The organism is Anaeromicrobium sediminis, from assembly GCF_002270055.1.
Classification (GTDB): Bacteria; Bacillota; Clostridia; order Peptostreptococcales; family Thermotaleaceae; genus Anaeromicrobium; species Anaeromicrobium sediminis.
This window is the reverse complement of sequence record NZ_NIBG01000003.1, coordinates 1-57,671: the sequence shown is the minus strand read 5'-3', so window position 1 is coordinate 57,671 and position 57,671 is coordinate 1. Positions and strand designations below refer to the sequence as shown.

The 57,671-nt window shown below is 32.1% G+C and carries 60 protein-coding genes and 3 tRNA genes (1 of these 63 running past the window's edge); 15 read left to right on the top strand and 48 right to left on the bottom strand.

Translation table 11 applies throughout. The annotated features are described in order from the left end of the window. The 4 genes from CCE28_RS04960 to gap form a co-directional block, all read left to right on the top strand. On the top strand, positions 1 to 490 hold the 3' portion of the coding sequence (locus CCE28_RS04960) for a B12-binding domain-containing radical SAM protein (RefSeq protein WP_095131591.1). It extends 881 nt beyond the left edge of the window; the window shows 490 of its 1,371 coding nt (coding positions 882-1,371); its start codon lies beyond the left edge, outside the window; the stop codon is at positions 488 to 490. A 1-nt stretch (position 491) separates the two neighbouring features. Next, entirely contained in the window at positions 492 to 1,811 is a 1,320-nt protein-coding gene (locus tag CCE28_RS04955; RefSeq protein ID WP_095131589.1) for a B12-binding domain-containing radical SAM protein, read from the top strand. Positions 1,812 to 1,821: 10 nt separating this feature from the next. Next, positions 1,822 to 3,195: a B12-binding domain-containing radical SAM protein gene (locus tag CCE28_RS04950; protein WP_095131587.1), complete on the top strand. Its 1,374-nt coding sequence runs from the start codon at positions 1,822 to 1,824 to the stop codon at positions 3,193 to 3,195. Positions 3,196 to 3,476: 281 nt separating this feature from the next. Further along, positions 3,477 to 4,538, top strand: a complete 1,062-nt coding sequence (gene gap, locus CCE28_RS04945) for a type I glyceraldehyde-3-phosphate dehydrogenase (protein ID WP_095131585.1) — start codon at positions 3,477 to 3,479, stop codon at positions 4,536 to 4,538. An 82-nt stretch (positions 4,539 to 4,620) separates the two neighbouring features. Here gap and nox read toward each other — a convergent pair whose 3' ends face one another. The 4 genes from nox to CCE28_RS04925 all read right to left on the bottom strand — a co-directional run bounded on the left by nox (position 4,621) and on the right by CCE28_RS04925 (position 8,790). Further along, on the bottom strand, positions 4,621 to 5,955 hold the full coding sequence (gene nox, locus CCE28_RS04940; protein ID WP_095131583.1) for a H2O-forming NADH oxidase: 1,335 nt from the start codon (positions 5,953 to 5,955) through the stop codon (positions 4,621 to 4,623). A 399-nt stretch (positions 5,956 to 6,354) separates the two neighbouring features. Then, entirely contained in the window at positions 6,355 to 6,909 is a 555-nt protein-coding gene (locus CCE28_RS04935; protein WP_095131581.1) for a D-glycero-alpha-D-manno-heptose-1,7-bisphosphate 7-phosphatase, read from the bottom strand. A 203-nt stretch (positions 6,910 to 7,112) separates the two neighbouring features. Further along, positions 7,113 to 7,661 (bottom strand): ferritin family protein, encoded by a 549-nt coding sequence (locus tag CCE28_RS04930; RefSeq protein ID WP_095131579.1) that lies wholly within the window; start codon positions 7,659 to 7,661, stop codon positions 7,113 to 7,115. A 313-nt stretch (positions 7,662 to 7,974) separates the two neighbouring features. Then, positions 7,975 to 8,790, bottom strand: a complete 816-nt coding sequence (locus CCE28_RS04925) for a hypothetical protein (protein ID WP_095131577.1) — start codon at positions 8,788 to 8,790, stop codon at positions 7,975 to 7,977. A 425-nt stretch (positions 8,791 to 9,215) separates the two neighbouring features. Between CCE28_RS04925 and CCE28_RS04920 the strand changes: the two genes are divergently transcribed. Further along, complete coding sequence (locus CCE28_RS04920) at positions 9,216 to 9,686, top strand: DUF4489 domain-containing protein (protein WP_095131575.1); 471 nt, start codon at positions 9,216 to 9,218, stop codon at positions 9,684 to 9,686. A gap of 173 nt (positions 9,687 to 9,859) precedes the next feature. Here CCE28_RS04920 and CCE28_RS04915 read toward each other — a convergent pair whose 3' ends face one another. Further along, on the bottom strand, positions 9,860 to 10,066 hold the full coding sequence (locus CCE28_RS04915) for a hypothetical protein (RefSeq protein ID WP_095131573.1): 207 nt from the start codon (positions 10,064 to 10,066) through the stop codon (positions 9,860 to 9,862). A 183-nt stretch (positions 10,067 to 10,249) separates the two neighbouring features. Further along, positions 10,250 to 10,522 carry a hypothetical protein gene (locus CCE28_RS04910; protein ID WP_095131571.1) on the bottom strand — a complete coding sequence of 91 codons (273 nt, stop codon included), beginning with the start codon at positions 10,520 to 10,522 and terminating at the stop codon, positions 10,250 to 10,252. A 617-nt stretch (positions 10,523 to 11,139) separates the two neighbouring features. Between CCE28_RS04910 and CCE28_RS22715 the strand changes: the two genes are divergently transcribed. Continuing rightward, positions 11,140 to 11,265 carry a hypothetical protein gene (locus CCE28_RS22715; protein ID WP_278277526.1) on the top strand — a complete coding sequence of 42 codons (126 nt, stop codon included), beginning with the start codon at positions 11,140 to 11,142 and terminating at the stop codon, positions 11,263 to 11,265. Positions 11,266 to 11,649: 384 nt separating this feature from the next. On the opposite strand, the gene CCE28_RS04900 is transcribed toward CCE28_RS22715, so the two are convergent. Then, positions 11,650 to 12,324, bottom strand: a complete 675-nt coding sequence (locus CCE28_RS04900) for a tetratricopeptide repeat protein (protein ID WP_176461665.1) — start codon at positions 12,322 to 12,324, stop codon at positions 11,650 to 11,652. 289 nt (positions 12,325 to 12,613) lie between these two features. On the opposite strand from CCE28_RS04900, the gene CCE28_RS22710 reads away from it, so the two are divergent. After that, positions 12,614 to 12,742 carry a hypothetical protein gene (locus CCE28_RS22710; protein WP_278277525.1) on the top strand — a complete coding sequence of 43 codons (129 nt, stop codon included), beginning with the start codon at positions 12,614 to 12,616 and terminating at the stop codon, positions 12,740 to 12,742. A 49-nt stretch (positions 12,743 to 12,791) separates the two neighbouring features. Here the strand turns inward: CCE28_RS22710 and CCE28_RS04895 are convergent, their stop codons facing one another. The 7 genes from CCE28_RS04895 to CCE28_RS04865 all read right to left on the bottom strand — a co-directional run bounded on the left by CCE28_RS04895 (position 12,792) and on the right by CCE28_RS04865 (position 19,269). After that, entirely contained in the window at positions 12,792 to 13,340 is a 549-nt protein-coding gene (locus tag CCE28_RS04895) for a ferritin family protein (RefSeq protein WP_095131565.1), read from the bottom strand. 220 nt (positions 13,341 to 13,560) lie between these two features. Further along, a complete protein-coding gene (locus tag CCE28_RS04890; RefSeq protein ID WP_095131563.1) occupies positions 13,561 to 14,679 on the bottom strand; it encodes an aminotransferase in 1,119 nt (372 codons plus the stop codon). Positions 14,680 to 14,693: 14 nt separating this feature from the next. Next, complete coding sequence (locus tag CCE28_RS04885; protein WP_095131561.1) at positions 14,694 to 15,749, bottom strand: ornithine cyclodeaminase family protein; 1,056 nt, start codon at positions 15,747 to 15,749, stop codon at positions 14,694 to 14,696. Between the two features lie 18 nt (positions 15,750 to 15,767). Next, on the bottom strand, positions 15,768 to 16,730 hold the full coding sequence (locus tag CCE28_RS04880; protein ID WP_095131559.1) for a threonine ammonia-lyase: 963 nt from the start codon (positions 16,728 to 16,730) through the stop codon (positions 15,768 to 15,770). Positions 16,731 to 16,894: 164 nt separating this feature from the next. Then, positions 16,895 to 18,028: a PucR family transcriptional regulator gene (locus tag CCE28_RS04875; RefSeq protein ID WP_176461664.1), complete on the bottom strand. Its 1,134-nt coding sequence runs from the start codon at positions 18,026 to 18,028 to the stop codon at positions 16,895 to 16,897. 134 nt (positions 18,029 to 18,162) lie between these two features. After that, positions 18,163 to 18,459 (bottom strand): hypothetical protein, encoded by a 297-nt coding sequence (locus CCE28_RS04870; RefSeq protein WP_176461663.1) that lies wholly within the window; start codon positions 18,457 to 18,459, stop codon positions 18,163 to 18,165. 9 nt (positions 18,460 to 18,468) lie between these two features. Then, entirely contained in the window at positions 18,469 to 19,269 is an 801-nt protein-coding gene (locus CCE28_RS04865; protein WP_095131553.1) for an epoxyqueuosine reductase, read from the bottom strand. Between the two features lie 173 nt (positions 19,270 to 19,442). On the opposite strand from CCE28_RS04865, the gene CCE28_RS04860 reads away from it, so the two are divergent. Both CCE28_RS04860 and CCE28_RS04855 read left to right on the top strand, forming a co-directional pair. Further along, positions 19,443 to 20,753 carry an urease accessory protein UreH domain-containing protein gene (locus CCE28_RS04860; RefSeq protein ID WP_095131551.1) on the top strand — a complete coding sequence of 437 codons (1,311 nt, stop codon included), beginning with the start codon at positions 19,443 to 19,445 and terminating at the stop codon, positions 20,751 to 20,753. Positions 20,754 to 20,819: 66 nt separating this feature from the next. After that, the gene (locus CCE28_RS04855) at positions 20,820 to 21,407 is read left to right on the top strand and encodes a class I SAM-dependent methyltransferase (protein ID WP_095131549.1); all 588 of its coding nucleotides are present in this window, start codon (positions 20,820 to 20,822) and stop codon (positions 21,405 to 21,407) included. A gap of 263 nt (positions 21,408 to 21,670) precedes the next feature. On the opposite strand, the gene CCE28_RS04850 is transcribed toward CCE28_RS04855, so the two are convergent. Next, a complete protein-coding gene (locus tag CCE28_RS04850) occupies positions 21,671 to 21,865 on the bottom strand; it encodes a hypothetical protein (RefSeq protein WP_095131547.1) in 195 nt (64 codons plus the stop codon). A 144-nt stretch (positions 21,866 to 22,009) separates the two neighbouring features. Here CCE28_RS04850 and CCE28_RS04845 point away from each other — a divergent pair, with 144 nt between their 5' ends. Beyond that, on the top strand, positions 22,010 to 23,080 hold the full coding sequence (locus tag CCE28_RS04845) for an FIST signal transduction protein (protein ID WP_095131545.1): 1,071 nt from the start codon (positions 22,010 to 22,012) through the stop codon (positions 23,078 to 23,080). Positions 23,081 to 23,156: 76 nt separating this feature from the next. On the opposite strand, the gene CCE28_RS04840 is transcribed toward CCE28_RS04845, so the two are convergent. From CCE28_RS04840 to CCE28_RS04775, 15 genes are all read right to left on the bottom strand, one after another. Continuing rightward, entirely contained in the window at positions 23,157 to 24,479 is a 1,323-nt protein-coding gene (locus tag CCE28_RS04840) for a YjiH family protein (protein WP_095131543.1), read from the bottom strand. A 428-nt stretch (positions 24,480 to 24,907) separates the two neighbouring features. Next, complete coding sequence (locus CCE28_RS04835) at positions 24,908 to 25,762, bottom strand: YitT family protein (RefSeq protein ID WP_095131541.1); 855 nt, start codon at positions 25,760 to 25,762, stop codon at positions 24,908 to 24,910. A 312-nt stretch (positions 25,763 to 26,074) separates the two neighbouring features. Continuing rightward, the gene (locus tag CCE28_RS04830) at positions 26,075 to 26,554 is read right to left on the bottom strand and encodes a desulfoferrodoxin (RefSeq protein ID WP_330396819.1); all 480 of its coding nucleotides are present in this window, start codon (positions 26,552 to 26,554) and stop codon (positions 26,075 to 26,077) included. A 167-nt stretch (positions 26,555 to 26,721) separates the two neighbouring features. Further along, the gene (locus tag CCE28_RS04825; RefSeq protein WP_095131539.1) at positions 26,722 to 27,219 is read right to left on the bottom strand and encodes an AbrB family transcriptional regulator; all 498 of its coding nucleotides are present in this window, start codon (positions 27,217 to 27,219) and stop codon (positions 26,722 to 26,724) included. Positions 27,220 to 27,421: 202 nt separating this feature from the next. Next, positions 27,422 to 27,649 carry a carboxymuconolactone decarboxylase family protein gene (locus tag CCE28_RS04820; protein ID WP_095131536.1) on the bottom strand — a complete coding sequence of 76 codons (228 nt, stop codon included), beginning with the start codon at positions 27,647 to 27,649 and terminating at the stop codon, positions 27,422 to 27,424. Positions 27,650 to 27,709: 60 nt separating this feature from the next. Then, positions 27,710 to 27,952 carry a carboxymuconolactone decarboxylase family protein gene (locus CCE28_RS04815; protein WP_095131534.1) on the bottom strand — a complete coding sequence of 81 codons (243 nt, stop codon included), beginning with the start codon at positions 27,950 to 27,952 and terminating at the stop codon, positions 27,710 to 27,712. A gap of 167 nt (positions 27,953 to 28,119) precedes the next feature. After that, entirely contained in the window at positions 28,120 to 28,380 is a 261-nt protein-coding gene (locus CCE28_RS04810) for an HPr family phosphocarrier protein (RefSeq protein ID WP_095131532.1), read from the bottom strand. 16 nt (positions 28,381 to 28,396) lie between these two features. Then, on the bottom strand, positions 28,397 to 29,074 hold the full coding sequence (locus CCE28_RS04805; protein ID WP_095131530.1) for a fructose-6-phosphate aldolase: 678 nt from the start codon (positions 29,072 to 29,074) through the stop codon (positions 28,397 to 28,399). Positions 29,075 to 29,201: 127 nt separating this feature from the next. Continuing rightward, on the bottom strand, positions 29,202 to 29,969 hold the full coding sequence (gene srlD / locus CCE28_RS04800) for a sorbitol-6-phosphate dehydrogenase (protein ID WP_095131528.1): 768 nt from the start codon (positions 29,967 to 29,969) through the stop codon (positions 29,202 to 29,204). A gap of 120 nt (positions 29,970 to 30,089) precedes the next feature. Further along, positions 30,090 to 30,449 carry a PTS glucitol/sorbitol transporter subunit IIA gene (locus CCE28_RS04795; protein ID WP_095131526.1) on the bottom strand — a complete coding sequence of 120 codons (360 nt, stop codon included), beginning with the start codon at positions 30,447 to 30,449 and terminating at the stop codon, positions 30,090 to 30,092. A gap of 34 nt (positions 30,450 to 30,483) precedes the next feature. Then, positions 30,484 to 31,053, bottom strand: a complete 570-nt coding sequence (locus tag CCE28_RS22705) for a PTS glucitol/sorbitol transporter subunit IIB (RefSeq protein ID WP_176461662.1) — start codon at positions 31,051 to 31,053, stop codon at positions 30,484 to 30,486. 16 nt (positions 31,054 to 31,069) lie between these two features. Beyond that, the gene (locus tag CCE28_RS22700) at positions 31,070 to 31,438 is read right to left on the bottom strand and encodes a PTS sorbose transporter subunit IIB (RefSeq protein WP_176461661.1); all 369 of its coding nucleotides are present in this window, start codon (positions 31,436 to 31,438) and stop codon (positions 31,070 to 31,072) included. A gap of 39 nt (positions 31,439 to 31,477) precedes the next feature. Beyond that, positions 31,478 to 32,038 carry a PTS glucitol/sorbitol transporter subunit IIC gene (srlA, locus tag CCE28_RS04785; RefSeq protein ID WP_095131524.1) on the bottom strand — a complete coding sequence of 187 codons (561 nt, stop codon included), beginning with the start codon at positions 32,036 to 32,038 and terminating at the stop codon, positions 31,478 to 31,480. An 88-nt stretch (positions 32,039 to 32,126) separates the two neighbouring features. Further along, positions 32,127 to 32,546, bottom strand: coding sequence for a transcriptional regulator GutM (locus tag CCE28_RS04780; protein ID WP_095131522.1), 420 nt, complete (start codon positions 32,544 to 32,546; stop codon positions 32,127 to 32,129). Between the two features lie 18 nt (positions 32,547 to 32,564). Further along, positions 32,565 to 34,571: a BglG family transcription antiterminator gene (locus tag CCE28_RS04775; protein ID WP_095131520.1), complete on the bottom strand. Its 2,007-nt coding sequence runs from the start codon at positions 34,569 to 34,571 to the stop codon at positions 32,565 to 32,567. 417 nt (positions 34,572 to 34,988) lie between these two features. Between CCE28_RS04775 and CCE28_RS04770 the strand changes: the two genes are divergently transcribed. Next, complete coding sequence (locus CCE28_RS04770) at positions 34,989 to 35,198, top strand: alpha/beta-type small acid-soluble spore protein (protein WP_095131518.1); 210 nt, start codon at positions 34,989 to 34,991, stop codon at positions 35,196 to 35,198. Between the two features lie 117 nt (positions 35,199 to 35,315). On the opposite strand, the gene ade is transcribed toward CCE28_RS04770, so the two are convergent. The 14 genes from ade to CCE28_RS04700 form a co-directional block, all read right to left on the bottom strand. Further along, positions 35,316 to 37,037: an adenine deaminase gene (ade, locus tag CCE28_RS04765; RefSeq protein ID WP_095131516.1), complete on the bottom strand. Its 1,722-nt coding sequence runs from the start codon at positions 37,035 to 37,037 to the stop codon at positions 35,316 to 35,318. Between the two features lie 931 nt (positions 37,038 to 37,968). After that, entirely contained in the window at positions 37,969 to 38,706 is a 738-nt protein-coding gene (locus CCE28_RS04760; protein ID WP_095131514.1) for a hypothetical protein, read from the bottom strand. Between the two features lie 354 nt (positions 38,707 to 39,060). Then, entirely contained in the window at positions 39,061 to 40,890 is a 1,830-nt protein-coding gene (gene glmS, locus CCE28_RS04755; protein WP_095131512.1) for a glutamine--fructose-6-phosphate transaminase (isomerizing), read from the bottom strand. A gap of 429 nt (positions 40,891 to 41,319) precedes the next feature. Next, entirely contained in the window at positions 41,320 to 42,666 is a 1,347-nt protein-coding gene (gene glmM, locus CCE28_RS04750) for a phosphoglucosamine mutase (RefSeq protein ID WP_095131510.1), read from the bottom strand. Positions 42,667 to 42,802: 136 nt separating this feature from the next. Then, positions 42,803 to 43,351, bottom strand: a complete 549-nt coding sequence (locus CCE28_RS04745; protein ID WP_095131508.1) for a 2-oxoacid:acceptor oxidoreductase family protein — start codon at positions 43,349 to 43,351, stop codon at positions 42,803 to 42,805. Beyond that, on the bottom strand, positions 43,352 to 44,098 hold the full coding sequence (locus tag CCE28_RS04740; protein ID WP_095131506.1) for a thiamine pyrophosphate-dependent enzyme: 747 nt from the start codon (positions 44,096 to 44,098) through the stop codon (positions 43,352 to 43,354). A gap of 1 nt (position 44,099) precedes the next feature. Further along, the gene (locus CCE28_RS04735) at positions 44,100 to 45,158 is read right to left on the bottom strand and encodes a 3-methyl-2-oxobutanoate dehydrogenase subunit VorB (RefSeq protein ID WP_095131504.1); all 1,059 of its coding nucleotides are present in this window, start codon (positions 45,156 to 45,158) and stop codon (positions 44,100 to 44,102) included. Between the two features lie 11 nt (positions 45,159 to 45,169). Beyond that, on the bottom strand, positions 45,170 to 45,385 hold the full coding sequence (locus tag CCE28_RS04730) for a 4Fe-4S dicluster domain-containing protein (RefSeq protein ID WP_095131502.1): 216 nt from the start codon (positions 45,383 to 45,385) through the stop codon (positions 45,170 to 45,172). Between the two features lie 23 nt (positions 45,386 to 45,408). Continuing rightward, positions 45,409 to 46,089: a nucleotide-binding protein gene (locus CCE28_RS04725; RefSeq protein WP_095131500.1), complete on the bottom strand. Its 681-nt coding sequence runs from the start codon at positions 46,087 to 46,089 to the stop codon at positions 45,409 to 45,411. An 8-nt stretch (positions 46,090 to 46,097) separates the two neighbouring features. Next, the gene (buk, locus tag CCE28_RS04720) at positions 46,098 to 47,168 is read right to left on the bottom strand and encodes a butyrate kinase (protein ID WP_095131498.1); all 1,071 of its coding nucleotides are present in this window, start codon (positions 47,166 to 47,168) and stop codon (positions 46,098 to 46,100) included. Between the two features lie 4 nt (positions 47,169 to 47,172). Then, a complete protein-coding gene (locus CCE28_RS04715) occupies positions 47,173 to 48,090 on the bottom strand; it encodes a phosphate butyryltransferase (protein WP_095131496.1) in 918 nt (305 codons plus the stop codon). 329 nt (positions 48,091 to 48,419) lie between these two features. Then, a complete protein-coding gene (locus CCE28_RS04710) occupies positions 48,420 to 49,673 on the bottom strand; it encodes a CdaR family protein (protein ID WP_095131494.1) in 1,254 nt (417 codons plus the stop codon). Next, positions 49,654 to 50,487, bottom strand: a complete 834-nt coding sequence (gene cdaA / locus CCE28_RS04705; RefSeq protein ID WP_176461660.1) for a diadenylate cyclase CdaA — start codon at positions 50,485 to 50,487, stop codon at positions 49,654 to 49,656. Before cdaA ends, CCE28_RS04710 begins: the two co-directional genes overlap by 20 nt. 196 nt (positions 50,488 to 50,683) lie before the next feature. Further along, positions 50,684 to 51,133: a TspO/MBR family protein gene (locus CCE28_RS04700; RefSeq protein WP_242972903.1), complete on the bottom strand. Its 450-nt coding sequence runs from the start codon at positions 51,131 to 51,133 to the stop codon at positions 50,684 to 50,686. Positions 51,134 to 51,475: 342 nt separating this feature from the next. Between CCE28_RS04700 and CCE28_RS04695 the strand changes: the two genes are divergently transcribed. From CCE28_RS04695 to CCE28_RS04680, 4 genes are all read left to right on the top strand, one after another. Beyond that, positions 51,476 to 52,693 carry a 2,3-bisphosphoglycerate-independent phosphoglycerate mutase gene (locus CCE28_RS04695; protein ID WP_095131490.1) on the top strand — a complete coding sequence of 406 codons (1,218 nt, stop codon included), beginning with the start codon at positions 51,476 to 51,478 and terminating at the stop codon, positions 52,691 to 52,693. Between the two features lie 100 nt (positions 52,694 to 52,793). Next, complete coding sequence (locus CCE28_RS04690) at positions 52,794 to 53,840, top strand: M42 family metallopeptidase (protein WP_095131488.1); 1,047 nt, start codon at positions 52,794 to 52,796, stop codon at positions 53,838 to 53,840. Beyond that, positions 53,831 to 54,859 (top strand): M42 family metallopeptidase, encoded by a 1,029-nt coding sequence (locus CCE28_RS04685; protein ID WP_095131486.1) that lies wholly within the window; start codon positions 53,831 to 53,833, stop codon positions 54,857 to 54,859. The genes CCE28_RS04690 and CCE28_RS04685 overlap by 10 nt, the downstream gene beginning before the upstream one ends. Then, the gene (locus CCE28_RS04680) at positions 54,852 to 55,841 is read left to right on the top strand and encodes a M42 family metallopeptidase (protein ID WP_095131484.1); all 990 of its coding nucleotides are present in this window, start codon (positions 54,852 to 54,854) and stop codon (positions 55,839 to 55,841) included. Before CCE28_RS04685 ends, CCE28_RS04680 begins: the two co-directional genes overlap by 8 nt. A gap of 17 nt (positions 55,842 to 55,858) precedes the next feature. On the opposite strand, the gene CCE28_RS04675 is transcribed toward CCE28_RS04680, so the two are convergent. From CCE28_RS04675 to CCE28_RS04660, 4 genes are all read right to left on the bottom strand, one after another. Beyond that, a complete protein-coding gene (locus CCE28_RS04675) occupies positions 55,859 to 56,788 on the bottom strand; it encodes a TIGR01212 family radical SAM protein (RefSeq protein WP_095131482.1) in 930 nt (309 codons plus the stop codon). 540 nt (positions 56,789 to 57,328) lie between these two features. Then, a tRNA-Gly gene (locus CCE28_RS04670) sits at positions 57,329 to 57,402 on the bottom strand. A 5-nt stretch (positions 57,403 to 57,407) separates the two neighbouring features. Next, positions 57,408 to 57,482: transfer RNA gene (locus CCE28_RS04665), tRNA-Gly, on the bottom strand. A 10-nt stretch (positions 57,483 to 57,492) separates the two neighbouring features. Beyond that, positions 57,493 to 57,568, bottom strand: a tRNA-Thr gene (locus CCE28_RS04660). Between the last annotated feature and the right edge of the window lie 103 nt (positions 57,569 to 57,671).

Genomic DNA, 57,671 nt, shown 5'->3' with positions numbered 1-57,671 from the left:
CTTTAGGGAAACGGATCTGGAAAAATACAATAAAAAAACTAATATTCATATAAATGAAAGAGCCATAAAAATACTACAAAAATATGATGTGGAAACTTACGCCACCTTAATTTTACCTTTAGATTATACTAAATCCGATTTTAAGGATTTGGCCAATTGGCTTATAGGACTTAATCTTACATTCATAAATTTGCAACCTTTAACCCCCTTAAAGGGTACAGCCATTTATGATGATTATAAAAAAGACTTTATTATAGATGAAAATGAATTTGAAAAATGGGATCTAGCCCATCTAGTATTAAGACCTAAGCATCTTTCCATAAGGGAATTTTATATGGAAACAATAAAAACCTATTATAGGGTTACCATGAGGCCTAAAAATACTATGAGGCTCTTAAAAAAATATGCTTTCAAAGAAAATTTCAAAATGTTTATTGGAAGTTCCCTAGTAATTATGCAGTATATAAAGAAAGTTATAAGGGGTGTTTAAGATGAAGAAAAAAATCCTTTTAATACAGTCAACTCCTTATGATTCTAATAGGGAGCCTATTAAAAAGTCTAAATTATATTTTGTTGGTTTAGCCATGCCCCTTTTAGCTAGTCTAACTCCCTCTGATTGGGAAGTGGAAATTTGCCTTGAGACCATAGAAGATATCCCCTTTCATACGGATGCATCTTTAATAGCCATAGGAAGTATGGGACATGCCATAATAAGGTCTATAGATATTGCTAAGGAGTTTAGGAAAAGGAGTAAGACAGTAATCCTTGGCGGATATATGGCAAGCTTAATGAATGAGGAAGCCATTAAATACTGTGATAGTGTCATAATTGGAGATGGAGAATTGGTTTGGAGTGAAGCCATAAGGGATTTTGAGAAAGGACAGCTTAAAAAGTTCTATCAAAAGAATTTAACTAGTTTATCTACTCCACCGCCCCGCTTTGATTTAATAATGAATAAAAATATAGGAGATTTTTTACCAGTTCAAGCAGGACGAGGTTGTCCAAATTCCTGTAGCTTTTGTTCCGTTTACTGCCTTTATAAAAACTCCTATTTAAAGAGGCCCTTAGATGAAGTTATTAGGGATATAAAACAAGTAAAGGATTTAGGCTTTAAAAAATTCTTATTGTTAGATGACAATATTATATCTGATAGAAAATATTTAGAAGAATTTTGTAGAGAAATAAAAAAACTAGATATGAAATGGCTCTCCCAATGTTCCATCAAAGTAGGAGAAGACAAGGATCTTTTAAAATTATTGTATGATAGTGGATGTATAGCCTTAAGCTTTGGCCTTGAAAGTATAAACTATGAAAGTTTAAAATTTATGGATAAATGCTGGGCAAAGCCTTGGGACTACTCTAAGCTAATTAAAAATATTCAAAATGCAGGTATAGATGTATCTACAGAAATGGTTGTTGGAGCCGATGGAGATACATTGCAGTCCATACATGATACGGCAAAATTTATTGAAGATAATAAAATAGTAGTTCCTAGATTTTATATATTAACACCCATACCTGGAACTAAATATTATGATGAAATGAAAAGAGAAAATCGCATTTATATAGATGATATCTATTCCTATGATGGCTCTCAGGCAGTCCATATACCTAAGCATATGAGTCCAAAAGAGTTAACAAAAGCCTATTGGGAATTGTATAATAGGGTATTTTCTTTTAAGTCCATATTTAATAGAACTATTTTTAGAAGTGACTTTTTTAAAAGAATGGATAAATACTTATTTTATTTCCTGGTGAATCTCTTTTACAGATATCAAATAAAGAAAAAAATAACACCTAATATTTTTTAGGAGGTGACCGATGAGAGTCCTTTTAGTAAGACCCCCAAGAATAAAAAAGGCCATAGCCCTTGGAGAGTTCATGTACAGTGAGCCCATTGGCCTTGAAATGGTATATAAGGTCTTAGAAGATAAATACGAAGTTGAAATATTTGATATGATGGCTGATAATATGCCTTTAGATGAAAAAATTAGGGCTTATAAGCCCCAAGTAATTGCCATAACCAGTCTTTGTATAGATGTGATTAAGGTTTTAAGTATAAGTAGACAAATAAAAGAATTAAATAATTCCATAGTAACCATAGTAGGCGGTACCCAAGCTTACTTAAATCCTGGTGCCTTTATGGATTCATCCATGGACCATATTATGAAATATAGTAATGAAAAGAATCTATTAAAATTATATGGGGAGATAGAAAAAGTTTGTGAAATCCCTCTTATAGATGGAGTTTTAAGTAAATCTAGAAATTATGAAGATTCTAAGGTGCCTGGAGTAAATGAATATATCCTTCCTAATAGGAAATCTACTCAAAAATATAGACATAATTATTCTTATTTTGGATATAAACCAACTGCCATTATGGGTACTAGTAGGGGATGTGCTAAGACCTGTAGATTTTGCCTTCGCTGGAGGATAGAAGGCCATGCGGAAGAATACTTCCCTATGGATATGGTAAAAGAAGATATAAGAAATATAAAAGAAGATTATGTAATGGTATTCGACAATGACTTCCTGCATAATAGCGAAAGAATAAATGAAATTTGCAATTTTTTAGAAGATGAAAAGATAAATAAAAAATTTATCTGTTATGCTTCTGTTCATAGCATATTGGAAAATAAAGAGACGGTAAAGAGATTTAAAGATAATGGCCTAGTTGCCCTCTTAGTAGGATATGAAACCTTTAAATCTGATGAACTTGAGTATTATGAGAAAAAATCTACCATAGATGATAATTTGGAAGCCTCTAGATTTTTAAAAAGTATAAATGTGGATGTATGGGCATCCTTCATGGTTCATCCCGATTGGACTAAAGAAGATTTTAAAGGTTTTAGACAATATATCAAATTACTATCTCCTCAAGTTTCAAGCTTTAGCCCCTTAACTCCTTTCCCAAATCTGCCTTTATATAAGGAATATGAAGATAGATTGTTAGTTAAAAAGGATGATTATGAGAGTTGGAGTTTTGGTCAAATAACCATAAGACCATCAAATATGTCTTTAAGCTCTTATTATTTAGAAACTCTAAAGACTAATTTCTATATAAATTTATTTACTAACAATGTTTTTTATATGGTAAAAAAATTTGGCATTGGAAGGGTTATACGATTATCCCAAGGTTCCTTTAATCTATTAATTAAATATTTAAAACTAATGGCGAAAAATTCTAAAAGCTAAAAAGGCAGATATCATGTTGATATCTGCCTTTTTTAATAAAAAAATATAATACTATATACAAATAATATTATCTGTGTTACCATCTCGATGTAGCATAACACATATGCTAAGTATTACATACAATTCAGTATACATAATACATTTTTTAATAAAAAACATATAATAATGTATACAAATAATATTAAATGTGTTATTATCTTCATGTAGTATAACACATTCAACAAATATTACATACAATTCAGTGTATGTATACATATATTTAATAACAGGGGGTACATGACATGTCAATAAAAGTAGGTATTAATGGTTTTGGTAGAATTGGAAAGAATGTATTAAGAGCATGGTTAGAAAGAAATCAAGGTATAGATATTGTTGCAATCAATAGTACTAGTGGACCTGAAAAGCATGCACATATATTTAAATATGACTCTTTATATGGTATTTTGCCTCAAGAAGTAAAGGCTACTGAAAATTCAATTATAATAGGAGATAAAGAAATCGTATTTACAGCACATAGAGATCCTGCTCAAATTCCTTGGAAAGAATTAGGAGTAGATATTGTAATTGAAGCAACTGGAAAATTTAGAAGTAAAGAAGATTGTCAAAAGCATATTCAAGCAGGTGCAAAAAAAGTAATTATTACTGCACCTGGACAAAATGAAGATAAAACACTTGTTATGGGTGTAAATCATATGGAGTATGATCCTGCAAAACATCATGTTGTATCAAACGCATCATGTACAACAAATTGTTTAGCACCAGTTGCAAAAATACTTGATGATGAATTTACAATCGTAAATGGCTTAATGACAACTGTTCATGCTTATACAAATGATCAAAATGTATTAGATTTACCACATAAGGATTTAAGAAGAGCAAGAGCGGCAGCACAGTCTGTTATTCCTACAACAACAGGTGCAGCAAAAGCAGTAGCAAAAGTATTGCCAACCTTAGAAGGTAAAATGAATGGTATGGCTATGAGAGTACCGATTCCTGTAGTTTCAGTAGTAGATTTAGTAGTTGAATTAGAAAAATCAACTACTGCTGAAGAAGTAAACAAAAAATTAAAAGCAGCAGCAGCAGGTCCTCTTCATGGAATACTTGGATATTCACAAGAACCATTAGTTTCAATAGATTATAAAAAGGATTATCGTTCGTCTATCGTAGATGGTTTATCTACTATGATAACAGGAAAGAATATGGTTAAAGTTGTTGCATGGTATGATAATGAATGGGGATACTCTTGCCGTGTAATTGATTTAGCTTCATATATTGGTGAGATCGGATTTGAATATGATTCAGAGGATTGTGAAACATCTGTTAAAAGACCTCTTATAGCATAAGATTCTATAAAAAATTCTCTGATTTATAAGTAATATTTTATATATAAAAACTCTGCATAATATTATGCAGAGTTTCTTTATACTACTTAGCAGATAATGCTGCCATTGTGATATAATTATATGGTTTATTGAAATGAGGTAAGAAGAAAATATCTAATAATTTGAGCTTATCAATTGTTAATTGCTCTTGTATTGCTAAAGAAAACATGTGTATCCCCATAGATATATCTATACTAGATGCCATTTGAGCTCCTAAAATACGTCTTGTAGCCTTATCATACACGATTTTCACCATAACTTCCGTATTGTCATCCTCTATAAATTCTGGTTTTTGTAAATCTGCCCAATCAGCAGATTCAGCATCGTATCCACGGCTCTTAGCTACTTCTAGAGTCATACCTGTAGATACCATTTTTAAATCATAGATACTAATACCGTTTGATCCTTGAACACCTATTGATTCTAATTTAGTTCCGCAAACATTATGTCCTGCTACTATACCACTTCTTACAGCATTTGTTGCAAGAGCTATATAGTTTGTATCTTGTATGGAATTATCATAAACTGTAGCACAATCACCAATTGCATATACATCCTCTTTACTTGTTTGTTGATTTAAGTTAACTTTATATGCACCATTTTTAAATGTTTCTAGAGAATCTTTGGCAATATCTGTATTTGGTCTAAATCCTATTGCTAAAACAACCATATCTACATCATACTCACCTTTATCAGTTAATACCCCTTCTACCTTTGTATCACCTTTTATCTCTGATACCATTTGATTAAACTGTAAATCAATTCCCTTGTTTCTTAAGTTATCTTCCATTTTCTTTCTAAATTCGCTATCATAATATCTTGTTAAGCATGACTCTGCAGCATCTATTAATGTAACCTTTTTACCGCAACGTTGAAAAGCTTCTGCAAGTTCAACTCCTATATACCCTGCACCAACTACTGCAACTCTTTTTATGTCTTTATTAGGAAGAAGTTCTATTGCTTTTTGAGCATCCTGATATAATTTTACAAATTGAACATTTTCAAGATTACTTCCCTTTATCTTAGGACTAATAGGTAACGATCCTGTTGCTAAGATTAATTTGTCATAGGTTTCATTTATTACTTCACCATTTTTGTTAACAGCTTTTACTACTTTTTTCTCAAAATCGATATGTTGTATTTCAGTTTCTAAATGAACCTTAGCACCTTTTTCTTCTATTCTTTCTTTAGTCATATAAAAAAGTCCTTCTGGTCCTTTTATTTGTTCTCCTATCCATAGTGCCATTCCACAACCTAAAAAACTAATATTTGAATTTCTATCAAATACAACCACTTCATTATTTTCATAATTATCCAAAATAGTATTTACAGCAGCTGTTCCCGCATGATTGGCTCCAACTAAAACAATTTTACTCATTATTAATCCTCCTTAAATATTAATATCTTTATTTTTTAACACATTATCTATCTCATTCCCTTTTTTCTCTCTACGCTTACCATATTCTTTTATAATATTTATTGGCACAATTTTAAGATCCCATTTTGTTTAAAGTATCCTATTTAATATGGAATTTAGAAAATATATATTTTAAGGGAATCCTATGGGAAATCATATTCTATTTTTATAGAATAATAATTATTATCATTTGAAATATACCCTCATTTAATATGTATAAACATATTTTTTGAATTTCATATTCTTCTTCTGCTAACCAAATTAATTTGAGTTTTAATTTAAGAAACCTATAAGAATATAAAAAACTCACACGTTAAATACTATGTGAGTTTTTTATATTTTTATAATTATGATATCATGTTAATTCGAGGAAACATGCTCTATATGTCTTTCACTCATTATATGATCCACAGCCTCTACTAGAGATTCATATATCTGCACTGTGCTATCTAATCCCTTTAAATGTTTTCTTCCATGTCCTGTAAGTACATAAAGTCCCGTTGCTCCCACATTGGATGCAAACTCAATATCAGATGCATGGTCTCCTATCATAAATGAATTATTTATGTCAATATTCCATTCTTTTATGGCTTTATTCATAAAGTAAGGCTTTGGTTTTTTGCAATCACATCCATCCTCCGTTCTATGTGGACAACAATATAGGGCTTCAATACTTATTCCATTTTCACTTAACTTGTCTAATATATAGTCATTTACCTTTTTCACACCTTCTTCAGTTATAAGACCTCTACCTATACCTGATTGATTTGTCACTATAAATAGTAAATATTCTTCTTGTAATTTTTTTAGCGCTTCAAATGTATATGGATATATATCAACTTTTTCAATATCTTCTATATATCCATTATCTTCAATAATAACTCCATCTCTATCCAAAAATACTGCTTTTTTCATATTATCAACTCCTTGATAAATATATTTTTTGTATTTTATTATATCATAACATTGTTAGCTTGATGACTATATGGCACTACCCTTATGGGGTATTCTTCCCCTACAACCCCTTATTTTTTTACTTATCCACAGATTGAAAAATTTATAATTTCCTTGTAAATAAAAAAGCAGATACCCTATTTAGGTACCTGCTTTTAATTATCTTATTTTCCAAAATATCTTTCTAATAATCCTTTAAATGCCATTCCATGTCTTGCTTCATCTTTACACATTTCATGTACAGTATCATGAACTGCATCTAAGTTTAATTTCTTAGCCTTAGTTGCTAATTCTTTTTTACCCATACATGCTCCGTGTTCTGCATCTACTCTCATTTGTAAGTTTTTCTTAGTAGAATCTGTTACTACCTCTCCTAATAGCTCTGCGAATTTAGCAGCATGTTCTGCTTCTTCCCATGCTATTCTCTTATATGCTTCTGCCACTTCTGGGAATCCTTCTCTGTCTGCTTGACGGCTCATTGCTAAATACATTCCCACTTCTGTACATTCTCCCATAAAGTTTTGTCTTAATCCTTCTATAATTTCAGGATCTACATCCTTAGCTACTCCAACAAAGTGCTCATCTGCCCAGCTTAAATCTGTTTGAGATTGTGCTACAAATTGCTCCTTTGGTGCCTTACACTGAGGACAGGCCTCTGGTGCTTCTGCTCCTTCATGTACATATCCACATACTTTACAAATAAATTTTTCCATTTTAATTTCCTCCTATTAATTCACTTTTAATCTATACGATTTAATTTTTTTATTATTATCTATGGTGTTAAAGAGCTCTTTTTTATCACCTTAATTTCTTACCCATGGTATATATACCACCTAAAACATATTTAAAACATCTTTTTAAAAACTTTTTTATTTTTTGATGCATTAGTAAATTATTCTTATTAGGAGTAAGAGCAGCACCCATGTCACAAGATGCAAAATAATATATTTCATTAAAAATAAAAAGGAGATTGTTGTAATCTCCTTTAAGGGTTTGAATTTCAATGGTTATATAAGTTTACTATAGTTAATTTCTTTTATTCAGTTTTTTAGTGGTTACAGTTACTGTTGGATTTCCCTTAAATGTTATTCTATTAGCCTTAAATTCACCATCCTTAAAATAATAATCAATAATAAAAAATCCTAGATATGCTAAAGGCTGTTCCTTAACTTCTACACCTACCACAACGTTTAAGGTATTATCCCTAACAGAATAATTTATTAAATCTTCATAGTAAAATTCTGAAACCTCACTAGGAGTAATTGCTGAATGTTCTTGTGGAATATGACCTATTTTCACATTATAAATGATATCATTTATTTTTATATCCACTTCTTTTTTAGATACTATTTTTGTTTCAACATTCTCTTTAATTATATCTAAAGCATCTTTAACTTTATATTCACATAAATTTTTAGTATTTAGTATATGAACTTCAGTAACATATATTCCCGTTCCCTTATTGTGAATTAGTATGACGACTAATTCCTTTTTATTATCATTATTTAAATCTAAATAATGTAACTTAGGCATAAATGATTTGAAGGTTATATTTCTCCAATCAAAAAATTTATTGACTCCGTTTATGCTCAATACCATACCTTTATACCAACCATCTTGTTCCTGTAAAGCGTATAGATAAATTTTTTCTTCAGGAATAGACGCAATCATTTTAGGAGTAGGATCAAAATCAGTATTAGTTTCTTGATTTTTATCATAAAAATTTGCTAATTTTGTATAGGATATATTATTGCTATTTGTTGGTACTACCCTTTCATTGCAGTCTGCAAGTAAGGTACTTAATATAAAAACTAGCATAAATATGAATATCTTTTTTTTCATTATTGCCTCCTATTAATTTAAATTTATGAAATCTTAATATACTTTTATTGTGCTGTCACTAGACTGTTTGTATTCTCACATTTCAGATACCTATGTATAAATTTTTTCTACATCATTTAAAAATGACCTCAAGAAGTTATTTTTTCATAAAAAAGAAAGTTATAATACGTGCAATTAACAATTTCGTTGGTTAAATTTTTGAAGATGAATTATATAAATATAATATAAGTAATATAAATTAAGAGCACTTGGATACATGTCCAGGTGCTTTATTATTTTAGAAGCATAATTGCTATTGTGTTACGTTCGTTTTATTTGTTTTAGCTAGTTATTTTGCAGTACATCACAACTAGTCTACTTGTATCATAAAATATATTAAACTTCCCATATACTTAGAAGTTAATAAAAATAAAGGAAGGAGATATATGTCAACATACTATAATTATAAAAAAAAACATTCTGACAAAGAGGAAGGAACAGATTGCATACTAACTTTAGAATGTGGGAAAATATTCGATCCTTATATACCATCTACACTTAATGATAATCCAAGCAATCCAATGATGCCCCCTATAAAACTAGCTTCTGTTACTGTTGATACTCGATCTTTACGCAAGGCGTATGTAAATATTGAATTTTCATCTATCATTAGCGTTGTAAATCTTAATGCTGATACAGATAGTACTATAACTTTAAAATTTAGACTTACTAGAGAGTGTAAAAATAAAGAAAAAGAAATATTACAGGAATGGGAGTATATACAATCTGTTGTTGGAGAGGATAACGGAAATGGAGAATCTAAAAAAACATTTACAGTAACTTTTTGCGAATGCTTAGATTGCTTTCATATAGACTGCTGCAAATATATTATTGAACTAATTCAAGTTGCTTCTTAAGGAAGATGGGTTGAAAGTATTAATGTTACTTGAAGAAAGAAAATTTTTTTCACATGATTACTTTTGTTGAAGCCTTCTGGAACCGAAAAGGAGATTATGAAAACTACATTCAAAAGGGTAGTACATTACAAAATTCATGTAATAAACTACCCTTTCTAATGTAATTTATCTTTTTAATTGTAACCTTTATCAACAATTATAGCAGTCATAACTTTATTAGTTATTCTTATCTTAGGAGGCTTGGGAGGAGTTATTGCTACTCCCACTGGTTCCTCTCCAACATCTAATATAGTATCAACAACTGTATTGTCTGATATTCTTATTACTGATACAGCGTCATCTCCTTCATTCGTAACATATGCAAAAGATTGAACTGCCATTATAATCCTCCTTTCTTTATAAATAAAGTTTATCTGATTATAAGATATTAAATTTTATGTATAATAATATATTGTATTTATCAATATGTAAAAAGTTTCAATTTTTTAACTATACCTTAAATACTGTTTTGAAGAATAATTAATAGGCATTAATAAACGCAACTCAATTACCGTTGTGTTGTGTTAAAATTGCTTGAAATTTGCATTAAGTTTAAGTTCTTGAAAAACTTCTGTGAATTTTTCCAAGAATATAGTTTTTAAATTTTGAAAATTATTCTTGTCTCCATCTTCATGAAACTTTTCTATAATTTTTTTATCTACAAGATTAGAATACTTTTCTTCTATTTCTTTTGTATACTCTTCTTTCAAAATTCTCTTCCAAATAAACTCTTTTCTTGAATAAATGTTTACTAAAGTTTGAAACATATCAATGCATATGACTTCAATTTTTTTCATAAGTATGACTCCATTTCAAAAAAATATTTTATCTAATCTTCCAAGTAATTGTTAGGGCAAGTTAGTTTTTTTCTAAAATTAATCGTGAGATTGTTTTTTGTTCCATTATCTAAAGCCTTTAGAGAACTAGATACAAAAATACAAGGACAAAATTGGACCACTGAACTAAAATAAAAAATTAAGTTGGTAGACTTAAATTGACAAAAGTGAGTACAAACCCGCCAACAGGGAAAGTTGGACCAAGATTAGCAAACATGTAGCATGTTTGTGGTTCGAATCCACCTAGTACAATTTATGCTCAGTATTGTCACAAGTGTACAAGTAGACTGTAAATGTAACTACCGTGTACTAGTTTGTTGATTTAGTTGAGGTGTGGGTAAGGGGATTAAGCATCTGGATATATATCCAGGGCTTTATTATTTTGGAAACAAATTTTATAGGCATGATGAAATAATTTGATTATTTATTTTAAATAAACATCTTTTATAAAATCCTAAAAAAGGCAAAAAAAATTCATTATTAAGTAACACATGTCCTTTAACATGAATAATTTGTATTATAACACAAATATAGGATTAAATTTAATAACTACATATTTTCTAAGGAGGTGTAACTAAATGTGTGATAGAGACTATGGAGGATATGGTTGCGATAATAGTTTACTATTCTTCTTTTTATTACTAGTAATAATATTCTGCAACTGTTACTTTGGTGGCTTTGGTGGCTACGGTGGTGGTTGTTAATGATGTTAAAGAGGATTGGGAGCTTCCCCAATTCTTTTTAACATCATTAACTTAGGCATAAAAAAGCATTATTTAGTAACACATGTCCTCTCAACTGAATATTTTGTACTATAAGACAAGTACAGGATTAGGTTTAATAAATACATAATTATAAAGGAGGTGGAATTAAATGTGTGACAATATAGGATATGGTGGAGCTGATAGTAGTTTATTATTTTTCTTCTTATTACTTGTTATCTTATTCTGTAACTGTGGAATCTTTGGAGGCTTTGGCGGTTACTAAGGAAATTAAAAAGACCAGAAATGCTTCTGGTCTTTTAACATTAAAAGGCATATATGTATCTTATTTTGTGTATGATAACACAGCTACTTATACTGCCCTTATTATTTGATCTTTCTTATTCTGGATAAAATAGCCCACTTTCTATGAATTCTCCTTATTCCCTTTGGACAATAGGAATATTCAGTTATAGCCTTTGAAAATAATCTCTTTGCTTTATCCTTATTCCCTAGGTTCTTATAAATCATACCCATTTTATATAGGTTTTCTGTATTAGAAAATCTCTCTATCTTTTCTTCTAAATCCCTTATTTTATCTAAATTGGATGATTTACTTTTCATTTCGCTATTTAGTAAATAAATATATGGTAATCCATATCCTACACTTGGATTTAAATCTAGTGATTTAATAATACACTCTTTCCCCTCACCGATTTCTCCTATTTCCATTAAACTTATGCCCATATTATACAGATAATTAGCCGTTTCATTATCCTTTAATTTAGGGTGATTTAAATACTGGATTGCCTCTTTATATCTTTTCTTTTCAACATACAACAATCCTAAAGACAGAGCCGCTTGTGCATTTTGAGGATTTAATTCCAAGGCCTTTAAGTTCTTTTTTATTCTTCTATTTCTTCTAAAGGACTTTGTAAAATCAGGTAAAAATCCAAAATAAAATTTATCTGCTAAGGCATAGATTATAATAACTCCAATTAATGCCATTAAAGGGTTTCCTGTAAACATACTAATTAAATAAAATAACATAAAACTTTTCATCATTATCCCTCTTTTCCTGTTTTCGAAAACAATTACAATTATACACAACATGAAATTTACTTACAATTACGGAAATATAACAATTATATTAAATTCTACTTAAAAAAAGCAGACACATCTTAGTGTCTGCTTCAGATATATTATTCTTATTAGGAGTAGTTTTGTCATGTGTAAAGTAAGAAAAACCATTATTTAGTAACACATGTCTTCTAACCTGAATACTTTGTATTATGGCACAAACAAAGGAATAAATTTAGTAAATCCATAATTATAAAGGGGGCATAATTAGATGGCTGATAAACAATATGAACACATTGGTGGTATACTTGGTGACAATAGTAGTTTACTATTCTTCTTCTTATTACTAGTAATATTGTTCTGTAACTGTAGCTTTGGTGGTTTTGGTGGCGGTTATTAATGATATTAAAAAGCAGGTACCCCATTTAGGTACCTGCTTTTAACTTATCTTATTTTCCAAAATATCTTTCTAATAATCCTTTAAATGCCATTCCATGTCTTGCTTCATCTTTACACATTTCATGTACAGTGTCATGAACTGCATCTAAGTTTAATTTCTTAGCTTTAGTTGCTAATTCTTTTTTACCCATACATGCTCCATGCTCTGCATCTACTCTCATTTGTAAGTTTTTCTTAGTAGAATCTGTTACTACTTCTCCTAATAACTCTGCAAATTTAGCAGCATGCTCTGCTTCTTCCCATGCAATTCTCTTATATGCTTCTGCTACTTCTGGGAATCCTTCTCTATCTGCTTGACGGCTCATAGCTAAGTACATTCCTACTTCTGTACATTCTCCCATGAAGTTTTGTCTTAATCCTTCTAATATCTCTTGGTCTACATCTTTAGCTACTCCTACAAAGTGCTCATCTGCCCAGCTTAAATCTGTTTGAGATTGTGCTACGAATTGCGCCTTTGGTGCTTTACACTGAGGACAGGCCTCTGGTGCTTCTGCTCCTTCATGTACATATCCACATACTTTACAAATAAATTTTTCCATTTTAATTTCCTCCTATTAATTCCGAATATATATTTTTTATTTTGGGATTCATCTTTTACTTTTTTGATTTCTCCCCCACCCTTCATATATATACCACATAAAACATATTTAAAACACATTTTTTGGTAAATATAAAAAAAATAAACAAAGCATAGTTTATATGCTTTGTTTATAAAAAAGTAAGTTTATGTACTTTTTAGTTTAAAAGTTTCATTTATTCCTATAAATCTTTCAGGAATTGAGATACCTTTTTCAATCCGTCCTCTATAACTTGGGCATTATTAGCATAGCCGATTCTAATAAAACCTTCCATATCCATAGCTTTGCCAGGAACAAACATGACCCCTGTTTCTTTTAATAGTTTTTCGCAAAATTCCTCCGAGGGTATATCAAAATCATATTTAACAAAAGCAGTGGTTCCTGCCTTTGGCTTCACATAGCTAAGCTTCGGCTCTTGTGCAATCCATTTATCTAATATTTTAATATTATTTCTTAGAATACCTAAATTTCTTCCAATAATTTTTTCCTTATTTTCTAAAGCAATTCCTGCCAAATACTCATCGATCATACCACAACTAATAGTATTGTAGTCCCTTCTTCTATTAATCATTTCAATAAATTCCTCAGGTCCACAAATCCAACCAATTCGAAGGCCTGCTAAAGAAAAGGTCTTAGACATGCTTCCCGTACTGATTCCCTTTTCATATAAATCCGCAATAGATGCAGAAAAGCTCTGTCCATTATGATTCAATCCCCTATATACTTCATCTGACAAAATATATGCATCTATAGATCGGGCAATTTCAATAATTTCTTTAAGAAAAGATTCATCCATTAATGACCCTGTAGGATTATTGGGATTGTTAATACAAATTAATTTTGTTTTTTCATTTGCATAACTTCTTAATTCATCTAAATCAGGTAAGAAATTATTCTCAGGTAAAAGCTTTAATATTTTCACATCAGCTCCAATAGATTCTGGAATGGAATAATGTTGCTGATAAGTGGGTAATACAGATATTACACGATCATGGGGTTCTACCAAAGTCATTAATGCTAGCTCATTTGCACCAATGGCTCCATGAGTAACAGAAATATTATTAAGCTTTGCTTTTTTATAAAGAGATGCAATTCCTTTTCTAAGGGGAATTGCCCCTTCAATGGCACCATAAGTTAGTTTCATATTCAAAATATTTTCAATGACTTCTTCTTCTTTCCCTGCTATTTGAAGTAATTCTTTTACAGTTAAGGATTCTACACAAGTTTCTGCCAAATTATATTCACAGTTATTTTCATATAGATTCATCCAAATTTCTACACCGAAGTCTCTAATTTTCATATTTCAACCTCTCCCTATAATAAAATTTCTTCCCCAATATTCTTTTCTTTTGCTATGTGAATAGCTAAGTTTGAAATCATTAAATCCTGTAAAGCGATTCCTGTTGAATCATAAACAGTTATATCACTTTCAGAAGTTCTTCCCTTAATATTTCCTAACATAACTTCTCCAATTTCTCCTATAATATGACTTTCATCAATAATCCCCTTCTTAATAGGCATTTCAGTTTCACCCACATTTGTTGCTTGATTTACATCATCCACAATTACCTTTGCTACACCAAAAATATTTTCATCTATTTCCTGCTTCCCAGACATATCTGCCCCTACACAACTAATATGTGTTCCAGGCTTTACCCATTCTTTCATAATCATTGGTTTTCTTGATGGTGTTGCAGTTGTAATAACTTCACTTTTCTTCACCGCATCCTCTAAATCTTCTACCGCTTCAAAGGCTACATTAAACTTTTTCTTTAAAGCATTATAAGTTTCTTCATCCTCTTTGTAGTATTGAAGGAATTCCTCTTTTAATAATCCTTTTATGTTTCCTTCAAGTTCTTTAGCCTTTTCAAAGTTAAGCGGATCGTATAATCTTACAGTTTTAATATTCTCCATGGCCATTAAAATTGCCGCAATTTGAAATGGTGCTTGATGTCCAGTCCCTACCATTAAAAAGTTTTCAGCATCTTTATTTGCCAAGTACTTAGCCCCAATGGCACCTGCTGCACCCGTTCTCATACCTGTAATATGTTCTGCACTCAATAGACCCATTGGTGCCCCTGTTTTCATATTAAATAAAAGGGTCGTTCCAATAAGTGGCGGTAAATCCTTTTTAGGATTTTCACCATACCAGGAAACTAGCTTTAATCCATAAATATCCGCATCCTTTAGATATCCAGATTTAATATCCATATCTGCTACACCAGGTTCGAATTCGTGAAAGATCATAGGCCATACATGAGCTCTTTTCTCTGCCTTTAGGGTATATACCTTTTCTACACCTTCAATTACTTGTTTCATTCCCAATGTCTTTTTGATTACTTCTTGATTTAAAACCTTCACCTTAAACATATTGTTTCCTCCCATTAATTAATAATATTGTTCTACTAAGGATTTGAATACCTCATCTCCTATATTTCCACCCGTGATTACCAAAGCTACCTTTTTACCTTTAAAGCGCTCTCTATTTTCTTCGTAAGCTGCATATCCAATAGCACTTGATGGTTCACACAGTATTTTTTCATATTTCAACATATCTACTGTAGCTTTTCCTATGGCTTTTTCTGTAACAAGAATCACATCATCAATACACTGTTCTGCCATTTTATAAGGATTTTGGGCAATACCACCAATTAAAGCATCACAAATACTCTCAGATGATTTGAAATATTCGTAGCAAACCTTATCTTCTAAAGACTTTTTCATTGCAGGACTGGCCTCTGTCTGAACGCCAATCACTTCTATATTTGGGTTTATATGTTTGGCATAAACACCAATCCCAGTGATTAACCCTCCCCCACCAATAGGTGTGATAATCACATCAATGGCTGGATTCTGACTAAGTATTTCTAACCCAACAGTTCCCTGGCCAGCTATACATACCGGATCTTCACAGGGATTTACTTCAATAAATCCTTGTTCCTTTATTTTTTCTTCACCTATATGATGAGCTTCATCAAAATCTTTCCCCACCTTATTCACTTTAGCCCCAAAGCGACTCATTTTTTCAACTTTTGGAAAGGGTGTATTCTTTGGAACAAAGATTTCTGCCTGATAAATTCCGAGTTTTGAAGCCGTATAGGCTAAAGCTGCCCCATGATTTCCCGAAGAAATTGCCGTTACTCCTCTTTTAATCTCTTCTTTTGTTAAGCTTGTTACTTTACTCATAGCTCCACGGATTTTATAACTCTTTACAACAGGCTGTTGATTTTCAAGCTTCATAAAGACCTCCGAATCTTTATCACTTAATCGGAAACTCTTTTCTAGGGATGTTGTACAAATATGTTCTTTAATTCTTTCATATGCCAATTGAACATCCTTATATGTAAGCACACATAACACCTCCTATGGACTTTGCATAATTATTCTTATTGTTTGTATCATTATACCAACCCTTCAATTGTAAATGTTCTAATAATTGTCAGACTTTTTTGTAACTTTTACAATCCTACGCATATTTCTAACAAAAAAAAGAACATCCTTAGATGTTCTAACGTTTAAATCTTATTATTCATTATCATGTATACTCTTACCATAAAGGCCAGTTGTTCATAAAAACCAGAAGTATCTGATTCAATGTGCAATAATCCTTTTATCTTTTTTATTCTATATCGAATGGTATTTCCATGTTGAAATAATTCCTTTGCTGTCTTATTAATATCGCCCTCATTATTTACATAAATACAAGCAGTTTTCACTAAATCCGTTTCATGTCTTTTATCATAATCCATTAAAGGCATAATCATGCTATTATAATATTTTTTTAGCCATTCATTTTCTAGCATCGGAACGATTACTTTATTAATACCTATATTATTAAAGTTTATATAGTCACAACCATAGGCCTCTGCTGTTCTTCCTGCATACATGGCCTCTTTTATGGCTTCATCTAATTTACTTAGTAGTTTCATTCCACTAGAAGTGCCAATTACGTAATCTCCAGAATTCATACCTCCCCTTGATAAAAACTCTGTTATATTAATACTCTCTTCTTCCCTCGATATGATTAATAGCACACCATTTTCAACCAATAATGCCGTACTGTGTAGGTCTCTTGCAGGGCCGTTGTTAATGGTAGAAATAATATACTTTGGATCTTCATTACATTTCATATATACAACAAAAATATTTTCATGAAAACTTGAATTAATTTCTAAAGCCACACGTCTAACCATGTTCTCTGAAAGGTTTGCACTTAAAAGTCCATGTACCTTTGAAGATAGATACAAGTTGTCTTCATCATCCTTTAAAGCTTTAATAATATCATAGATAATATTTTCCGTATAAGTTTTTTCAGTGTATAAAAAAATAGGAAAATCATTTTGATTACAATAGTCAATAACTTCTTGAGAAATGTCTTTAAAATAAATGTTTTTGATAGCTAATCCGCAGACCCGAATTTCTACTAGTTCATCTATTACTTCTATCAATCGGTGCTGCTCTTCTCTTATGGGATATAAACTGGTTACTAGAAAATCCCCTTCCCGAAAAACAGTTTTAATACACCCACCTATTTCATAATCTAAAATGCCAACGGCTTTAATAATTTTCCCTAATCCATTTTCACCAGCTATTAGTCTTACATCTTGTAATCTAGGAAGATTACAAGTATCTCCCACAGTTAAACTCAACTGACCCACCTACTTTATCTTCATATTATCATATATTTTAACCTATTTCTTATGAAAGTCACAAGGATTTATTATATCTTTTTATTTGTCTTTTATTTAATAAATTGTTACATGAATTTTTTTAAAGTGTAAAACTATGATAATATCTTTTCCATGCCTGCTTTTACAGGCTTATATAGACCTAGGCAAATAATAAAACCTATAATACCATTAAAAATACCTTCCATCGTTAAAAGGATTATGAGTTTCATAATACCACCTACTTCTTCCTTTGAATTTGCCACAAATATAGCCGTATGGCCATCTGCTCCCCCAATTATTCCAATGCTAGCCGCCTCATTTCCCGGGAATAATTTATTAAATACTCCAATAAATAAGCCTATTAATAAGCTAAGTATAAAGTGTTTTTTAAATGTCCATATTTTTTTCATATGTTTCATCTAATCTTCCTTTCTTAAAAGTACATTTCTATTTTCGCACACTACCCCCGTCTGACATTTTCCACAGCCATATCTTGGATCATATTTTTCTTTAGTCATATCTACAAACCCTGCACATAAATCTTTATCTTTTCCCTTTTCTGATATGGCATTGGCAGGACATCTTTTTATGCATTTTCCACAGGATCCATCCCTATACCACAAACAATACTCATATATACCACTATAAGCCCTATGGGTTGGTTCTATTTCCAAGGAAGTTATTACACTTCCTACTCTACCTGCTGCTCCTAGTTTAGTGATTATTGATTCACTAAGGCCAAAGGTTCCTAGTCCTGCCACATACCCTACATGCCTTTCAGACCAATTACTTTTCCTGTTTTCCACTCTAAAATCTTTATCCATCGTTGGAGCAATGGCTGTCACACCCATTTTCTCTAATTCCTTAATAATAAATTTCTTCATTTCTAAATTCATTAGCTCACCTTCAATACGTCCATAAAGCCATTCAGTAGAAGGTAACTCACCTATCCTATTACTTTCTCTAACCCTTTTAGAAAAGGATAAAAAATAGGATATGACCGTTCTTCCCTCAGGCATCCATTCCTTTGGTGTCCTATGATTAGGGCCTATCGCTTTTTCTTTTTTTAATTGTTCAAATAATTTGTCCTCAGAAGAGGCAAAACCAAATATTACTTTATCATATATTATCAAATCATCTAATTTTTCTATTTTATTCATGGGACAATTTAATAAAAAATCTGTAGCTTCCTTTATAAAAATATCCTTATTAAATTTCATATATATGTACCCCCTAGTTAATTGCCTTTTATTTACATTTTACAACTTTTAGGTTTTTTTTCAACAGGTGGATAGTTATTATTAATTGGTTTAATTCTATCTATTCTAAATGTTTTGACAACTACTTTTAGAGATGATAGAATAAAATTACTATAGGTATAGGGGGTAGGGGTATGTCGAGAAAGATAACTTTATTTGTGGATGGCATGGTATGTAACAATTGTGAAAAACGCATTAAGTCCACATTGATGAAACTTAAGGGGATAGAGAAAGTAAAAGCAAGTTTTAGGAAATCAACAGTAGAAATTACATATAATGAAAACAAAATAAATTCACAAACAGTTATACGTGCCATTGAAAAGTTAGGATATGGCATATTAGAAAGGACTAAAAATCCTTTTACAACTGTACTTCCTTTCCTTGTTTTATTATTTGCTGGATTTTATATGATAAAAAACACCATTGGTTTTAATTTCATTCCTGACATTTCACAAGAAATGGGATATGGGTTAATCTTTTTAGTAGGATTATTAACATCCATCCATTGTATAGCCATGTGTGGTGGCATCGCTTTATCTCAAAGTGTAAGTCATCAATCACAAAACAGAAATATTTTACCATCACTCTTATATAATACGGGGAGGATTATTTCTTATACAATTATTGGTGGGATTGTAGGTGGTTTAGGATCAATTATTTCTCCTACTGGACAATTTAAGGGAGCAGTTGCTATTGGTGCTGGAATCTTCATGTTTTTATTAGGATTTAAAATGTTAAATATCCTTACTTTTCCAAATTGGATGAAATTAAAAATCCCTAAGTTGTCCTTAGGGAAAAGGAGTATGTCAAAGCCATTAAGTCCTCTATTTATTGGTCTTTTAAATGGTTTCATGCCTTGTGGACCACTTCAAACTATGCAATTATATGCTTTAGGTACAGGTAGTGTTGTAAAGGGAGCTTTATCCATGTTTTATTTTAGTATTGGAACAGTTCCACTCATGCTTGGTTTTGGATTCATTACATCTTTAATTAGCAACAGATCAGGCAGAAGAATGATAAAAACAAGTGCAGTACTTGTAATGGTATTAGGTCTTATTATGGTGAATAGGGGATTAGCCTTATCAGGTGTTGCCTTTGATTTAGGAGTACCAAAGGATGCAATAACTCAAACCTCTGATTTAAGAGTGGAAGATGGAAAGCAAGTTATTAATATGGTTGTAAATGGCAGGTCTTATACACCTGAGATTGAAACAGTACAGGTTGGAGTACCTGTAAAAATAAATCTAGATGTATTAGGAATTAACAGGTGTAATAATCCATTAGTAATTCCTGAATATGGTATTGAAATGGATCTTATGTCTGAAGATACTGTAATAGAATTTATACCTACTAAGGAAGGTCCTATTAGGATCAGTTGCTGGATGGGAATGATTACAACAAAGTTAGTAGCAGTTGAGGATTCCTCCAAGGTTCATGCACAATAATAAAATAGGATATATTGTTTGATTGAGAAAAATATTTTAGTTTAAAATATAGGGGAGGTAAAGGAAATGATCGATTTTTCTTCCATGATTTTTGACACCCTTATGAATCCTTTAGAAAAAAAAGGGTTATCTCAAAGGAGAAGGCATTTAATTTCTAAAGCCTCTGGAAAGGTTCTTGAGATAGGCCCAGGAACAGGAGCAAACTGTGCTTTTTATAACTTTCACAATATTACTGATTTAACCCTATTGGATTTATCCTTCAGTAAGAAATTGGTTCACTATCCATTCCCTAAAAATGCTTCTGTGAATTTTTTTGAGGGTAGTGCGGAATCTTTGCCATTTCCATCTAATTCTTTTGATTCTGTAATCTTTACCTTAGTTTTTTGTTCAGTCCCTGATCCATTAAAAGGTTTTGAGGAAGTTTACAGAGTTTTAAAACCTGGAGGGAAAATTTATTTTATGGAACATGTATTGTCTGATCAAAGTTTTTATAGTGATATCATGGATAAATCAAATAAGTTTTGGAGAAAAATAGCCAGTGGTTGTAATTTGAATCGTAATACACTCTATTTTATAGAACAGGCTAACTTCAAAATAATAGAATACGAACGTTTTTGGAAAGGTGCTTTTATTAAAGGAATTGGTATAAAATAAAATTAGATTCAGTATGGGCTTTCTATCTTCCCTACTGAATCTATTAATATTAAACAAATTATTATATTTTTTATACTTCCATATTCATCCCTCCATTATTTAAATATTAGAAGTACATTATCACAATATATAAATTGATAAAAGAATAACTTAATTACGATTAACTTAATCGTAATTAAGTTATTCTTGATTAAGTTATTTATAAAGAAGTTTTTGTCCTAAATAAAAAACATACTAAGATTTTCTTCCTAGTATGTTTACCCTTATTGGAATAAATTAATTATTCCTGCTCCCGTTAGAAAAGTTCCTATTATTAAGTAGAAAATAGTTGTTCCAGTATCTCCTATAAATCCTCTCATTCTTCTAGCCTTACGACTTTCCCAATAGAATGCAGGCTTTTTTAAAGTACAAATTATTGCAAATAACCCTGCTATTAAAAATAATATAGACCTTTCCATTAATAACCCCCCTCTCAATTTATGAATACCATAAAAAACATTAACACAAAATTACATAAACTACAATATTTCTCCATTATATGGTAAAATATTACTATGTGCTTAATTGGTCCTCGGACCACATAAATACAAGGGGGATATATTATGTATTTAGAAACACTACATAAGCTAAAAGAGAAAATAGATAAGATGGCTCTTACTGAAAAGGATGAACTTCTTATTCTTGTAGGTGACAAGTCTTGTGATGAAGTGAATGAGATAATTGAATTTTGTAATGAAAAAAATGTGAAGATCTTTGGCGGTATATATTCAGGATTGTTAGTAGGAGATAAATGCCATAGTGAAGGTTTCATAATGCAAAAGTATACACCTGTTTATACTTCTGTTATTCTACCTTACATGATGAGATGTAATTTAGATTTTACAAAGCTAAAAAATGCTACTGCTTTAGTATTAGTAGATGGACTTTCAAGTCAGATGAAAGCCCTTGCAGATACTATCTATAAAAAATTAGATAAGAATGTTAAATATATAGGTGGCGGAGCTGGTTTTTATAGTTTAGAGCATAAACCTTGTTTATTTAATAATAAGGGTGTCTTTAAGGATGCCATGATTGTATCTATTATTGAAGCTAATTCTGTAATAGAAGTGGAACATGGTTGGCATAAATTAGCGGGACCATTTAGAGTTACAGATTCTTTAGACAATATATTAAGAACATTAGATTATGATCATGCCTTTGAAGTATATAAACATGTAATTGAAGATGAAGCTAATTTAACTTTATTTAAATCTGACTTCTTTGAATTTGCTAAGGATTATCCCTTCGGTATAATAAGGGATGATAAAAGCCATATAGTTAGAGATCCTATTGCCCTTAATGAGAACAGTGAAATAATCAATGTGGCAAATATACCTATGGATTGTGAAGTAGATATTTTAAAAGGAGATATTGATTCTTTAATGGCAGCATCTATTAAAATATCTAGAAGATGCGCCAGACAAAAGTTTGAAAATTATCGCCCCCTACTATTTGATTGTATATCTAGAGCCATGTTCATGAATGATAGGTTTGAAGATGAACTGGAAAATATTCAACAATATATGGACGTAGAAGTAGAAGGAGCTCTATCTATTGGAGAAGTATCTTCTATAAAAGATGGAACTCTTCAAATTCATAATAAATCAACAGTTCTAGGTCTTTTACAACTATAGAAAGATTTACAATTAAATGTATATAGCTAAAAATTCTTAGGTCATGACCTAAGAATTTTTTATTTACCAATTAAATCTATAGAATTAAATGGGCAATTGGAGCAGTAATTAGAATCGTAAATATGGTTCTCTCTATCCAAATAATTATCATATCCGTAATAGTTATTGGAATATCCGTTGCCATAATCACTGGTATAATTGCAGAGAAAAATAGTATTTCAGATATGGAAACTACAGCGATTACAAAACGAGTTACTAATGGTGCACTTTGTGCAATTAGACAAGGTAAGAACATATCTGCAATTCCTGAACTACTAGCTTTAGCAGCTAACATAGGTTCAGGGAGTCTTGCTAATAGGGTAAATGGATAAAAAATATATCCAAAGTAATCAAATACAGGTGTAAATTCAGCTAATAGGAGTCCAAGAAGACCAATAGACATTACTATGGGTAGAAAACCCATAACAATTCTAACTCCATCCTTTAGATTATTGTATACTGAAATATGAAGTGGAGCAGGATTTTGTGCTGCCTTTAATCCTTCTTCAAGAGCATTTCTAAACAAATTACCCTCACCATATTCTTCAGGTACTCCTTTACCACCATTATAATAAGTATCAGGCTTATTTTTTAAAGGCCACATACGTACTGTTAATGCAGTAACAGCAAATGTTACAATCAACGTAGTCCAGAAAAAAATGTTCCACATATCCATAATCCCCATAGTATTTGCAACGACTATCATAAAGGTTGCGGATACGGTAGAAAAACCAGTAGCAATAATACAAGCTTCTTTTATAGTATATTTGTTCTTCTTAAATACTTGATTAGTAATAAGAAGGCCAATTGAATAACTTCCCACAAAGGATGCAACTGCATCTATAGCTGATCTTCCTGGAGTTTTCCATATACGTGTCATAACTGGCCTTAAAAAAACTCCAATAAACTCTATTAATCCGTAACCCACTATAAAAGATAAGAAAACTGCTCCAATAGGAACAATAAGTCCTACTTTTATACCAACAACTTCATATAAATATGGCCCAAAGTTTTTAGCTAAAACCCAATCTGGTCCCATATTCAAAAATACCATAGCCCCAAATACGGCTCCTAAAATCTTAAATCCTGAAAAAATAATATTAGTTGTATTCTTATTCCATGATTTGTCAATAAATGGTATAATGCTTCCTGATATCATTATAATTACAGCATATATAGAAGATGGTCCATGTAAATCCTTTGCAAAAAAGTTAACTATATGACCTAATGGTATGGATGATTTTCCCGCCACCTCAATAGGAATGAAAAACATAAAGATACCTAATCCACTAAATACTAAAAATCTAAAAAGATTTGTTCCATTCATATAATTTGTTGCTCCAGTATATTCTTTAGCCATTTCTACCCTTCCCCCTTTAATAATTAATTATTATATTTATGCCATATTCATATATATCTTCTTAGCAAGGGTGATGCCAACGTTACTCTTTAATCTCTATATTCTCTTAAGATGTGTTAACGTCTTAGTTTTGCTATTTCTGTGTTTAATTACGTATTCCATATTCCATTCACAAATTGTATGATTTTTATACATACACCTACCTTCTTCTTCTTGTTTTCATGGAAATCAAAATTTGTACATATGTATATTTTTTATACAATATATTCTTTCCTTAATTTATCTCTAGTTTTTCATATCTAATGTTCCAATTTTATTAAAAATAAATAGATAAGCAGAATCTACTTATCTATTTCCTATAATTTTATATAATTTTTATTTTTCTGTGATGAGATTAATCCGTTAACATTCTAATCCATGAATTATTTCTACAAAGCAGGTTTTTTAAATCCTCTACCATGTACTTCTGAAATATCTAATATGGAAATAAATGCTTGAGGATCCATATCTTCAATTAATTTCTTAATTTTAGGTAATTGTCTTAAAGTAACAATGCAATAAATCACATTTCTTTCATTTCCCGTATAGGCCCCTTGACCATTAAGGAATGTTACTCCTCTACCAACTTCCTTTATAATAGCATCTGCAATTTCTCTTTCTTCTTGAGTAACTACAAATAATAGTTTCTTTCTTTCGATTCCGTTTAGTACCCTATTCATTACTTCAGTTGAAATATAGATGGACATCAAAGTGTAAAGAGCTATATCCATGCCATTAATAAATGCACCTATCATTATTATCACAATATTCATACCAAATAGATAGCTACCTATATTTCCACCAGTTTTCCGTCTTAATATTACAGCAATAATATCTGCGCCTCCCATGGATGCTCTATTTTGAAATACAAGGGCGCCACCCAGTCCCGCAAGTATACCTCCATATATACTTGATATTATTTTATCGTCCACATAATAATATTGAGCAAAATTATCTGTTAAAACCATACATATGGATAATGATAGCATTCCAATTAAACTAAATATGCAAAACTCTTTATCAATTTGTTTCATTCCCATTAAAAATATAGGTATATTTAAAAGAAATACATAATAACCTGATGAAATTCCTGTTACATACTTAAGAATTAAAGCCATTCCTCCAACTCCACCACTTAAAAACTTATGTGGCATTAAAAAAATGTTAATACCTATAGATACTATTAAACTGCCTAATATAATAAACAATACTCTTTTTAATATTTCTTTTTTATTGTAGTTCATAAAATTTTCACTCCTTCCTACTTGTTATCTCTTATTTAAATTTTATACGCTACTCTAAAACACGATTTTTTTTGTTTTTTTGAAATACAGCCTATTATACTATAAATTCGTTATGGTCACTAGTGTTTTTTTGACAAAATATTCTAAAAAAACACAATAGATTTTTATCCTAAAGATGAGTACGTTTTCCCTAAAAATTTATAATATGTAAAAAATAAAAAAGTGTAAATTTAAAGCGAGAGTTTATCTCACCTATTGGTACGGCAGATAAATTCTCGCCTTAAAGACTTTCATTTAATTCCTACTATAATATTATAAATTTCCTTTCCAAAGTCCATGTAAATTGCAATATTCTCTTGCAGTAACATTTTCTGATTTTTCTACTTTGAATACAGCTTCGGGTTTATCTGTATGAGTTAATTCTTGTCTATAAACCTTGTTTCCTACAGTCAATTCAATCCACTGAATATAATGTTTTTCTACCATAGGATGATTTTGACTTTCTCCTACTCTAACCCTATATCCATCTTCTAATTCTTCTATAAATGGCACATGCTTTTCCGTTGAACTATCAGCTGTCTGCTCTTCTAGTAAAGTCATTTTCTGACCACAACATACAAGTGGTGCTCCTTCTCCTTTAAGTACCTCTACCATATTTCCACAAACTTCACATTTATAAATTTCAAGCTTTTTAGTCATTTTTACCACTCCATTTTCTTTAAATTTTTCATGTAATACATATTCCTTATAGATTATTCTATTTTTCACCATATGTGACTTTAATCTTTTCATCCACTTGGTATTTCACTATTTTTTTATGTTAACTTATAAATATTAATACCCATATGATTACTTTTAAAACTCATAGTACATATATTTTCATATTTTTTTCCATAGATAAATAAAAAAACTATAGGACATTTATAATAATCCCATAGCTAAAAATAATCTTCTATTTTCTATACTCTTATATATGATGATAGTAATTTTATAACAGATGGTAATATGGCTATTACTGTAATTAATCTCATTAAGTGTAATGAAACTACTGTGGGAACTTCTGCTCCATAAGGCTCACATATTAGTGCCATATCTGTCAATCCTCCTGGTGCACAACTGAACATTGCGGTTACTAAGTCTATCCCTGCAATTTTAGATATTATGATTCCTAGACATATGCAAAATATTGTTAACGCCGCTACTAGGATTAGTGCAGGTATGGCTAATTTCTTAAGTTCACTTACTGCCTCCATTGTAAAATTCAATCCTATCATGGCTCCAACTACAATTTGTGTTCCTATCTTAAAGCTTTTAGGCATATGACCTTGCCCAGTATAAATATTATAAATTGCCACAGCAAACATAGCTCCTATTAATGCTCCTGCTGGTATCTTTAATTTTAGTCCCACAAAGCCACCTATAGATGCTATAAATAAAGTGTATATAATTTTGTCCATATAAAACAACTCCTATTATTTTATTGGAATTCATTTTTTTACTAAAGTATATACTTAGACCTATATGAAAAGTAAATTGCGCCATGAATTCTATGTATAATTGTAACTTATATTTATAATTTTTTCCAATTTCATTATGTATTTACATAAAAAAAGCCATGTATATTTAGGCTTTATTCCTAAGTTTACATGGCTTTTTTTATTACTTTGTAATTTCTGTTTTAAGTGCATTATTAAATTTATTAAAATAGTTAAAAGCACCTATAACACTTGCGATCTCAATTATTTCTCCCTCGTCAAAATGTGCTTCCATGTCACTATATAATTCTTCTGGTATATTATTGGAATTCATAGTCATTTCCTCAGCAAATTCTAATGCTATTAATTCCCTTTCTGTAAATAAGTCTGGATTCTTTAGTTTATTTTCCATATCTTTTATAGTATCATCCGATACTCCTACCCTTTTTGCAATGGCAGTATGGGAAGAAAGTCAGTAAGCACATTCATTTAATTGTGATACCCTAACTCCTAACATTTCTTTTAATTTTAAATCAACAGTTCCAGTTTTCAATACAGCAGTAAAATGCTCAAAAGCTGTTTTAAGTAAGGCTGGTCTATGAGCCAAAGTTCTAAACATATTTGGAATATTTCCTCTTTCTCTCATGAAATCATTAAATATTTCTTTAGCCTCATCATTAGCCTCTTCAACTTCTAATGGTTTAATCCATGCCATTATTCATCCCTCCTAAGTAACTTCTTTCTCTTATTAAATTGTATAGTATTTACATTTCGTTTGCTAGGGTCTATATTTTTAATACTATCTTTAAGATGAATTTATTTATGCCATGTCTTACCAAACACTTTAATATATACTTATGTTCTTACCCTAAAAACTTTCCCTTATTCACCAAACTTTGAATCAACTAAGTGGACTAAAGCTTCAATTGCTTCTTTTTCATCTGACCCCTTTGCAGTAATCATTATTTCATCATTTTTCTTAAGTCCAAGACTCAGTAGATTCATAATAGACTTTCCATTTACATTTTTATTATTTACTTTAATAGCTATATCTGATGAGAATTGACATGCTGTCTTTACAAAAACTGATGCCGGCCTTGCATGTACCCCTGATTCATTCAAAATTTTTACTAAACATTCCATATTTTCTCCTCCTTAATTAAATCATATCTCTAATATTTTTATCTCCATATACTTTTTTCCAGTCCTTTATGAATTGCTCTACACTAGCATCTGTAAAAAGATGCATATGAAGTTTCTCAAATATTTCTGGACTTACTGTTACAGCATGCACTCCCATGTTAGCCACATTATCTACCTGCTGAACATTTTTAAAGGATGCGGCTATCACTTTGGTTTTTAAATCATACGCTTTCAATTGCCTTATAATATTACCTACTACATTGCATCCATTAGAAGATAAATTGTCTATTCTATTTACATAAGGTGCAACATAGTCTGCACCAGCTTTTGCTGCAATAAGTGCCTGTTGTGACGTATATATAGCGGTTGCTGTTACTTTTATATTCTCAGACTTTAAAATTTTTATTGCCTTAATCCCTTCTCTTGTCACAGGAATTTTCACATATATATTTTTACCAAATTTTTTTACAATTGCGTTTCCTTCTTCAGCTATTTCCTGGGCATTATTTGAAACTACTTGAATATGAATAGGTATATCTTCTCCTATTACTGCTCTTATTTCTCCCATAAGATCAAGAAAATTTCTATTTTCCCTTGAAATTATTGTAGGATTTGTAGTTATTCCTTCAATTGGAAAATACTCCTTAGCATATTTTATAATTTCTACATTTGCAGTATCTAAAATATATTTCACCTAAATGCCTCCCTTCAATACCTAACTCCTTTTAAAAAGCCCTGCTGAAATCAACAGCAGGGCTTTTTATTTTAAATTTATTTCCTAGATAAATATAATCTTTAAACTAATCCTTTACTTGAAAAACTTAATGCATTACCTGTCCCCCAGTTATATTTACCGATTGTCCTGTTATATAAGCTGCTTTATCTGATGCATAAAATGTTATTGTATTAGCCACATCCTCAAAAGAGCATCCTCTCTTTAATGGCACCTTATCGATATATACTTGTTTTACTTCTGACTCTTTTATGCTGAGTTTTTTTGCATATTGAGGTATAAGACTCTCAAACATGTCTGAATCCAGGAGATTTCCAAGCATCATTGAATTTACTGTTATTTTGTGTTCTGCAAGATCTAGAGCAAGACTTTGAGTAAGACCAACCCCTGCAAATTTTGCTGCAGAATATCCAGAGTTATGTTTACTTCCAACTTTCCCAGATTTTGAATTGATTTGGATTATGGAACCTTGGATATTCTTTTCTATCATCACCTTTGATACTTCCCTTGCACAAAGAAAATATCCTACAAGGTTCACATCAACTGACCATTTAAAATCATCGAGTTTAAAATCTGTTATCTTGCTTGACTTTGCAACTCCTGCATTATATATCAATAAATCTATTCTTCCAAATCTATCTGCTACTTTCTTTACCATTTCCTTTACTTCCATTTCATTGGTTGCATCTACACCTACTCCCATTGCTTCATCTTCACCAATTTCTGCTGCAACTTTCAATGCATTATCAAGGTTTATATCTGCTACTGCTATTTGGTAGCCTTCTTTAGCCATATGCTTAGAAAGATATTCGCCAAGACTTCTGCCGCCACCAACTACTAGTGCAACTTTCTTCATATTAATTACCTCCTGTTGATTTCCTTCAAATATCAATCTATAATGGAGATAAGGATGGATATGCAAATTTCTATTTCACTTTTAGCCCTTTTGATCTTAGATATTTCATTTCCATTCTTTTTATCCCCAAATTTCTATTTGCATACCAATTTTAATTTCTGGTATATGTTTTTTTTCAAGATTTATACTCCCTGGAAGACACTCTTCCTCTTCGTCGAATCTAAAGGTTATATGACCTAGTTCCTTCATGTTTTTATTTACAGAAGATCCTACACATCTTATTTTAAATTCTTTATTTCCCATTTTTAATGTGTTATTTTTCTCTATTTCCCTTAAAAGATTATTTTCTTTATGTATTATGGCAAATTCTTTTAAGTCTTCAGGAGCATCATCCCTAAATATTATAAACATCCCCTGATCTAAAAACTCCATAGCTTTTTCTCCAACTCCTGTTACAGTAGTTTCGTAAATAAGCTCCATTTAATCACCCCTCTATTTTCACAAATTCAATCAGTTAGTTAGAATACAGCCCAAAGCTTGCAAGCCATGCAATTATAACTGTTGGGGCACCTGTAAGAAACCTAGAGTAGAGGACTGAAGGTACACCAACTTGAACAGTTTCAGGTTCTGCTTCAGCAAGACCAAGGCCTACTGGTATAAAATCTGCTGCAGCCTGAGCATTAATAGCAAATAATGCTGGCAATGCAAGTTGAGGTGGAATATTTCCTTTTCCTATTTCAACACCTATCAAAACCCCAATAATCTGAGCTATTACAGCACCAGGTCCAAGGAATGGCGAAAGTAATGGGAATGAGCATATTAAAGATAAAATAATTAACCCTCCCACACTGCCAGATAATGGTTTCATCATGGTTGCAAACCAATTACCTACTCCTGAAGCATTGATTATTCCTATAAGGGTAGCAACAAAAGCAATAAATGGAAGTATTGTATGAATTACGGTATCTATAGTATCTCTTCCTGCTTGAAAGAAAGTACTTGTTATATTACCTATTCCAATACCTATTTTTGCAACAAGACTCTGACTTTGTTCACTTATTTTCTTGTCAGTAGCATACTTCATAATAACTCTCCTTTCTTTATATAACTTCTATATTTTCAGGTTTTACACCAGATACATATATGTCTTCCTTTATATGGGCTGCAAGTGGTCCACTTTTTCCTGTCTTTAATATGTTTACAGTAGGAATCCTCTTTTTAGGATATATGCCACATCTTAAAGTCCCTCCGCAATTTATTACTACACAAGCTATCTCAGCATCCTTTACTCCTTGTGTAAATCCATCCACAAGTTCACATCCTGTAAGTTCTGCTATTTTTTCAGCAGTGTCAGGTCTAGTACCACCTGTTATATATACTATTTTATTTTTCTTTTCATCTGGTCTTACAATTATTGGTCCTCCCCAACCGCCTGAACCTTTCACTATTTTTACTGATCTATAAGTCATTTAAATTACTCCTTTCACTTTCATTAAATTTACTTTCAATTAGTGAAATTCAACTGTATCCTTAAGCTTTATATTTTGCTGCTTTTCAACAAGTGTTGTTGTAAAATCTGTTACCCATCCTCTAAAGAAGTTTGTTACCATACCCACAAGAAAATATCTTACTGCCAAATCTGCAGTAGAAAATCCAAGTTCAGTTATACCATTAGCTATACCAAGAAATACAAATAATTCTCCTGGATTTATATGTGGAAAAAGACCATTCATACTGTGACAGGAATAACTTGCCGCAGCATAGTAACTTGGTTTATACTTCTCTGGAAGAAATTTTCCCAATGATAGGGTCATAGGGTTTGCAAATACAAAAGTACCTATTACAGGAAGTACTAAATATCTCGTTATTGGATTTCCAGAACTCTTCTTAGCAAGCCTTTCAATCTTATCTTCTCCTATAAACTTTATTATAGCGTTCATGATAACCATCAAAGCTATCAATAATGGAATAATGCCTGTGACAAATGCAACAAATACATCTGCACCTGCTCTAAAAAGATTCATAAACCATTCTGCACCTTTGGCAAGAATTTCAAAAAACTGAGCCATAAACAATTCTCCTTTCTTTTTTTGTTTTTCTAATTTTTTGTGAACAACTATTTTCAATAAAATATGAACATATTTACGATTTTTCTTATTAAGTCAGTTGCTCACATTCTAAATTTTCTATCTTTTTTTCACCACCTCCCACATGTTTTTCATAATTTTCAACTGCTTTACCTATAGCTTTCACTATTAGTTTATTGTAATCTTTTAAATCTTCATCTTTAAGACTTAAGAGATTCTTTCCTTCAAGACCTTCTAGTTTTTTACACTTCGCTAAAACAGTAACGCCCTGCATGTATCTTACTTCTTCAATATGTGCCCTATCATCTATCCCTATCAAAACTACTATTCCTGAAAAGAAAAATCCTTTGTTAAATCCTATGGCCACTCTCCCTTTTTTTCTCATTTCTACAAAATTATTTTTGAAATTTCTCATTTGAAAAAAACTAAATAATGCCTGAAGTATCCACATTATAGTTCCTACCATAATAAGAAAGGTTATCCTATTCATTATTAAAAAACCTCCCTGTTAGAATAATGAAACACATTCATCAAAATTTTTTACTTTTGCCATCCTTTGAAGAAGATTTTTATTTTGACCTACCTTCAAAATGTCTTCGTAAACTTTTATAAAAAGATTTACATCTTCAACGATTTCATTAGGAACGAGAACCATAAATACTAGCTTTACAGGTTTTTTATCCCATTTTACTGTTTTATCTAGAATCCCTATAGCTATTTCTATTTCATTACTCTTATAATTTATTGCATGGGGAAGAGCTATTAAATTGTCAAAGGAAGTAGGTGAAAGGCGTTCTCTTTCCAATATCCTATACATGAAACCTTCATCAGCTGTTCCTTCTTCTATACATCTTTGTGCCATATATTCTATTATTTTTTCAGGTATTTCCATATTTATCTTAAAAAACATATTCTTTTTTAAGAGACTTTTAAATATATAAGGACTATTTTGAGACATTTTTTGTTTTACCTTCCGATATGCTATCTTGTTTTGAAGGTCTCTTTCGTCGAAAAGTACATCTAGTTTTATGATGGGGGTAGATACATTTATATCTAAATCTATAGTTGTAAAAATAATATCAAATTCATCAAGTATTTGAGATTCAAGGTAGGATGAAGAAAAAGTCTTTATTTCTTGAAGATCACCTAAAACTTTTTTTATTTTTACAAGCATAAGTTGTGCTGTCCCAAGACCTGTACCACATATGAGCGCAACTCTCTGGATATCTTTATACTTGTAATTGTTTCTTTCAATATAGCCACCTATATGCATAGCTAAGTAGGATATTTCATGTTCATCTACCTTTGCATCAAGTTCTTTTTCAATTACAGAAGCTCCTATTGTGGCAAGTTCATATGCAAGGGGAAATTTTTTCTTTACTTCCTCAAATAAAGGATTTCTTATATTCATATTAAACATAATTCTGTTCACTGCAAAATTGAGATGTAGCTCAAGTCCCCATATGAGTTCCTTGTCATCCTTCATGAAAAATCCTGTATTTTCATAAATTTCATCAAGAATATCTGAAATCATTTTTTTCACTATGGGCTTTATTTCTATAGTCTTTTTAGATTCTATCATTTCTTCTACAGGCTTCCTGCCTAGAAGATGAAGACATATATACATAAGTTCTTCCATTGGTAGTTGTAACCCAATTTCCTTTTCTAATTCTTCCCCTATGGACAGGGTTATATTGTATTCTCTTGTTTCCTTCATATTTTTTACTTTTTCAATAATTCTTTGTATTTTATTTCCCTTTTCAAATCTTTCTATAGCTATTAAAATATGAAGTACAATATTTCTAAAGGTCTCTCTAGATACTTTAAAATTTGTTTTTTTAAATACACCCTTAAGAATTTTTTCTACAGTCTCTTCATGCTTCCTTATTGGAGCAAATTTTTTACTTTTTTCAATTTCCACATTTTGTCTTTTGTATAGCATTTGAGAAAGACAAAATCTTATATTCATTTCATCCCCCAGAGCTTCTATCCCACCATTAGGTTTACCCTTTAGTTCTATTTTGTAGTTACTTAGTATTCCTGATACCCTTTTCAGATCTTTTATCAGAGTGGTTCTACTTATATAAAGGGATTCTGCTAAATCTTCTAGCTTTATCATTTCTTTCTTTTCTAGAAGTATTTTAATAATTTCTTTTATTCTTTCTTCTGGAATGGAAAGATCATTATTTTTAAGGGTATTTGTAATATTTTCAAATTTTTCAATACTTATCTTTTTTATAGTATATTTTCTACCTTTAGTGGGTTTTATTTCAGCTACTTCTTTTCCTATGAGCTCGTTTATATTTTTTATGTAGTTTAAAACAGTTCTAGGCGTAACTCCCAAATGTTTGCCTATTTCCTTTGCAGTGCAAGAGTTCTGCCTATCTATTATTTCTATTACCTTAAGTTCCTTCGCACTTATAGGATAACTCTTCATTTCACCACTCCAATCTTTTCTTGTCTTTACTATATCATCATTGTTTCCTTCAATTAATACACTTTTTTTCTCATGCAAAATGGAAATTTATAAAATCCTTTTCCGCCTTCTCTTATGCACAAGTAAACAACCTTCCTTTTTACTACATTTCTTCTACCGTTTATATACCTCCTTTATTTTCCTATCCTAATAATGTATATTGTAATGAAAGAAAATTACTAAAGCAATAAAAAGATGTATGGTAAAAATTATAAGTAGATTAAATAAAGGCTAATGTTGCAAAAGACCAACTTTACCATTTACCTAATACAAAAAAACATGTATACTTGGGCGTTTTCCTCCTAAACATGCATGACTTTTATTACAATTTTAGTATATTTGTTATGATTTCATTTTTTGAGACAACATGCCATAATCTACATGGAATTTATCATTTTGAGGCACACATACTAATAATATGCATTTAATAAATGATTATCTTAAGGAGTTGATTTTGTGTCTATAAATAAAAATGTAGTTCCTGAAGCTAGAAAAGCTTTCAATCAATTTAGAGAAGAAATTGCACAAGAATTAGGTTTATCTAATTACAATAAAATAGATACGGGTGATTTGACTTATAGGCAAGATGAAGGAGATTATGTTGGAGGAAAACAAATGGCTAATCTTATTCAAGCAACGGAAGATCAAGTTACTAAGAAACAATAAAAACTAGGAGGTTGAATGTGACATTCAACTTCCTAGTTTTTTTATTTATTCCCGTTCATATATTAATAAAATACATCAATCATCTTAAAATATGAAAACAATATAACTACAGCCTTTCTAATTCTTCACACTAATATCTACAAAGTCAAACTTTGTAACATCAAATAATCCCATATCCGTAAGTTTAAGTTCAGGTATCACTGGAAGTGCAAGGAATGCTAGAGTCATAAATGGTTCTATCTCCTTATTAACACCTAATCCATAGGCTATATCTAACATTTCCTTAAGTTCTTTATTTACTTCATCTAATGATCTATCAGACATTAATCCGCCTATTGGCAGAGGTAATGACTTCATAACCTTTCCATTAGAGCATATGGTAACTCCTCCACCTATTTTTCTTATTTCTTCAATAGCTAGGAGAATGTCTTCATCGTTGTCACCAATAACAATTAAATTATGAGAATCATGGGCAATAGTAGAAGCTATAGCTCCATTTTTCAGATTGAAGTTTTCAACAAGGCCAAGTCCAATATTTCCCGTTCCCTTGTGTCTTTCCACTACTACAAGCTTTAATATATCTAGCTGATCATGATATTTAAAGTAACCATTTTCTGTATCAACTTTCCTAACAGCCTTTTTAGTTACTAAGCTATGTGGAAGTAATTTTATAACGTTTACAATATCAGAATCTAATTTTATTTTAAGATCGTCCTTATGTATTTCTTTTAAATTAACAGTATTCAATACATTAGGATTCTTCTTATCTTTGATCTGGAATAATGGCTGACCTTCATTAGCCACTAATTTACCATTTTTAAATACTTTTTCAACATTAAAGCTTGAAATATGATCTACCACTACTAAGTCTGCCATGTATCCAGGAGCAATTGCTCCCCTATCATATAATCTGTAACACTCAGCAGCATTTAAAGATGCAATTTTAATTGCACAGATTGGCTCTATTCCATTCTTTATAGCCAACCTTACATTATTATCAATATGTCCATCCTTCAATATATCTTCCGGGTGCCTATCATCCGTACAGAATAATACTCTCCTAAGATTAGCTCTATTTACTCCTTTAATAAGACCCTCTAGGTTCCTTGCTGCCGACCCTTCTCTAATTAAAATATACATACCTAAACTAATTCTGTCTTTCATTTCTTCTATAGTAGTGCATTCATGCTCCGTTGATATTCCTGCAGTTACATAGGCATTTAGATCTTTTCCATCAATCTCTGGACCATGACCATCTTTTATCTTATCACCAGCTATTTTTATCTTCTTAAGAATCTCTTCATTGCCTCCAATTACAGAAGGATAATCCATTAATTCTCCCAGACCTAATACTCTATCATGGTTAATCATTTTTTCTAGTTCTTCAGCTGAAAGTTTCGCCCCAGAATTTTCAAAGGCTGTTGATGGTACACAGGATGGAAGCATTACAAATACATCTAATGGACTATTTTCGCTTCCCTCTAGAATATATTCTATTCCTTCTAATCCACATACATTGGCGATCTCATGGGGATCAGCTATTATGGTCGTAGTTCCATGGGGAACTATAGCCTTTGCAAATTGTCCAGGTGTTACCATTGATGACTCAATATGTACGTGTCCATCTATAAGACCTGGTACCACATATTTTCCACATAAATCAATTTCTTCTTTTCCAGAGTACTCTCCAATTCCAGCTATTCTGTCATCACTTATTGCTATATCCCCTTCAATTATTTCTTCTGAAAATACATCTATAATTTTGGCATTTTTCAGTACTAGGTCAGCCTCTATTCTTCTAGCAGCAATATCAATTCTCTTTTTTATATCACTAGTCAAAATATCCCTTCCTCCCTTTAGGTTACTAAATGTGTTTTCTTATGTATTTGTTAGATTAAGTCTTCCTGTTATAAGTTGTAGATATCTTTCACATAATTTCTTAATCTTTTATAATTCAGCAACCAATAAACAGTTATATTCCTTTTAATTAATATATCCATTATATGCTATATAACCACTATATACTATATAAAAAATCAGTTTTACCCTTGCAAGTCTAGGAATAAAAAATATCCTCCTTTTGTTTCATGAGGATATTTTATGTAATGTAAGATTTTCTATTCTTTAGCAAAGATGTCCTGTAAGGTCATGAGATTTACCTTCCTAATGGGGCATGTGGTACAAATATTGAGCATTTCCTCATCAATCATATATAATAAGCTCAAAATGGATTAATATGCAAAAAAAAGGAGGGGTATAACTCTCTCCTTTACCTGTAATAATCTTTTTCTTTTTTTTTATTATGTTCTAGCATCGATATGAAACAAAAATTCCATTTAAAATCTTCTATGGCGATGATGACCATGATGGTGGTGATGATGAGGCCCATTCCATCCTCCTAACCCTCTAAATGCAAAACCTACTATCACAACTACTATTATTGGTAATAAGAACATAAACACGCCTCCTATTCATATTATTATTCAAAATTTAAACAGTATATAATCTACATTTTTTTGTATATATGCTTCATAAACTTTTATTTACTAATATAGTACATATGAATCGTGAGGGGTTTGTGATGAAATTAAGTATTATTAGAGAAATATTTTATTGTATTTTTTGTTACCCCATATACTCTGAACCTTATACTTAATGCAAAAAAGCCATGCAAGTTTAGGCATTTCTGGCCTAAAATCACATGACTTTTACTACAACTTTATTTTATATTATACGTATCCATAAAGTTTACTTTCAATATGAACTGTTTTTAACCTAAGTTATTGTATGAATTCCCATCAGGATTAGTTCTAATGTATCCTCCACCATTTTCTTCAGTTAAATTTATATTTGTATTTCCATCACCATCTCTCCAATGACCTTCTATATAATGTCCATTTCTCATATGACCTTGTACATAATGAGGCTTTACATGATGAATTTCAGATGTGTCCATATCTTCAGCATTAGGTACATCATGCCCATCATATACATCAACTATACCATCCCCATCAATATCTATTCCATGTTCCATATGTGCAACATGATCAACACCATCAAAATCATCACCTATAATACCAAGATAATCACCTGTACCAACAGCTAAAGTAGCTACAGCAGCAACTTTAGCTATATTTTTTGCTCCCTCTATTACTTGATCAGTATCTCCATTAATTACACCTTCTAAAGTATCTATTCCATTTTCAGCTACATACCCTACGCCTTTTACCATTCCTACAACTGTTCTTCCAACTGCATCTCCCAATTCTTCAATACCATCATCTACAGCATGAATGTCCTGAGTAATAATCCCTTTTGCTACTCCTGTTACTCCATCAGCAGCTTGTCCTACAGTTTTACCTGCATTAGAGCTAACTCTATATACATCTTTACCTACTTCTCTAACAAAATCACTATCTACTATATCTCCTATAATTTCTGTTGTTCCACCTACGACTCCTCCTACTACAGTACCTACTAATTCTCCCAGTTCCTTAAAAAAGCTCATATAATTCCTCCTTTTACATATAATTACAGCAACCTATGAAAGATTATCATACACTTTTTAAGTATTCAACAGTGAAAGAAAACCTATTTTGTCGAATTCTTAATTTCTATATAATCATGCTCATAAAACTGTGTAAAGTTTTCAAATGAACCCTTCTATGAGATTTCATATCTTTATTTTTCTTTTTGGTTTTCTATTTTAAATCTATTTTTTGTTTATCCCGTACAATAAAAAAGCCATGTAATTCTAGGTATTTTTCCCTAAGAATACATGATTTTTAGCACAACTTTATTTTATTAACTGAAAAACATAAAAAGATGGATGATAAAAATCATCCATCTTTATTTTGCATGATTATTCAACTGTTACAGATTTCGCCAGATTCTTAGGCTTATCAACGTCACAACCTCTAGCCACTGCAATGTAATAAGATAATAATTGAAGTGGTACAACAGATAATATAGGAGTTAATTCATCCATAGTATCTGGAATGTATATAACCTTATCTGCAGTCTTTTCAATCTCCTTATTACCTTCTTTAGCTACACCTATAACATAAGCTCCTCTAGCACGAACTTCTTGGATGTTAGATAACATCTTGTCATATAATCTATCTTGAGTAGCTAATGCTATAACTAATCTTCCTTCTTCTATTAAAGCAATAGTACCATGCTTAAGTTCTCCTGCTGCAATTGCTTCAGAGTGAATATATGAAATTTCCTTAAGCTTTAATGATCCTTCACTTGCCACACAAACATCTAATCCTCTACCAATGTAGAAGGCATTTTCCTTGTTAAACTGCTCATCAGCTAACTTTTGTAAGTCTTCATCATTTTTAACTATGTTTTCAATTTTCAGAGGCATAGTCTTTAACTCATTTACTATTTCAGTATATCTTTCTTGACTAATACTTCCCTTAGTATCTGCCATGTTTAATGCAATTAAATACATGGAAACTAGCTGAGTTGTATATGCCTTAGTTGATGCAACGGCAATTTCAGGTCCTGCCCAAGTATAGAATACATCATCCGATTCTCTAGCTACAGATGATCCAACCACATTTACTACAGACATGATTCTAGCACCTTTTCTCTTAGCTTCACGAAGGGCAGCCAGCGTATCTAGAGTTTCTCCCGATTGACTTACTGCAATGAATAATGTGTTTTCATCAATAAATGGATCTGAATATCTAAACTCTGATGCTACAGCCACATCTACTGGTATTTTTGCAAACTTTTCAATAGCATATTTTCCAACTAAACCTGCATGGTAAGCCGTACCACACGCTACTATATAAACCTTATTTATTCTATCTAAGTCTTCCTTAGTTAATTTAATTCCATCTAATTCAATCTTTTCTTCTTTGTTTAATCTTCTGTGTAATGTGTCATGAACACCCTTTGGTTGTTCGTTGATTTCTTTAATCATGAAGTGCTCATATCCTTCTTTTTCTGCAGCTTGAGCATCCCAAGTTACTTCAAATACGTCTCTCTTTACTTCTTGACGAAGTTCATTGTATATAGTTACTTTATCCTTCTCTAGAAGAACTGTTTCACCATTTTCTATTAAATACATGTTCTTAGTATATTTTAAAAGGGCTGGAATATCTGATGCTATATAGTTTGCATCTTCCCCAAGACCTACTATAAGTGGAGAATCCTTTCTTACTGCAACGATTTTGTCCGGTTCATCCTTGCAGATTACACCAAGGGCATAGGCACCTTCCATCTTATCAACTGCAGTAAATACTGCATCTAATAAATCACCTTCATAGTAATGGTCAATTAAATGAGCTATTACTTCCGTATCCGTTTCTGATTTGAATATGTCACCCTTCATTTCGATTAACCATTCTTTTAATTGCATATAGTTTTCTAAAATTCCATTATGAATTAAAGCTATACTTCCTGATACATTTGTATGAGGATGGGAATTTCTATCAGATGGCTCTCCGTGTGTTGCCCATCTTGTATGGCCAATTCCTAAGCTTCCCTTTATATCTTCCTTAGATAAATGTTCCTCTAGGTTTGCCATTCTTCCCTTATATTTTCTTACTTTTATTTCACCTTCATCAAAGATAGCAACTCCCGCTGAGTCATATCCTCTATATTCTAGCTTTTTAAGTCCATCTACTAATACATCCTCTGCCCTATTATTTCCAATATATCCAACGATTCCACACATTATTAATTTCCTCACTTTCATATTTAGTTTAGCCGTTTTTGACAATAAAATACTGTGAGTAGTTTTTTACGATTTTTTTAACTACCCTTTTTTAGCACCATATTTATTTTTTAGTCACCCGATTTTCTTTGTTCTTCTAATTGCTTAAAAGGTTTGTAAAATCTTTAACGGTAGTGATATACCGCAGGGCATCCGCCGAATTCTTCGATAAACCCTGACCTCGTCAACTCAAATATTTTTTCCGCTCATATTTAAGCTCTGGCGCTTTATTAATTTTACAAGATTCATTTAGGGAACCTTGAAACCCTCATTAGGAGTTCACTACATTTTATGCATTTGCCTTTTCATATGTAACCACTAGATTAAAATAAATTAATATAGGCTAAAGGTGCATTGTTACACCTCTCACCTATATTTTATCTCTATATTTTAGTTTAATCTTTCTTCAATTAATGCTGCTAATTTTTCACTTAATACCTTTAATTCTTCTATATCTTTTCCTTCAAGCATTACTCTAACTAGTGGCTCTGTTCCAGATGGTCGGATAAGAACTCTTCCTTCGCCATGCATTATCTCTTCTAGTCTCTTAATTTCCGCTGCAACTTTTTCGTCTTCCATGTACTTGTGTTTCTTTTCATTACTCACTTTAGCATTTACTAGTACTTGTGGGTACGTAGTCATTTCACCTGCTAGCTTAGATAGCTTTTGTTCCTTATCTTTCATTACACTAACTAATTGTAATCCAGATAAAAGTCCATCACCAGTAGTATTATGATCTAAGAAGATTATATGACCTGATTGTTCTCCACCTAGGGCATATCCTCCTTTTTTCATTTCCTCTAGTACATATCTATCTCCTACTTTTGCAGCTATAGCCTTACACCCTGCTTTTTTAAGAGCCTTATGGAAACCTAAATTACTCATTACAGTAGCAACTATAGTGTCATGTGGTAGTTTTCCCTTAGATTTTAAATGTGTTCCACAAATCATAAGGATTTTATCTCCATCTACCAGTTGACCCTTTTCATCTACTGCTATAATTCTATCCGCATCTCCATCAAAGGCAAGACCAATGTCTGCTCCGCACTCAAGAACTAGCTTTTGTAAATCTTCTGGGTGAGTAGAACCACAATCTACGTTAATATTTAATCCATCAGGTTTATGATGTATCATCTTTATTTCTGCTCCTAATGCAGATAACACTGATGGTGCAGCTATGTATGATGCGCCATTAGCACAATCAACTGCAATTTTTAATCCTCTTAAATCCGTATCTAATGTACCCTTTAAGAAACTTGCATATTTCTTTATAGCATCATCAATTTCTACTTTTCTGCCTAAATTCTCTCCAGTAGGATTTACTTCTATATCTTGCCCATTTAGTATAAGTTTTTCTATCTCATCTTCTACTTCATCAGGCAATTTAAACCCTTCCTCATTGAAAAATTTAATTCCATTATACTCAACAGGATTATGTGATGCAGATATTACAATTCCACAATCTGCTTCAAAATATCTAGTTAAGTAAGCTACTGCTGGCGTTGGCACAATTCCAACACATAGTGCATCTGAACCTGTTGACAAAATACCTGCAACTAAAGCTGATTCTAACATATCACCTGAAATTCTAGTATCTCTTCCTATTACTATTTTTGCCTTTTTCTTTCCCTTAGTAAGTAGGAAACTACCTATTCTTCCTAGCTTATAAGCCATATCTGCCGTTAGTTCTGTATTTGCAATACCTCTAACACCATCAGTCCCAAACAACTTTCCCATCATTATACTCCTCTCCAAAAATGCATAACTTAGAGAAATACTCCTAACCTATTATATTCTATCATATATTTTGCTTGCATTCAATTTATTCCATTTTTATGCAATTAAAAAGCAGGAATTTCTTCCTGCCTTTTAACTATGCCATATTTTTTTTATATACTTCACGTCCACGCTTTAAAGCTTCTTTGTTAAGGTCTATTAAATGTTCCTTGCCCTTTCCAAATACCTTCTTAAATGCCTCTATTATAGAATCTTCATTTACTATATTAGAGTGTTCTAAGAATGCTCCTAACATTACCATGTTAGCTGCCTTTGCGTTTCCTATTTCAAGAGCTATTTCATTAGCTGGAATATATATGCCTTTTACATCATCTCTTCCAACTTTTCTATCTATTAAGGAGCTATTTACAAACATTGCTCCATTTTCTTCAATCATATCTTCAAACTTAGTCATTGAAGGTAAGTTCATAACTATAGCAACAGTAGCCTTTGTTATGATTGGAGATCCAATTGGCTTATCAGAAATAGTAACGTGGCAATTTGCAGTTCCACCTCTCATTTCTGGCCCATAGGATGGAAGCCATGAAACTTCTTTACCTTCTATCATTGATGAATAAGATAGAAGTTGGCCCATAGACATTACACCCTGACCACCAAATCCTGCACATACGATAGCATGTTTCATTTACTCCACCTCCTTAGGCATACGTAAGTTTCCAAGTGGGAAATATGGTATCATATTAGTTTCTAACCACTTTAATGAATCTGTAGGTAATATACCCCAGTTTGTTGGACATGTGGATAATACTTCCACAATACCAAATCCTAATCCCTTTAATTGAATTTCAAAGGCCTTTTTAATAGCTTTTTTAGTCTTTCTAATATTGGCAGGATTATGTACAGAAACCCTCTCTACAAATACTGCGCCATCAATAGTTGAAAGCATTTCAGAAACTTTAAGTGGCATTCCTGAATGTTCCACATCTCTACCATATGGAGCTGTTGTAGCCTTTTGACCAATTAAAGTAGTTGGTGCCATTTGTCCACCAGTCATACCATAGATGGCATTGTTTACAAATATAGTTGTGAACTTTTCTCCCCTATGGGCTGCATGAATAATTTCCGCAGCTCCTATGGAAGCTAAGTCTCCATCACCTTGATAAGTAAATACTACCTTGTCTGGTAATGTTCTTTTTATTCCAGTAGCTACAGCTGGTGCTCTACCATGTGCAGCTTCGTGCATATCACAATTAAAATAATCATAAGCTAAAACTGAACAGCCAACAGGCGCCACACCTATAGCATCTCCTAAAACGCCTAATTCTTCTAAGCATTCACCTACTAATCTATGAATAATCCCGTGGGTACAACCTGGGCAGTAGTGTGTAGGTCTGTCCACAAGTCCATTAGTTCTATCAAAAACTACAGCCATCCTATCTACCTCCTAAGATTTCTTTTATTTTTGATTTAATATCTTCTGGTTCTGGAATCATACCACCAGTTCTTCCATAAAAATGAACAGGCCATCTTCCGTTAGATGCTATTTTAACATCATCAACCATTTGTCCTAAACTCATTTCTACAGATAATAGTGCCTTTGTACTATCAGGAATTTCATCAAAAGCCTTAGTTGGGAATGGCCATAGAGTTATAGGTCTTATTAATCCCACATTAATTCCTTCTTCTTTTAATTCTTCTATAACATTCTTTACGATTCTTGCAGTAGTACCATATGCCGCTACTACTAACTCTGCATTTTCAAGATTAGTGTTCTCATACATTACTTCATTCTTTTCCATCTCATTATACTTCTTTTGAAGTTTAAAGTTATGCTCCTCTAATTTTGCTGGGTCAAGGGCTAATGAATTTATTATATTTGGTTTTCTTTGTCCCTTAGTACCAGTAGTCACCCAAGTCTTTTCTTTTAATTCTCTCTTCTTAGGCTCTCTAAACTCAACTGGTTCCATCATTTGTCCGATCATACCATCCCCCACAATCATAACTGGGTTTCTGTAATAATCTGCCACTTCAAAGGAATCCATAACTAAATCTACCATTTCTTGTAGTGTTGCTGGTGCATAAACTAAAAGTCTATAATCACCATTTCCACCACCACGAGTAGATTGAAAATAGTCCGCTTGAGATGGTTGAATACCACCAAGACCAGGGCCTCCCCTTGAAATGTTAACTATAACACAGGGTAATTCTGCTCCTGCTATATAACTAATACCCTCTTGCTTAAGTGCAATCCCTGGTGATGATGAAGAAGTCATTACTCTTCCTCCTGCACCAGCAGATCCATATACCATATTTATTGCTGCCACTTCACTTTCTGCTTGTAAAAAAACTCCATCACGCTTTGGCATTTCTTTAGCCATATACTCTGGAAGCTCATTTTGAGGTGTTATTGGATATCCAAAGAAGTATTTACATCCACCTCTAATTGCAGCTTCTCCTATAGCTTCGTTCCCTTTCATCAATACTTTTGACATAAGCTCGCCCCCTATTCTCTCTCTACAGTAATTACTAAATCAGGACATATAGTTGCACAATTCCCACATCCAATACATTTATCCATTTCTCTTACAGTTGCTGGATTGTACCCTCTTTGATTGATTCTTTCCTTATCCATTTTTACAATGTTAACTGGGCATACAGTGGTGCAAAGCTCACACCCTTTACATCTTTCTTCTCTGAAATGAACTTTTCCTTTAGCCAATAGTGCGTCCTCCTCTCAAAGCATCAAAGCATCCAAGCTTCACGCATATACATATTTATTGGTAAAATATCTCCATCTACATCTTTGGGTAACTTATCTACTACAGATTTTATTGCACTAGTATAAAGTATAGGTATACCTAATTCATTAGATACTTCTCTACTTAATATTTGGCCACTCATTACTGTGTCCACATCTGTTTCTTTTAGTAGATGGGTATTATTAACAAGACCTGTTACTTTAAGACCTGATACGGCCTCTATTTTACTAATATTTTCTATTACCTCTTCCTTAGTACCAGAGAATACTCTATTTTTATTAATCACATAAAGCATTTCATATCCCTTTTCTTTAAGGTGATTTACATAACGCTTTAATGCCCTAGCACCACTATGATCTCCTCCCACGTCTAATACGGCATAGTAGGATTTATCTATAATAGGCTTTAATACGGATGCTGAAATACTTGGCAAATCAATTCCCATGGACTTTTGATGTCCTATACTACTGGATATTACTTCTATACCCATATTTTCAAGCATTTCTGTCTTTTCTCTACTTCTAAAATATGGATTGATAATGTCTAAGTCAGCTATAGCCACTTTTTTTCCTTCATTATGAAGCTTTATGGCAAAATTCACTGAAAACTCAGTCTTACCACTTCCAAAGTACCCTGTTATAATTTTTATTCTATGATCATTCATATTATCACCTATGCATAAACTTTGGCTTCTTCTTCACCTTTTAATACCCTAAGACCACCTTCTGCTAAGGCTCTTAGTTCTTCTTCTCCTGGGTACACAAAAACTTTGCCCAAGAATTCTGCTCTTTCTTTAATCCAACCTACAAATTCACTATCATAAGCTATACCACCAGTTAAAATAATTCCATCCACTTTACCACCTAATGCAACACACATGGAACCTATTTCTTTAGCAACTTGGTAAGCCATAGCTTGATAGATTACTCCTGCTTGAGCATTCCCAGCAGCAACCATTTTCTTTACATCTCTTCCATCATTAGTGTTTAAGTAAGCAACTAGACCACCTTTTCCACTAACCTTTTTATTAAATTCTTCTACAGTATACTCTCCAGAGAACGCCATTTTCATAATCTTACGAACTGGTACAGTTCCAGATCTTTCAGGTGAGAATGGACCTTCTCCATCTAGTGCATTATTAACATCTATTACTTTTCCTAGTTCATGGGCTCCTACAGATATACCTCCACCTAGGTGAGCAACTACAAAATTAAGTTCATCATATTTCTTTCCTAATTCTTTAGCAGCCTTTCTTGCCACAGCCTTTTGATTTAATGCGTGGAATATACTCATTCTGTCATATTCAGGCATTCCTGATACTCGAGCTAGGTCTATCATCTCATCCACAACAACTGGATCTACTATATAAGCTTTTATATTTAAGTCTTTTGCAATTTCCTTTGCAATTATACCTCCAAGATTTGAAGCATGTTGTCCAAGTACTCCAACCTTTAAGTCCTCTATCATAGGATCATTTACTTCATAAGTCCCTCCTGCTATGGGCTTAAGAAGTCCACCCCTACCTACACAGGCATTTAAACTTTCAAGTTTGATAGCGTTTTCCTTAAGTACATTTAAAATAACTTCTTTTCTGAAATTATACTGATCATAAATCTTTTTAAACTGTCCTATTTCTTCACTAGAATGTCTTAGTGTTTCTTCAAATACTAATTCGTCTCCATCAAACACACCTATTTTTGTAGATGTGGATCCTGGATTTATAGTAAGTATTCTATATTTCATTTCCCTATATGCTCCCTTCCTCTTTTTTAATTGCCATAAGTACTGATAAAGCTATAGAATTTAACTTGGCTTCATCATTGTCTGCCCTAGATGTCAATACTATAGGAGCACTTGCACCTACTATTACCCCTGCATTCTTAGCTTTAGCTAAAAATACCATGGTTTTATAAAATACATTTCCAGCCTCAATATTAGGCATTAAAAGAATATCTGCAACTCCAGCTAGTGGGTGATCTATCCCCTTATGGATGGCTGCCTCTTTTGATATGGCATTATCAAGTCCAAATGGGCCTCCAACTACGCAATCCTTTATTTCGCCTTCTTTATTAAGCCTTTCTAATTCCTGAGCATCAACTGTAGCTTCCATCTTTGGTGATACTTTTTCCTTTGCACATATGACACATACATTAGGAGTTTCCACCTCAATGGCCTTTGCCACCTTAATACTATTTTTAATTATTTCTTTCTTTTTTTCTAAATCTGGTGCAATATTCATTGCTGCATCTGTCATTAAAAGTAACTTATCATAGTTTTCAGGCTCAAATACAGCCACATGGCTAAGCAACTTACCTTCCCTTAATCCATAGTCAGCATTTAGTGCTTCCTTTAGAATTATAGACGTATCTACTAATCCCTTCATAAGGATATGAGCCTTACCACTTGAAACTAATTTTACAGCTTCAGCAGATGCATCTTGCATATTTTCTTTATGTATAATTTCATAATCTGTCAAATTAATGTTTAGCTTTTGTGCAACTTCTTCGATCTTTTCTTTGTCCCCTACTAATATTCCTCTTGCTATTCCCAATTCCCTAGCTTTGTCTACAGCAAGTAATACGTCCCTATCCTCAGCTGATGCCACCGCTATAGTCATTGGCCCCTTTGCTTGAACGTAAGAGATTATTTCTTCGATTTTTTTCATGTTTACTTACCACCACCTATATATATTTTAATATATCTTTTCATAATTATCTATAATCACTGTTAATTATCAGAATATTCAGTAGTTTTATCCACTGGAATACATATGTACTTGTTGGCTATTTTTCAATGGGTTGAGCACTTACTTATACAAGTGTTATTTCATATTTTTAAGAAAGTGCCATATTTTGTCCCGCTTAATATTATGCCCATAAAGTAAAACTTAATTCAGATTAGCTTTTTATCCCATATAAATTATAATTTATCCCCTCTATAAAGAGTATTAAAAAAAGTAGAGTTTATTAAACCCTACTTTTTAAAATTTAAATTTTATTCACTTTTAACCAATTCAACTGGTACAACCTTTGGATCTATCTTTATTTCTTCTATTTCCTTATCAAAGCTATATTGTACTTCCATATCATAAATACCCTCGTCCAAGTTCTTAGCATCAAAGTATAATTCTATATCAGCTTCTGTTACCTTTTGGCTTGGCACACTTTTAACCATTACTTCTATCCATATGGGAACTACATCCTTATATGAACTTAGGCCTTCTTTTAAATTAATAACCTGCAAGTCATTCTTTGAATAGACAAACTTTTTATCTATTATCTTCTCTATTACTAATTTTACATCTACATATTCTTCAATTGCCTCAATACCATTAGGTACTAATATTTTCATTTTCTTAGTTGTATTTTTATTAAGGCCATTTAAGTTTATAGGTTCTACCTTTACATAATTAATATTTTCTACTAGGTCAATTTCACCCTTTATAGTTATATTTTTATATTCTAGGTTGGTTCCTGTAAGTTTATATCCTTCACTAACACTAGTATTGCTCCTATAAGTAGGTAGTAGTGGTACTTCCTTAACCCTTAGTATTGGCATAGTAACATTTATAAATTCCTTACTTAGGGTTACTCCTTTTACCACGTTTCCCTTTTTATCTATAGGTTTTAGTAATGCCTTAGTTTCAACAGTATTTTTAAGGTTATCCACATTTACCTGGGCAACTACTGCGTCTACTGTATTTACTATAGTCTCAGGTCCTTCTACAACAACCTTATTTTCAGATACAATGCCGTCTTCTGCACTATAGCCCTCAGCAGGAGTGCCTACTTTATTTGGAATAACTTTTTTTTCTTGCTTTACTATTTCATCTATTGTAATCCTAATTTCTGGCGGACTTATTCTGCTTAATGACACATTACTGGGCACATTCACATTAACAGGAATACTATTAACTCCCTTTGTGACACCTACTAAGTTAGCATTGGCCACAATGTCACTAGAGCTTACTGTATATAAATCATTACGTCTACCTTCTAGCTTTACATTCACAGAGAACTTTTCTTCCCCCATGATAAGAAGTCCATTTTTATTTAAACTCTCTACATTTAAAAGGGTAACAGGTATCCCCTTTAATTCTATAGTAGTTTGAGGATTTACCTCTCCCATTACATATAACCACATTACAAAGGCAAAGAGAATTGATGCCAGCTTTAGATTGGTATTATTCCCAAATAACCCCAACCTCTTTATTTTCATCTTTGATGTTTTATTTTTTATCTTTGTCATTCTTTCGCCTCCATATCATCCTTAATAAAGGCTGCCTTTCCTCTTGCTCATATGCATTTTTTATTATTGCTCTCAATAGTCTTTCATCTACAAATCTCGTCAATTTACCTTCCCTAGCTACTGATATGGCTCCAGTTTCCTCTGACACCATAATTGTCAGGGCATCAGATTTTTCTGTGACTCCAATACCAGCCCTATGTCTTGTTCCTAACTTCTTACTTATGTTAGGATTAGAGGTTAAAGGTAGAACACATCCTGCTGCCATAATCTTTCCATTTCTAACAATAACAGCACCATCATGAAGAGGAGTATTAGGTATAAAAATATTAATTAATAATTCCGTAGAAATTTCTCCGTTTATGATGGTTCCCGTTTCGATTACATCAGAAAGTCCCGTTTCACCTTCCATTACTATTAATGCACCTATTTTGTCCTTACCCAAATTAAATACAGCATCTACTATCCTATCAGAATATTTCTCTATTTGTTCCGTATCTAGCTCCATTATGGAGTTTAAAAATAGTTTACTTCTACCAATGTGTTCAAGTGCGCGTCTCAACTCAGGTTGAAACACTATAAGTAGGGCAATTACTCCCACTGTCATAGTATTTTTAAGTATCCAGTTAGTTACATAAAATCCCATCCAGTCACTTAATTTGGTGGCAATTAATAATACTAATATTCCCTTTATTAATTGTTCTGCACTAGTATGTCTTATAAGCATTAATAACTTATAAAAAACAAAGGCCACAATAGCCATATCTAGAATATCCCTTATTCCTATGTTTAAAAAAATCTCTAAAACTCCATCCAAAATTACCACCTCTTTTCGCCATTCATAATAATTTTTTAGTATACTAATATTCTAATATTAATATGATAACCCTTCAAGTGTTATTGATAATATTTTATTAATAAAAAAAGGAAAACTTTTACTAAGTTTTTCCTTTTATCCTTTCATTCTACATTATTTTCCCCTTAAATTTCCCAGGAAATGTACTTTTATGTTGTTACATATTCATACACCATATGGTTATATTAAGTATAGTAGCAAAGGCCACCCATATTATGTAAGGTATCATTAAATTTCTAGCTACTTTGTCAATTCTACCAAATATTTTAGTAGTAATTATTATTAAACCCAATAATATAATAATACATATTATAGCCAATCCTATCCTATTCATTCCAAAGAATATAATACTCCAAGTAAAGTTTATAAATAATTGAAGTCCATAATAGAATAAAGCTTTTTTAGCTCTCTTGTCATATCTTTTCATCATCCATATTCTGTAAGAAGCTATACCCATAAGTAAATATAATATGGGCCATACTACTGCAAATAGCCAGGTCGGTGGAGCAAAGACAGGTTTTGCTAATTCAGAATAAAAGCCCCTCATGGAACCTCTAGTAAAATAACTACTTAAAAGGCCTGTTATTTCAGCTATGAATATACACACTAAAGCAGCAAAATAATTTATTTTTCCCCTAACCTTGAAAATAATAATCCCTCCGTTTCCAATAAACTGATAAAAAAACAGTCTTATTACATTTAACCCAGATTAGTCATATAAAATTCAAAACTCTGCTAGGTCCTTTTGATTCTAATCTATTCATCAAATTCTCAACGTACCGTATTGGTATGTCTTCGAACCTGATAAACATCTTAGAGTCAAAACTACTTGCATATCTTCAAACTTTCTATGACTAATCTGGGTTTATATATATATTTTTATTCCTCTCTGTACAAAATATTACTAGTATCCTTATATTTTAAAATTATAGAAAGAAAGAGTGATTATATGAACTATGAACAAGTAATATCTGATACTGTAAAAACTAATAATTCTACCATTGTCCTATTAGTAATGGATGGTGTGGGAGATATTAGAAATAAAGAATTTGGAAATAGAACTCCTTTAGAATATGCTCACACTCCCAATTTAGATAAATTGGCACGAGAATCTTCCTTAGGAAGAATGTATCCAGTACTGCCTGGAATAACACCAGGTAGTGGACCAGGACATACTAGCTTATTTGGATATGATCCCTTTGACGTTCAAATAGGCCGTGGTGTCCTAGAAGCAGTTGGTATAGGATTTAATTTAGAGTGGGGTGATGTGGCTGCAAGATGCAACTTTTCATCTATGGATGAAAATGGGCTTGTGACAGATAGACGGGCAGGAAGAATTCCCACAGAAGAAACAGAACGTCTTTGTGAAAAATTAAGGACTATAAAAGAGATTGATGGCGTAGAAATTATTATAGAGCCTGGAAAGGGACATAGATTTGTTACTGTATTTAGAAGTAAGGATAAGAAATTAGGTTCATCCATAAATGATGTAGATCCACTAGCTGAAGGAAAGGCTCCTAGAGAAGCTAAGGGTGAAGATGAGAATTCTCAGTTTTTAGCAAATGTTATTAATAAGTTTATGAAAAAGGGGTATGAATTAATTAAGGATGATCATCCAGCCAATGGTTTTTTAATGAGGGGAATAGCATCAAGGCCTGAACTTACATCCATGAGAGATAAATATTTATTAGAATCAGCAGCCATTGCTTCTTATCCCATGTATAAAGGAATTTCATCCTTATTGGGAATGACTTTACTTCCTACAGGTGATACTATTGAAAGTCTCTTTAATACATATGTCCAATCTAAAGCAAAATATGACTTTTTCTTTATCCATATAAAGGGTACAGACCAGGCTGGTGAAGATGGTGACTTCTTGGATAAAGTAAGGCACATAGAAGAAGTAGATAAATATTTACCAATACTGTTACAAAATAAACCTGATGTATTAGCCATAACGGCAGATCATTCGTCCCCTTGCCCTATGCGCTCCCATAGTTGGCATCCAGTTCCACTGCTTATACATAGTCGTTTTTGCGGTACGGATGATGCAAAATATTTTCATGAGAATTGTTGTAACAAAGGTGGCCTAGGATTTTTTGAAAGTAAATATTTAATGGGCCTACTTTTAGCTAATGCTAAGAGATTAGATAAATTCGGTGCGTAAAGCAAAACTTTGTCAAGATACAAAACTGATAGGCAAAGAATATCTTTGTCTATCGTTTTTTTTGGTATAATATTCTATGTACACGTAAAGGAGGTATAAAATGGAACTAGCGGATAAGTTAAAAAAATTAGTAGAAACAGATGGTGTATCTGGTTTTGAAGAAAATATCTTTGCCCAAGCTAAAGATCTGTTCTTTGATTTATGCGATGACATCCAGTCAGACCCCTTAGGAAATATGATTGCACACATTTCAAGAGGTGGTCACAAAAAAGTAATGTTAGCTGCCCATATGGACGAAATAGGCCTTATGGTAAAAGACATTGATGATGCGGGATTTGTTCAATTTACAAACATAGGTGGTTATGACTATAGAACCCTACCTGCCCAAGAAGTAATAGTTCATGGTAGAGAAAAAGTTTTTGGTATTGTGGCTACAAAGCCACCCCATATTCAAAATGAAGAAGACAAGAAGAAAGCTCCTAAAATGGAAGATATGCGTATAGATATAGGTTTATCTAAAGAGGAAGCTAAAAAAGTCGTGTCCATAGGAGACCCTATAACAGTAAAAAGGCATATGCTAAAACTTCAAAATGATTTTTATTCTTCTAAAGCAATGGATGATAGAGCTGGTGTTTTAGCCATGCTTCATTGTTTTGAAATCTTAAAGAAGATGAACCATTCTATAGATGTATATGGAGTTTGTACTGTACAAGAAGAAGTTGGTACTAGGGGAGCCATAGTAAGTGCATTTAACATCAATCCAGATATTGGTATTGCCGTTGATGTGGGATTTGGTTCTACTCCAGAACTACCAAAGGATGAGACTCTTGATTTATCAAAGGGAGTTGGTATTGCTTTTGGTGCCAATATTCATCCAAAGCTTCATAAAAAATTAATCGAACTTGCCAAAGAACACAATATCCCATATCAAGTAGATTTAGTTCCAGGTAACTCTGGAACAGATACAAGATCTATACAAATTTCCAGATGCGGAATAGCAACTGCTCTTTTATCTATTCCACTTAGATATATGCATACTTCAGTAGAGACTCTATCAATGGAAGATATTAAAAATGTAGGTAAGCTTTTAGCTTATTTCATATTAAGCCTAGATAATATTGATTTGGAGGAATTACTATGCTTTTAGAAAAATTAACTAGCTTAAATGGAGTATCTGGTAATGAAGATGCTGTTAGAAACTTTATAAAGGAAGAAATAAAAGATCATGTGGATGAAATCAAAATTGATAGATTGGGAAACTTAATAGCCATTAAACATGGTAAAGAAAATTATCCAAAGGTAATGTTATCAGCACATATGGACGAAGTGGGTTTAATGGTTAAATCCATAAATGATAAGGGCTTTGTTAAGTTCTTAAAGGTTGGTGGAATAGACGATAAGGTATTAGTTTCTAAGCCCGTTTCCATAGGAGATAAAAAAATCACTGGTGTTATTGGTGCTAAGGCCATTCACTTACAAACACCAAAAGAAAGAACTGTTCCTCTAAAGTCTAAAGACTTATATATAGATATTGGTGCTAAATCTAAAGATGATGGGAAAAAGCATGTGTCTCCAGGAGATTATATATGTTTTTTAAGTGACTACGTGGAATTTGGAGATGATTTAATAAAAGCCAAGGCCCTAGATGATAGAGCTGGTTGTGCTATTATTATGGACCTTTTAAAGAATAATTATGACTCCACCATTTATGCAGTATTTTCTGTGCAAGAAGAGGTTGGACTTAGAGGGGCTGCTCCTTACTCCTATAGATTAGATTCAGATTTAGCAATAGTGATAGAAACCACTTCTTGCTTTGATTTAGATAAAGTAGAAGAACCTGATTTTGTAACAAAAATGCACGGTGGCCCTGCCTTTTCCGTATTAGATAGGGTTACATACTATAGTAAGGCTGTTACAAATAGATTAATTGGTGTGGCTAAGGATAATAATATTTCATACCAATTTAAACAAGTTCCAAAGGGCGGAAATGATTCAGGTCAAATTCATTTATCTAAAAATGGTATTCCTACGGCTTGTATATCAATGCCTTGTAGATACCTTCATTCACCTGTATCTGTAATAAGTAAAAGAGATTTTAATAACTCTAAAAAACTTTTAGATGAATTTTTAAAAGACATAAAAAAGGAGGAGTTCGTAAATGTTTAATATAGATTTAATTAAGAAACTATCTTATGCCTATGGTCCAGCTGGTAACGAAGAAGCTATTAGGGAAGTTATTTTAAATGAAGTAAAGGATCATGTGGATGAAGTATCTGTAGATACTATGGGTAACTTGATTGCAGTTAAAAAGGGATCTGGCAAAAAGGTTATGATTGCAGCCCATATGGACGAAATAGGAATAATAATCACAGGAATTGATGATAAAGGATTTTTAAGATTTTCAAATATAGGTGGAGTATCTCCTTTCGTATCCCTTGGCCAAAAGGTTAGATTCTCAAATGGTACTATAGGTACACTTCATATGGAACATATGGAAGATATGAAACATTTAAAGTTAGAAAAAATGTACATAGATATAGGTGCTAAGGATAAAGAAGAAGCCTTAACTAAAGTTAATTTAGGTGATGTGGCATGCTTCCATTCAGATCTTGTAGACTTAGGCCATAGTGTTATGACTAAGGCCTTAGATGATAGAATAGGATGCTATATAGCCATAGAGACTATTAAAAGGTTAAGCGCCTCTCCTAATGAGCTATATTTCGTATTTACAGTTCAAGAAGAACTGGGCTTACGCGGTGCAAAAACTGCAGCCTTTGCCATTGAACCTGACCTTGCCATAGCTTTAGATATTACCTCTTGTGGAGATATGCCAAAGTGCAAACACTTAGCCGTAAATTTACATGATGGCCCCGCTATAAAGATAAAGGATAATTCTATATTATGCCATCCTGTTATGAAAAACCTTTTAATTAATACGGCTAAAGAAAATAACATTCCATATCAATTAGAGGTTCTAACTTTTGGTGGAACTGACGTAGGTGCCATACATCTATCCCGTGCAGGAGTAATCTCAGGTGCCCTATCTATAGCTTGTAGATATGCCCACACTCCTAATGAAGTAGTTTCTAAAGATGATGTTAACAATGCAGTAGAGCTCCTTACAAAGGTATTAAGTAAAGAAATATAATGTAAAATAGGATGAGGTTAAACCTCATCCTTATTTTTAGCCCCTTGATATGTGTCCCTTTCCCTTAGTTCCCTATCTATTCCATTTAATATGGCTCTTTTATCTAAACTCCACCAGGGTTCATATAATAATTCCTTTTTGCCGTCACCAGTCATCCTATGGACCACTATATTAGGTGAAATTCTTTCTAATATATCTACTACAAATTCTATATACTCTTCCTTTTCAAATGGGTCATATGGATTTTCTAATACATATTCGTATAGCTTTGTTCCCTTTAATATATGTAATAAATGAATCTTAATCCCATCTATCCCTCTATCTGATAAATATGTACAAGTGTCCATCATCTCCTCTTTACTTTCACCAGGAAGACCTAGTATAACATGGACAACTACTCTTATATTTCTATCCTTTAATTTGTTCAGCGTTTTATTGAATATATCTAAATCATATCCCCGATTTATAAAATCAGCCGTATGATCATGAATAGTCTGAAGACCTAATTCTACCCATAAATAAGTTTTGTTATTTATATCTTCTAACAAATCCAATATGTCATCATCTATACAATCAGGTCTAGTCCCTATAGCTAATCCCACTATGCCATCACAGCTTAATGCATCGTAATATTTCTGCCTCAAATTTTCTACCTGATCGTATGTATTGGTATAGTTTTGAAAATAAGCTATGTACTTATTCACCTTCCATTTATCTCCTAATAGAGCCTTTTGATCTTCCACCTGCCTTTTAATAGCTATATTCCTACTACCAGCAAATTCTCCAGATCCACTCTCACTACAAAATATACATCCCCCATAAGACAGTGTCCCATCCCTATTAGGACAAGTAAATCCTCCATCTAATGATACCTTCCCTATCTTTTCATTAAAGACAGATCTCAATTCATAATTTAAAGAATGATACCTCTTATCCTGCCATCTCATATCCTCACCTCTTCTAGTGTAATTATATAGATAAACCATGTCGAATCTAAATGTATGTGAACTTACTTCGGTCATATAAATAAAAACGTTTATAAGGTAAGTCACTATCAGACTATAGAGTGTGAATATTATACTTACCATAGAAGGTTCACAATTGTCTACAACATAGGATGTTCTGATGTTCCACCTTCTAAAAATTTTTCATTTATATTCCCTTGTAAGTAGCTAAAGTTTATTGAGTTTGGAAGTAGTATATCTATAAATTTGTCAATTATAAATTGAATATATACAGTAACTTGCCTATGAAGGAAAATATATTAAAATTTATTGGAATTATGGGAACGTCACAACATCCTAGGGTAGATTAATATGAATCTTGAACCTTCTTTTAGGACATCACACTTCCACATGTGACAGTGACTCCAATGGAAATAAATTTTAATATATTTGACTGAAATAGGCTCACACTCCTTAAGCTTAATCTATACATAGTATTTGTATATATAACAAAAAAACATACCCTTTTAGGTATGTTTTTACTGGAGCGGATGATGAGAATCGAACTCACATAACCAGCTTGGAAGGCTGGAGTTTTACCACTAAACTACATCCGCATATTTGGAGCAGAAGACGAGATTCGAACTCGCGACCCTCGCCTTGGCAAGGCGATGCTCTACCACTGAGCCACTTCTGCATTTTATGTATGGAGCTGGTGAAGGGACTTGAACCCATAACCTGCTGATTACAAGTCAGCTGCTCTACCAATTGAGCCACACCAGCATGCTTCAATCACCCAAATTTCACATTTGGTGTGATATGGAGTACTCAGTAACTTCACGTTTCTGAGTTACCTTAAAATTTAAATTGGCGACCTGGAAGGGAC

Bases quoted from the DNA above. Each gene is read 5' to 3' on its own strand.
- CCE28_RS04955 (WP_095131589.1), top strand. From the start codon at position 492: ATGAAGAAAAAAATCCTTTTAATACAGTCAACTCCTTATGATTCTAAT.
- CCE28_RS04950 (WP_095131587.1), top strand. From the start codon at position 1,822: ATGAGAGTCCTTTTAGTAAGACCCCCAAGAATAAAAAAGGCCATAGCC.
- gap (WP_095131585.1), top strand. From the start codon at position 3,477: ATGTCAATAAAAGTAGGTATTAATGGTTTTGGTAGAATTGGAAAGAAT.
- nox (WP_095131583.1), bottom strand. From the start codon at position 5,955: ATGAGTAAAATTGTTTTAGTTGGAGCCAATCATGCGGGAACAGCTGCT.
- CCE28_RS04935 (WP_095131581.1), bottom strand. From the start codon at position 6,909: ATGAAAAAAGCAGTATTTTTGGATAGAGATGGAGTTATTATTGAAGAT.
- CCE28_RS04930 (WP_095131579.1), bottom strand. From the start codon at position 7,661: ATGGAAAAATTTATTTGTAAAGTATGTGGATATGTACATGAAGGAGCA.
- CCE28_RS04925 (WP_095131577.1), bottom strand. From the start codon at position 8,790: ATGAAAAAAAAGATATTCATATTTATGCTAGTTTTTATATTAAGTACC.
- CCE28_RS04920 (WP_095131575.1), top strand. From the start codon at position 9,216: ATGTCAACATACTATAATTATAAAAAAAAACATTCTGACAAAGAGGAA.
- CCE28_RS04915 (WP_095131573.1), bottom strand. From the start codon at position 10,066: ATGGCAGTTCAATCTTTTGCATATGTTACGAATGAAGGAGATGACGCT.
- CCE28_RS04910 (WP_095131571.1), bottom strand. From the start codon at position 10,522: ATGAAAAAAATTGAAGTCATATGCATTGATATGTTTCAAACTTTAGTA.
- CCE28_RS22715 (WP_278277526.1), top strand. From the start codon at position 11,140: ATGTGTGATAGAGACTATGGAGGATATGGTTGCGATAATAGTTTACTA.
- CCE28_RS04900 (WP_176461665.1), bottom strand. From the start codon at position 12,324: ATGAAAAGTTTTATGTTATTTTATTTAATTAGTATGTTTACAGGAAAC.
- CCE28_RS22710 (WP_278277525.1), top strand. From the start codon at position 12,614: ATGGCTGATAAACAATATGAACACATTGGTGGTATACTTGGTGACAAT.
- CCE28_RS04895 (WP_095131565.1), bottom strand. From the start codon at position 13,340: ATGGAAAAATTTATTTGTAAAGTATGTGGATATGTACATGAAGGAGCA.
- CCE28_RS04890 (WP_095131563.1), bottom strand. From the start codon at position 14,679: ATGAAAATTAGAGACTTCGGTGTAGAAATTTGGATGAATCTATATGAA.
- CCE28_RS04885 (WP_095131561.1), bottom strand. From the start codon at position 15,749: ATGTTTAAGGTGAAGGTTTTAAATCAAGAAGTAATCAAAAAGACATTG.
- CCE28_RS04870 (WP_176461663.1), bottom strand. From the start codon at position 18,459: ATGAAAAAAATATGGACATTTAAAAAACACTTTATACTTAGCTTATTA.
- CCE28_RS04865 (WP_095131553.1), bottom strand. From the start codon at position 19,269: ATGAAATTTAATAAGGATATTTTTATAAAGGAAGCTACAGATTTTTTA.
- CCE28_RS04860 (WP_095131551.1), top strand. From the start codon at position 19,443: ATGTCGAGAAAGATAACTTTATTTGTGGATGGCATGGTATGTAACAAT.
- CCE28_RS04855 (WP_095131549.1), top strand. From the start codon at position 20,820: ATGATCGATTTTTCTTCCATGATTTTTGACACCCTTATGAATCCTTTA.
- CCE28_RS04850 (WP_095131547.1), bottom strand. From the start codon at position 21,865: ATGGAAAGGTCTATATTATTTTTAATAGCAGGGTTATTTGCAATAATT.
- CCE28_RS04845 (WP_095131545.1), top strand. From the start codon at position 22,010: ATGTATTTAGAAACACTACATAAGCTAAAAGAGAAAATAGATAAGATG.
- CCE28_RS04840 (WP_095131543.1), bottom strand. From the start codon at position 24,479: ATGGCTAAAGAATATACTGGAGCAACAAATTATATGAATGGAACAAAT.
- CCE28_RS04835 (WP_095131541.1), bottom strand. From the start codon at position 25,762: ATGAACTACAATAAAAAAGAAATATTAAAAAGAGTATTGTTTATTATA.
- CCE28_RS04830 (WP_330396819.1), bottom strand. From the start codon at position 26,554: ATGAAAAGATTAAAGTCACATATGGTGAAAAATAGAATAATCTATAAG.
- CCE28_RS04825 (WP_095131539.1), bottom strand. From the start codon at position 27,219: ATGGACAAAATTATATACACTTTATTTATAGCATCTATAGGTGGCTTT.
- CCE28_RS04820 (WP_095131536.1), bottom strand. From the start codon at position 27,649: ATGGAAAATAAACTAAAGAATCCAGACTTATTTACAGAAAGGGAATTA.
- CCE28_RS04815 (WP_095131534.1), bottom strand. From the start codon at position 27,952: ATGGCATGGATTAAACCATTAGAAGTTGAAGAGGCTAATGATGAGGCT.
- CCE28_RS04810 (WP_095131532.1), bottom strand. From the start codon at position 28,380: ATGGAATGTTTAGTAAAAATTTTGAATGAATCAGGGGTACATGCAAGG.
- srlD (WP_095131528.1), bottom strand. From the start codon at position 29,969: ATGAAGAAAGTTGCACTAGTAGTTGGTGGCGGCAGAAGTCTTGGCGAA.
- CCE28_RS04795 (WP_095131526.1), bottom strand. From the start codon at position 30,449: ATGGAGCTTATTTACGAAACTACTGTAACAGGAGTTGGAGAAAAAGCT.
- CCE28_RS22705 (WP_176461662.1), bottom strand. From the start codon at position 31,053: ATGAAGTATGCTACTGACAAGAAAATAAGTGAACAAAGTCAGAGTCTT.
- CCE28_RS22700 (WP_176461661.1), bottom strand. From the start codon at position 31,438: ATGACTTATAGATCAGTAAAAATAGTGAAAGGTTCAGGCGGTTGGGGA.
- srlA (WP_095131524.1), bottom strand. From the start codon at position 32,038: ATGGCTCAGTTTTTTGAAATTCTTGCCAAAGGTGCAGAATGGTTTATG.
- CCE28_RS04780 (WP_095131522.1), bottom strand. From the start codon at position 32,546: ATGAATAGGATAACCTTTCTTATTATGGTAGGAACTATAATGTGGATA.
- CCE28_RS04760 (WP_095131514.1), bottom strand. From the start codon at position 38,706: ATGAGCTTTTTTAAGGAACTGGGAGAATTAGTAGGTACTGTAGTAGGA.
- glmS (WP_095131512.1), bottom strand. From the start codon at position 40,890: ATGTGTGGAATCGTTGGATATATTGGAAATAATAGGGCAGAGGATGTA.
- glmM (WP_095131510.1), bottom strand. From the start codon at position 42,666: ATGGGAAAGTTGTTTGGGACTGATGGTGTTAGAGGTATTGCAAATACA.
- CCE28_RS04745 (WP_095131508.1), bottom strand. From the start codon at position 43,351: ATGAAACATGCTATCGTATGTGCAGGATTTGGTGGTCAGGGTGTAATG.
- CCE28_RS04740 (WP_095131506.1), bottom strand. From the start codon at position 44,098: ATGGCTGTAGTTTTTGATAGAACTAATGGACTTGTGGACAGACCTACA.
- CCE28_RS04735 (WP_095131504.1), bottom strand. From the start codon at position 45,158: ATGTCAAAAGTATTGATGAAAGGGAACGAAGCTATAGGAGAAGCTGCA.
- CCE28_RS04725 (WP_095131500.1), bottom strand. From the start codon at position 46,089: ATGAATGATCATAGAATAAAAATTATAACAGGGTACTTTGGAAGTGGT.
- buk (WP_095131498.1), bottom strand. From the start codon at position 47,168: ATGAAATATAGAATACTTACTATAAATCCAGGATCCACATCTACAAAA.
- CCE28_RS04715 (WP_095131496.1), bottom strand. From the start codon at position 48,090: ATGAAAAAAATCGAAGAAATAATCTCTTACGTTCAAGCAAAGGGGCCA.
- CCE28_RS04710 (WP_095131494.1), bottom strand. From the start codon at position 49,673: ATGACAAAGATAAAAAATAAAACATCAAAGATGAAAATAAAGAGGTTG.
- CCE28_RS04695 (WP_095131490.1), top strand. From the start codon at position 51,476: ATGAACTATGAACAAGTAATATCTGATACTGTAAAAACTAATAATTCT.
- CCE28_RS04690 (WP_095131488.1), top strand. From the start codon at position 52,794: ATGGAACTAGCGGATAAGTTAAAAAAATTAGTAGAAACAGATGGTGTA.
- CCE28_RS04685 (WP_095131486.1), top strand. From the start codon at position 53,831: ATGCTTTTAGAAAAATTAACTAGCTTAAATGGAGTATCTGGTAATGAA.
- CCE28_RS04680 (WP_095131484.1), top strand. From the start codon at position 54,852: ATGTTTAATATAGATTTAATTAAGAAACTATCTTATGCCTATGGTCCA.
- CCE28_RS04675 (WP_095131482.1), bottom strand. From the start codon at position 56,788: ATGAGATGGCAGGATAAGAGGTATCATTCTTTAAATTATGAATTGAGA.